The following is a 55073-nucleotide window of genomic DNA, read 5'->3' as shown; positions in this document are numbered from 1 at the left end:
ACCGGCAGACATGCTGACCATACAGGACGGACGTAGTGTCCACGGGCGGAAATTGGACGACTTTGAGCGGCCTGGGCTGTGGTCATCCTTTGGACCAAGCTATCTATGCATTAGCCAAGCGGCACAGCCCGTTTCAGGGTGTCTCGTCGTCGGCGTCGGTCAGTGCGCGCACGACGTGACCGAACATCGTCTCTTTGATCGCTCCGAGCGTGCCCGCATCCTTGCCTCCCAGGGGGCGAAGCTCGTCGACCGCCGTGTCCGTGACCGCTTCCGCCGGAACCACGACGTCGACGATGCCGAATCGTTCCGCATCGGGTCCGCTGAAGCGGCGGCCCGTCGTCATCGAGGCCACCGCGGCGCGAGGAGTGAGTTTGGATTGGATGAGCGCGGCCATGCCGGGGTTGAACGGGATCCGGATGTCGACCTCGGGAAAGCAGAAGTACCCGCGATCGTCGCGCATCGTGCGAAAGTCATGCGCGACGGCCAGCATCGCTCCAGCGCCGAACGCGTGGCCGACGATGGCGGCAGCCGTCGGAATCGGCAGGGTCAGCACGCGCGTGAGCAGATGGTGAACCCGGTTGATGTACCACTGGCCCCGGTCGGTGTTTGCGCTCAGCCATTCCAAATCCAGGCCGTTGGAGTAGAACTTTCCGCCGGCGGTGGTGACCAGGCCGTGGGCGCCGTCCGAGATGGCTTGGTCAAGTGCATGATCTACGTCATCCAAAAAGGCTGGGGAGAAACGATTCTCGTCGTCGCCCAGGCGAAGGATGGCGACCTTGTCGGCATAGTCCAATTTCACAGTCATGTGTTCCTCTGTATTCCACTCGTATTGCTCACGGAAGGTCAGCGGCGCCGTTGCCGCTGAGGGGGAGGCCCGACCTCGAGCACGGCGCGCACGGCCGCGTGCAGGTGCGCTCGCGCGGTGGCGCTTCGGAGGCGATTTCGCTGGAGCAGCAGCGCGGTGGGCAGGTCGACGACGCAGCTGGTTATCGTGTCCACCGCGGCCGCGTCTTTGCGGTTCCACGCCATGACCGCAAGCCGCACCATCAAATCGACGAGAAGTTTGTCGAGGCTTCGCAATTCATCGGCAACATCGTCAGGGACATCGTCGGCGAGCACTTCTTCGCGGCGTACACGCAACAGGAGCGTCGATGAGCCGGGGTATTGCTCTGTGAAGACCACCGGTGCGTCGGCGGCGGCCACCACGGCTTCGATAGGACCACCAGCGGCGTCGTCGACCAGTGCCGTCTGTACCGCCAGGAAGCGCCGGCCCGCCCGCAGCCACGTCCGGCCCATCAGCCCGGCTCGCGAGGTGAACGTGTGGTACACAGCGCCGTTGGACATGCCCACGGCGGCGCCGACCGCGCGGATGGTGACCGCATTCGGGCCCGACCGGGCCACGAGGTCCTCGACGGCGTCGAGCACGACGTCGGGATCATGCATACGCGGGCGCGGCACGCGGCCACTATAACAGAGCAGGCGCTCTATTACGTATCGACGTCCGGTCAAAGGTGCGCGGATCGACGATGAGAGCTCAGGAGCCTCAGTCGGCACAGCTTGTGAACGTTGCCACGGGTTAGCATCGGATGTCCGGACGTCGATGCGGGGGGTGGGCTTTGGCTGCGATACCGGTCATCGCGCTCACCGGTCATCTCGGCGCCGGCAAGACGACGCTGCTCAATCACCTGTTACGCCAGCCCGGCGCACGAATCGGTGTGGTGGTCAACGATTTCGGTGACATCAATATCGACGTGGGCCTGGTGGCCGGCCAGGTCGACGAGCCGGCCTCCATCGCCGGAGGATGCATCTGCTGCCTGCCCGACGGTGGCGGGCTCGATGACGCGCTCATCAAGCTCGCCGACCCGGCTCGGCGCCTCGATGCCATCGTGGTGGAGGCCAGTGGTCTGGCCGACCCCGTGGCGATCGCGCGCATCATCGGCTTCAGTGAGATACGCGGGGTCCGGGCCGGTGGGCTCGTCGATGTGGTCGATGCCGTGCACCACTTCGACACGGTCGATCGCGGCACACTCGCGCCGATGCGCTATGGGGCGGCGTCGCTGATTGTGGTCAACAAGCTTGACCAGGTCCCAGAGAAGGAGCGGTCGGCTGTCGTGCAGCGTGTCACACAGCGAGCGGCGCAACGCAACCCGCGCGCACATGTCGTGGGCACAACCGGTGGCCGGATTGACCCCGAGCTGCTCTTCGACGTGTCCGCGACGTCCGGGCAGGGCGGGCAGCTTTCCTTTCTGGATCTAGTGTCCGAGCACGACCATGACCACGTCCATGCCGATGCCGTCACCGTCAGCAGCGACGGATGCGTCGACCCCGACGCCCTGTTCGACCTTCTCGAGCAGCCGCCGCAGCACGTGTTCAGGCTTAAGGGCGTCGTGGCGGTGCGGCACCGCGCGACTGTCCAGAGCTACATCGTCAACCTGGTGGGTGGCGCAATCCACATCGGCAAGGCGCCGCCGGGGGCCACGGCCAACTGCCTGGTGGCGATCGGGATGCATCTCGACGTGCCCGCCGTTCGCGCGCGACTCGACAACGCGCTGCTGCCCACGCCGGGTGCGGCGTCGGCGCAGGCCGTGCGGCGGCTTCAGCGCTACCGGCGACTTAGCGCGTGAGCAATGATCCGGCAAGATACCGTCGTGATGTCATCTTCGCTGGGCGACGTGCTCGCCACCTTGGAGCTCGAGCGGGTCAACCAGTGGCTCTTTGTCGGGCAGCAACTGCCCGCGCCCGCCAACCACATTCTCGGCGGACATATTTCGGCTCAGGCTTTGTTGGCGGCAAGCCACACCGCGCCGGGCCGGGCACCGCACAGCGTCCACACGTATTTCCTGCGGCCGGGTGATTCGCGTCGGCCGGTTGACTTCGAGGTTGTTGATCTCCAAGAAGGCCGGACGTTTTCGTCTCGGCGGGTCACTGCACGCCAAGACGGCAAGATCCTGATGGAGGCGATGTCGTCGTTCAAAGTCACCGATTCCGCGCCCGCCCAGGTCGCCTACCAACCCCCGATGCCGAAGGCTTGTAGCCCAGAGTCGCTACCGTGGGTTGCGCCGCACCTGGCGGAGTCCGACGCGAGCACCCAAGGGCGGTGGGCGAGCCTGCGCTGGTTCGAGCGCCGGATCATCGACACCGAGCCCGCCCCGCCCGCACGGGCGCCGATGTGGTGGCGACCCGATGGGGCGGTTCCCGACGATTCGGTGCTGACCGCCAGCCTCGTGACCTACCTGTCGGCGGTGACGCTGACCGAGCCTGCTTACGCAGCGCGCGGCGGTGTCGGAGGATCGGCTCAGCGTGACCATTCGGTGTGGTTCCACGCTCCGGCGACGTTGTCGGATTGGCTTCTCTACGACCGGTCGTCGCCGAGCAGCGCTGGTTCGCTGGCGCTGGCGAGTGGGACGATGTTCAACCGCAGCGGGGAACTGGTGTGCACCGTCAAACAAGAGATGTACTTCCCGCCGCACACACCCTGAACCGCAACCGCTTCAGACACACTGTCCGGCAAAGGAGATGACGAATGACCAGGATCGCACCTTCGACCGCTTTCGCCGCGGTGCCAACGGAGGAACTCGGCCAAGGGGACCGGATCAACCTCGGAGTCGCCGCCATTGTTGGTCGCCTGCCGGCAGTCGCCGAGGCGCTTGGCACGTTGAACTCGGCGCTGCGCGCCAGCGGAACCCTACCGCCGCGGCTCATCGAACTCATGCGCCTGCGCATCGCGTTCTTCAACCAATGCCGAAGCTGCATCGCGGTGCGCTACCAAAGCGCCATCGACGACGGCCTTGATGAGGACGCCGTCTGCTCGTTGGAAAGCCCCGCCGACGCGGAGAACCTTTCGCCAGCCGAACGTTCGGCTTTGCGCTTCGCCGAACTGTTCGCCACCAACCATCTCGCGATCGACGACGGGGTTTACGACGATCTACGCGCGCACTTCACCGAGGACGAGCTGGTCGAGCTCGGCCTCCACTGCGCCATCGCATTGGGTATTGGCAGGCTGTCGGCTACCTGGGATGTCAGTGACGACCTTCCTGACGGCAACGGCGCATCCGAACCATTGGCTCCCTGGAACTCTGCCTCGGTGGTCGCCTCGGGCTAGGCGGGCCGGCTGCACGTCGTCAATGTCCCTGCGCTGCAAGGATATTCGTCACAGTGACGTATTGACGGCGATAGGCGGGGAGAGTGCAGGGGGAGTCCGTCCGCGGGCCGGTTCGGGTATGCGGGCTTTCTGCGGCTCCGCCTATCACCCGCGGACGCGTGGACGGTCAATGCCGCGCGTGCCGGCGCCAAGTGTGACGAAGGTCAACCGGCAACAGTGGCGTAGGTCATAGCCCAACCGAGGTTCATCGGGTCATCCTGACCGTTCGTTTGCATATCTAACGGCTGGGAGCGCGATGGGCAACCTTGACTTTGCCTATGACTTGACCCTCGATGAGGCGCGCAGGCGCAGCGCTGTGCTCGACGCGATCGGTGACGACTGGGACCCGGTCGCCGTCCTGGGCGAGGAGCAGAAGGCCTACGACATGCTGTACTCGAATCTCGACGACGAACAGCAACGGGTCTACGACGAGTTGGTCCGCGCCGGCGTTCTGCCCGAACGGACCAGTGCTCGTGCTGCCGATTGATCCGACCGCCGACCGCGGCCGCCGCGCATGGCTGCCGTGCCCGCGCTGCGACCACCGCACGAAATGCGGTGATTGCCGAAGCACCCGAAATTGCGACACGCACTGGCAGTACCTGCTGAGCAACAAGGGCACGCTGGTTCACCTGCAGTGTTCGGATTGCGGCCACCTCTGGTCGACCGACACCCATCGTCGTTCGCGCCCCACGCGGTGGGGCTAGCGGTCGAACTATTCCGGCTACTGTTGCTTCCCAAAAGCATTGCGCCGCAATCATATTCGTCACAGTGACGTATTGGTGGCGATAGGCGGGAAGGGGAGATCGGGGCGTCTGGGGGACGGTGCGGGCTGCAACGCCCTGGTGGGCCGCGGGGTACGGCGTTCCGGCCCCGTTGGATCGGTGAGGCCCGGAGTGTGTGCGAGGGTGGCACCACTAAAGCCACGCCTGCTGACGGCCGGAACCGGGGCCCGGGCGATAACCCGAAAGCCCAGGTGACCCATCGCAATCCGTCACAGTGACAATTTGATGCCTGTCTGGGTAAGAGGCGGGGAGAAACGATCGCCCCCGTTTTGCGCGCGATGGGCCGTCCAGTTGGAACGACGCTCAGTTGTCGGTCCGTCGGAGCGCGGTTTGCATTCGGCACCTCTGCGGGTGGGCAAGTGCAGTGGGCGTCAGCCGTTGGGCCGCTGGCTCAACGTCTTGGCGCCCGCCGGGTGACCTGATGAACTTAATGGTCAGCTTGTACCGATAAGCGACATTATGTCAGATATCCGAAAGGCCACGCGAGTGCTCACGGCCACTTCTCCGCGTGCCCGAGTTCGGCCTAGAGTCGTTCCCGTGCGATTGGACCGCGGCAACGCCGAGTCTGTGTTCAGGCTGGGATGTCAAGACGGTGGCCGCGCATCTCGCTTGCTCTGTGGTCGATGGTTTATCTGGGGCTCCCTCCGCCCGCACGTCCGAATCGGCTTCACAGAGAAAGGACCTGACCGTTGTCACGCCTAACCGGGCGGGAGGCCGGCGATTCTCGATCCATGCGGGGGTCAGCGACGATCCGAATCAGCGCCCCACCCTCGGCTGTATGGAACCTGGTCAGCGACGTTACCCTGATCGGACGATTCAGCCCAGAGACCACCGCAGCCGAATGGCTCAACGGCGCAACAGGTCCCAGTCCCGGCGTGAAGTTCCGGGGCCGGGTCAAACGCAACGAAAGAGGACCCACCTACTGGACGTCCTGCATGATCACCGAATGTGAACCCAATCGAGTATTCGCTTTCACGGTGCGCTCACGACCGATGGGACTTCCGATCGCACCCAATAACACCGTCTGCCTGACATGGCGCTACACATTCGAACCCGCGAATAGCGATGGAACGCTGGTCACCGAGCAGTTCGAACTCGACGACATCCCCGCGATGCGCCTGTACTGGCGGATGCTGGGCTGGCTGCGCGGACCTCGAATGATCAACGACATGAAGCGCACACTGCGCGCACTGAAAAATACAGCCGAGGACCCCGGGGCCGTACCCAGACCTGCGGAATAGGTACGGTCAGCAAACTGGCGGACCGCACTTGCCACTAGTTTGCCCAGAATAATCGTTAGTCGGCCTCTGCCATCGCGCGGTAACCATCCCACACACTTGAGTAGCGCGGCTTCCACTCGGTGGACGCCCGGAACCGGTTGTTGCTGACTCGCAGGGAGCGAGTGATCGACGTGGTGCGCTTCCCGAGTAGCAAACCGGCGCGGCCGGGAGCGCGAAGCCACGCAGCGGTTCCCACGGCCTCAGCCAGGGCGTTGGTGTTGTCGCGCGCGGTGACGGGTTGGTCGTCTACGACGTTGTAGGTACCGGTCGGCGCTTCGAGGGCGGCGGTGACCGCGTCGGCGCCGTCGGCGAGATGTATTGACGAGACGTAACTGTCGGGGCGGCCGGCCTGAAATCCGATGTGGTGACGGGCGAGTGCCATGAACTGTTCGCTGTGGGCGGCGCCGGGGCCGTAGAAGATGCCAAAGCGCAGGACCACGGCTACTCCCCTCTCTTGGGCGAATCGGCGGGCGTTGGCTTCGGCGGCACGGTTTCCGGCTGCAGTGGGAAGGGGGTCGGTGGGCCAGTCCTCGTCGATCCAGCTGTCGCCTCCGTCGCGGTAGAACATCACGACTGACTCCTGAATCAGCCGCGGGACGCCGACTTTGAGGGCGGCGTCGACCACGTTGGTGGAGCCTTCGCCGCGGACGCGGTGGTTCTCGGTCCAGGCCGACATGACAATCATCTTGTGTGTCGCCGGCAGCGCCGTGGCGAGATTCACCACCGCGTCATGGCCATCGAATGCACGGCAGAGCCCATCACGATCGAACAGGGACACCGAGACTGGTCGCGCCCCTTGCCCGAGCAGGGTTGCGGCTTTGCCCGGTGTGCGAGCCAATGCCGACACGGTGTGTCCCGCGGCGACCAGGGCGGGTACCGCGTAGGTGCCGATAGCACCGGTGGCACCCGTGACGAAGATCCGCATCAACCACTCCCTCTAACTCTGAACGCGTACTACGTCGGGTTGAAGATCACCGGCACGCTGAGCGGGCCGCGGATGGCCGGTGCGTCCCGCCAGTGGACTGGCCCGGCCAGGGCAGGTTGGCGGACAAGGATTTTCGGTAGCGCGGTTCGCAGTTCGAGCTGTGCGAGGGCGGCGCCCAGGCAGTAGTGGGCGCCGTACCCGAACGACAAAGGCGCGGGCCCGGATCGGTCGAGCCGGAAAGTCTCAGGTTGGTCGAACACGGCAGGGTCTCGGTTGGCGGCGGCGACGACAGCGAGAACCGTTTGACCGGAGGCGATCTCGACCCCCGCGATGGTGTGGTCAGTGGTGGCGGTGCGCGCGGTGGATTGCACTGGGCCGTGCAGTCGCAGCAGTTCGGTCACCAGCGCCGGGTCTTCGGGATCAATACGGTCAACGAGGCGGCTGCCGTCGTCGGCCGGGGTGAGCAGCGCGATCAGGCCGGCGCCGAGCATGTTGGCGGTGGTTTCGTGGCCGGCGACGGCGATCAGGACCGCGGTCGCCACCACCTCCTCCAGTGAGACTGCGGGGTCGGCGGCGATGAAGCTGAGCAGATCGTCGCCGGGGTGAATCCGGCGATCCGCCGCCAAGGGAAGGAATTCGGCCATCAACGCGGCGCCGGCGCCGGCGCCGGCGGCGATCTCGTCAGGGTCGGCGAGGGTGCCCAGCATCCGGATGATCACCGGCGACAACTCCCGCAGCAGCCGGGCGCTGCCGGGTTCCAGATTCAGCCAACCCCCGATCACCGCGATCGGCAGCGGCAGCGCAATCTCTGCCATGAAGTCGAACGCCACCCCGGCTTCCGGCTCTTCGATCAGAGCCGCGGCGATTGCCTCAACCCCCTCACGCAGCTCGGTGACGAAAGATCGGGTGAACACGTCACTCGCCGCGCAGCGCAGACGCTGATGATTGGCGCCATCGGCGAACAGCATGGACCCGGCGAACATGTCGGCGCTGAGCGGATCGATCGCGGCCCGCGCCAACGGGTTGGCCAACGGGTCACTCGTCCAGCCGGGCCCGCCGAGGATCTCGCGCGCCGCCCCGTAGCTCAGGGCCAGCCAGGCCTGCGCGGTGTCATCCCACACCACCTCCCCCTGGGCGCGGCGCGCCTCGTAGAACGGGTAGGGGTCGGCGGCATCCCACGGCAACCGGATGCTGGCGAGGTCAGTGCTGGTCATGGTCATCAACTCCAAACAGCAAGCCCCGCTGGGAAACCCACGCGAGGTGTTGGCGGCCCAGCTCGGTGACTGGGGGCGCGACACCGTCCATGTCATCGAGCAGCGCCCGGGTGTAAATGGTGGCGCGCAGCGCGGAGAACACCGCATTCATGGACAGGTTGATCCGGGAGAAGAACACCAGATCGGCCGGAATCGACATCTGGCGCATCGGGTGATCGGGAGCGCGGACATCGAGCAGGAACTGGATCGCTCGCGCGGAGGCCTGCTCGGTGTAGGTCGCCGGCTGGCTGTCGAGGGTCTCGTAGAGGATGCCCTGCCACCACCGGTAAATGTCGTCGGCGGTCAGCGGGGAATCGGCGGTGAAGAAACCGTTGTCGATCATGATCTCGCGCAGGTCGTCTTTGCGGGCGTCGGCGGCGGCGCGCACGACTTGGACGATGCGTTGGCGTTGGGGCTCGGTCAGGTGCTTGACGCAGCCGAAGTCGACGAACCCGACGGTGCCGTCAGCGCCGAAACGGTAGTTGCCCGGGTGCGGATCGGCGTGGAACAGGTTGGCGTGCCGGTAGGAGCCGAACACGAACCGGGCGATGATCTCGGCCCACCGATTTTTGAGGTCTTGGTCGGCGTGTTGGGCTGCAGCCCAGTCCATTCCGTCGAGATAGGTCATGGTCAGCACCTGGCCTGAGGAAGCCTCAGCGATGACCTCGGGTACCCGGATGAAGGGATGCTCGCGGTACAGATTGGCGAAGACGGTGATGTTGGCGGCTTCACGCCGGTAATCGACTTCCTCAGAAATGCGGTCGGCGATTTCGATTGAGGCACTGTCGATGTCGGGCATCGCCGCACCGAATGCACCGGCGGTCAAACGGAACAGTGTGGTGAGCAGCTCGGTGTTGGCCAGGTCGTCCTGGATCGCTTGGGCGACACCGGGGTATTGGATTTTGACGGCAACCTGGCGGCCGTCGCGCAGCACGGCGCGATGGACCTGGCCGATGGACGCCGCGGCCATGGGCTCTTCGCTGAAGTCAGCGAACACTGCATCGATCGGCCGACCCAACTGAGTTTGCAAGAGCTGCATCGCCAGTGCGGGGTCCATCGGCGGGGCATCAGCCTGCAGCCGGGTCAGCGCCCGTTGATACGGGGACAGCTCACCATCGCCCAGCGCGCCGGTGTCCACCATCGACACCATCTGCCCGGCCTTCATCAGCACGCCTTTAGAACGACCGAGTAATTCCGCGTAGCGCTCGGCGTTGCGCTCATGGAATCGCGCCACCGCGCTGGTGTCGCCGGTCTTCTCGCGCAGCCCGGCCAGCATGCGTCCGCCCGCCGCGCGGGCGGTGAAGCCGGCCATGGGCATCGTGCGGCGGACTCGGCCGCGCGGAACCGGCGCCCCAGTCTCGGTCATCGCGGCCCCCTCCCAGCGCTCGGAGCTTGATATAGTGACCTATTACCGAATATAAGCAACTACTTATGAGGCGGTCAAGGGTGACGACGACCACCAAAGAACGACTGGTCACCGAAGCAATGCGACTCTTCGGCCAACAGGGCTACCGCGCGACCAGCGTCAACCAAATCGAAAAAGCAGCAGGCCTAGTACCCGGGTGCGGAGCGCTCTACAACCACTTCAAAACCAAGCAGGAACTCCTGTCCGCGGTCATCGACCGCCAACTCGACCGCCGTCGCGCTATGCACGACATCAGTGCACTGTTCGCCGGCCGCGGCGACCTACGCACCGAACTGTCACTGCTCTGCCGCTATCTGATCAACGTCCTCGAGCAGGAGAGTGAATTCCTGCAAGTCGCCGCCCGCACACCCGTCGAAGAATCGCCCCGCCTCACCGACGCGTACGCCGCCTTGGTCGACGGCCTCTACAGCGAACTCGGTGACTGGATCACCGGCGGTGCCCCAACCCTGGACCCAGCTGAGGCCAAGCGAATTGCCGCCATCGGAATCGACGCGCTACTCGGCCGCTGCGCATCGCGAATCGTGTTCCACGCCAACCACATCGACAGCAACGACGAGCACTACATCACTGACTGGACCGACATGATCGCCAACCGGATTGCGCGACCTGCGAGTTAATGCCGGGCCGACGACTCGAGCGTGCGCGGCAGTGCTCGATCAGTTGCGGCACATTCCTCGGCCCGCGCAATTCGCTGGTGACCGATCCGGTTGGGGTGCTCAAGGGGCTTGGGCGCCTACTGAGCTAACAATCGGTGATCCTCTCCCCCAGTCGATCGGGGAATATGCACGAATCGAATATGGAGACTTACCGGTAGTAGGTTGGTTCTTCGCATGTAGTGCGAGTACACGTGCTGCTAATAGTCGCGCACACGATCGTTTGATCGTGAACTTTCATTCACTGCCCGAGGGTAAGTAGGGAGTCGATAACCGCGTCACTGATCAGCCATGGGGCCATGTCCGCAGCCATCTGTCGAAGGGACTCGACGAGGAGCGTTCGGCGTTCGGCGCTGTGGACTAGAACATCAAGTTCGTTAGCGATCGTGATATGGCAGAAGCCGCAAACCTCGGAGGCTGTCGGGGCGGAATGCGTGCCTGTGAACCGATTGACGATCACAACCCCGGCGTTGGGACAGCGGAAGCTTGGATAGCTCGATCGGCGATCACAGCTGCCATAGAGATAGACCAATGATTCTGCTCGTTTTCCGATGCGGTCCACCAGGATGTGTCGTGCTCGTGTGGTCAGCAGTGCCGGCGCGAATCTTTCAGTGCCGTACGCTGCATGACACAGACCAGCGAGGCGGGCATCCCAATCGAGCCCCCACGCGGAGAGCCTGTGGTACACGCGGACCAGGTGCTGGAGAAGCGATCCGCCGGGATGCTCGATCGACTCGGCTCCCTGTTCACGCAGCCAATGGACAACCGATTCGGCGTCCCTGTCCACTTCCATATCCAATGCAGTCAGTCGTCTGGTTACGAGAACTGTTGCTGCTCAACATCACTTGCGCCAGCGGATCGCCGAGGAATCGGCTGTGATACCTGGATCGGTGGTTAACGGACTTCGAACCATTCATCGTGAAGTGTGCCCGTCCCCGCCGCATTGTCGCCGACAACGACGCCGCGAAACACCGCATGCACGTGGTTGAGCCAGCGGTACCGGTCGCAGCCGGTTTCAAAATGCACCGCCCCCCGTAGGATCGCGCCGCCCCCAAAGCCGCTCGACAGGTCGCAACGACCGCCGCCGTAGAGGTAGATCACGTAGCCGTCCTCGGTCTCAACTGTGCCGCGATAATCCATCGTGCCCGTACCGTCCGCGCCGACGATCACCCAATCGGCGCAGGCGTGGGGCCTCGCATGCGCGCGAACGCCTCGACCCTCGAGCGTCCCCTGGGTCATCTCGACAATCGCTCGGGTGCCAGCCGGAGTTTCAGGCAAGACGATGTAGGGAGCCAGCGACCACACTCCCCGAAATAGCGGGACCAGCGACGCGTCCTCCTCGACACCGGGCAGTCTGTGCTGAATGTCGTTCATCGACAGCATTGGAGGCTCCTATACCTTGGCTACTCAAGGTATAACTTCTTTACTTTGAGAAGTCAAGGTATCCTTTTGGTATGAACCAGCCTCGGATCCGCCGCCGTCCCGACGAGGCCAAGTCGTTAATCCTCAAAGCTGCTGAGGAATTGCTGGTGGAGGGCGGCCCCCGCGCCGTGGAGGTACGTGCTGTCGCCGACCGGGTGGGTATGACCGATGCCGGTGTCAACCATCATTTCGAGGGCCGCGACGGTCTGCTCGTCGCGCTGTTACGTCACGGCGGTGGGCGCGTTCGCAACGCGATCGAGCACGCCACCCAGGACTGGGTGCGCCGCGGCGCGCAGGTCTCAAAGCTCGTGGACTGCATCGCCGACGTGTACGCAGACGGCTATGGGGAACTCGCGATGGCGCTTCATGCCGCCGGGTGGCGCGATGACGGTGGCGGGATTCTCGATCCGGTCGTCGATGCACTGCATGCCGCCCGCAAGGGGTCCGGCGGTCGTCGCCCGTTGCGTAGCGATACACGCCTGGCGGTCGCCGCCTTGCACCAGGCGGTGGCCACCGAATCCGCCTACGGGGCGGCATTTCGCCGTAGCGCAGGAATCGAGGAACCTGAAGCCAGCCGACACCGACGACAACGGCGGTGGTGGGTGAACACACTCGTTACAGTTTTGGACATCGATCAGCCCGCGACGTCTGCGTGAAGCTAATCCTGTTCGCGACATCGCCGGTAGCCAGCAAGCTACTGCCAACATCGCGGTTCATACGATGCGCCCGACCACCCGGCCGCACTTCGACGTCCACCAGCGGCCCCTCCCCTGTCCCCACTCGCTCGATCCGACACTCCGCACCGAGAGGAATTCCGCGGCATCAAATATGATGGGTTCCCCGTAGAGGGAAATTGCGTTCTGCACCAATAACTTCCAAACGCCGCTAATCCAGCGTCGTCTCGCCAGAGTTAGGTTGCGGTGCACTGTCCGAATTCGGCCGGGTTTCCAGAACCATCTGACAGCTACAGCCCGGATGGCACGTCCTTGCCGTTGACCGTCACCTCGACCTGGCCGGTCTTCGGGTTGTACTCGATCTTGCCGTGCTCGAAGTTCGACACGAACAGATCGCCAACGGTGTTCACGTCGCTGGTCGGAAAGCCCAGCGGACCTGCCGACCCGTTAGTGCCGGTGACCGCAGGCACGCCGTTCGGGTCGCGTGGGACATTCCAGGCCTCCCGGATCTTGCCCGTGGTGATATACGCGGGCGTGCCGGCCTGGTCGTTCTGTGCGGTGATCACCCCGCCCTGGAACTGCTGAAATACCAAGCCGCTCTCCCGTTTTCCCGCGTTTCGGTCACCTGTCAGCGGCTTGCCGAGAGCCTTCTTCTGATCCTCGGTGGCCGACAAGTACTTGGCGGCGATCGAGCCGGTCAGAGTCACCTCGACGTCCCGGTCCCCAGTGAGCTTCACCTCGGTGGGTGGCGCCGGAGTCTTAGACGTGGACGTGGCGTTCACCCCGCTCTGAGGCGGCGCGGACGCGTCGACGCTCTTGCCATTGCTGCAGCCCACGGTGATCAGCGCTGCGGCCGCCAGGCCGACGACTCCGGCCCGGCGGTATGTGATCGTTCTCATCGGCTCCCTCTCGCGTCGTCCTGTGGTGGGTCAAGTCGCAGCTGACCCTGCTTGCCCGGCCGAAACTGAAATCGAACCCCTCGAGCTGCGCGAGCGGTCGCGGTCTTCGTGGCTCCGAACGAACTTACGCGCAGTCTTCGACGGCGAGCCAGAGCGCCTGAGTTGGTCGAATTCCATGACACCCCATTCCCCGCGGTCCTGCCGTCAAGCGGCCCCGCGATCACTCCATCGGGCGATCACCTGGCCGGCGAAGTCAAGCATCTGATCCAGGCTGGAAAACATTGCGAAGGCGTCCACGATCGCCTCATCAGCACCGGAGCCGGCGAGGCGCTCGAGCCTGTCCGCAACAGCGTCAACGGACGTGCCCGGTTCGAGGTTGATCCGCATCGCCGTCTTCAGCGCGTCCGGATCGCGGCCGGCGTCCTTCGCCGCATGGCGCGCAATCGACCACAAGTGGTCGGTGACCTCGTCCTGCAGCCCCTCAACCCCGAGCCAGCCGGTGCCGCTGCGGCCGACCCGGCGCATCGCGGCCTCGCTGGCACCGCCGATCCAGATGGGCGGACCACCGGTCTGGACCGGGCGCAGGTCAGCATGGACCGGCGGCAGCGAGAAGAACTCGCTGTCCCAGGACACCGGGGTGGTCGTCCACCACTCGTGCAGGAACGCCAGCAGATCGTCGAGCATCTGTCCGCGCCGGCGCCAGTCCGCGCTGCGGGCGATGTCGTGTTCGTCCTTCATCCATCCGATTCCCACGCCAACGTCGAGGCGGCCGTCGCTGAGCACGTCGAGCGTGGTGAGCAGCCGGGCCAGGTGCACCGGCTCGTAGTAGAACGTGCTGAGCGTGCTGGCGTTCAGCCGCACCCGGCTGGTCGCCGTCGCGGCGACCGTCCACAGCAGCACCGGATCGAGGTAACGGGTCATCTGAGACGGGTACGGCTGCTCTTTACCCGGATAGGTGCTGTGCATATCAACCGGCGTGACCAGGCGATCGCCGACCCACAGCGTGTCGTAGCCAAGGTCCTCGAGTCCGCGGCAGAACGCGCTCAGACCGGCGGCGCTGCTGATAGCGGGCCCGACGATGGGCAGTGCGAAACCAAGCTTCATCGCAAGAATCCTTTCGGTGATCGATCAACCATTACTAGGGCGCACCGCTCCCCCGTTCGTTTGCAGCATGGGGGCGGCGGTGCGGCTCAGGCGGGAACGGCGGCGCCGAGCGCAAAGTCGAAATTCCCCACCCCGTGACGGGCGAGACCCATCATGACCAGGCCCGTCCCTTCCAGCCAATGCGCCATGTTCAAGCCACCGACGTCCAGCGGGCGCAGCCCGAGGCTCTCGATGAACTCGCCCACTCCCGCCTTGGCGCGCGCGTCGTCGCCGGCCATGAAGACGTCGAGCGTCCGGCCCTGGTCCAGGACCACGCCGAAGATGGTGTTGAATGCCTTCACCACGCTGGCGCTGGCCGGGGCCGCCTTGGCAACTTCCTGCGCGATCGAGGTGTCATCGGGGATGGCCAGCCCATCGGCGGTGGAATTGAAGGGATTGCTGATGTCGACGATGACCTTGCCGGCGAGGGCCTCTCCATATTGGGCGACGACCGGAACGACATTGGCGTACAACAGCGAAACGATGACGATGTCGCCTGCCGGAACGGCGCCGAACTCCCCCGTTGTGGCGCCGTCGCCGAGAGCCTCGGCCAGGTCGGCCGCCTTGGATTGATCGCGGCCGATGACCTCGACGGTGTTGCCGCCAGCTACCGCCAACGCGCCGATGGCGCGGGCCATGTTTCCGGTGCCAATGATGCTGATGTTGCTCATGGAGTGTCCTGTCTTAGATTCAAACGCCCAAAAGGTTGACACGTCCACCGTAAGCAGATTTTGATGATGCGTCAACCAACTGGGGTAGCATGGAGGCTGATGGAACCGAACTGGCTCAACTCTCGTGAAGACCGCGCGTGGCGGGCCTTCCAGCATGCGCATCATCGACTCGACGTGCACCTGAACAGGGGGCTGCAGGAATCGGGCCTGTCCGGGGCCGACTACGAGATCCTGGCGGTGCTCTCAGCTCACGACGGGGGCCGCATGCCCGCCCGCGACCTGTGCAACACCTTGGGCTGGGAGAAGAGCCGTGTCTCCCACCAGGTGCGACGCATGCAGAAGGACGGGTTGATCTGTCGTGAACCTAACCCCGACGATGCCCGCAGCACGATGGTCTGCCTGCTGCCGGCCGGCCGCGCCGCCATCGAGAAGGCGGCACCCGGGCACGTGGCGGACGTCCGCCGGAAGTTCATCGACCTGCTCACCCCGGCTGAGCTCGACATGCTGGCCGCCCTCAACGAACGAGTCCTGCGCCACCTGGCAGAAGACGGCGACTCCCCCGCCGAAGACGAGCTCTCATAGCCTTCATGCGCGTGACCAACGACGGCCCAGCATCCCGTCGCTCAATCTTTTAGTGGCCGACATCGGGTCAGGGCCACAACAACGTGTGTTCCCAGCGGTCAGCATGGCGGCGATATTGCACGCGGGTGTGCATGCGTTGCTCGTCGGCTTGCCAGAACTCGACCACTTGCGCGGCCACCACATACGCGCACCAGGAGGGCGACACAAGTTCAGGGTCGTCGATGAGTCGTTGCCGTGCGTCGGCGACGGCGCGTTCACAGGTGGCCCGGCTCTCTAGCGGCTTGCTTTCGGCGCTGGCCAATGCCACTGCCCGGGCACCAATTCCGCGGGATAAGAAGTCGGCCGCGTTGAGGTTGGGCCCGCCCGCTTCGACGGGGCCGCGTACTCGTACCTGACGGGCGAGCTGGGGCCAGTAGAACGTCAGGGCGGCCACGGGACGACGGGAAAGTTGGTCCCCTTTGGCGCTTTCGGCGTTGCTGGCAAACCACCAGCCCTGTTCGTTGAGGTCCTTCAAGATGAGGACCCGGGCGTCAGGGTGCCCGTCGGTGTCGCATGTAGAGAGCGTCATGGAGTGGGGTTCGGAGACACCGGCGTGGACCGCGTCTCGCAGCCACGACTCGAACAACTGGATCGGGCCGTTAGACAGACTGGTCGTGTCGAATTCCGGCACCGACGCGGTGAACACAGGAAGCGAACGAAGAAAATCGCGCATCCGATGACCCTAAAGCAGCGTAGGTCCGCATCGCTGAACATCGCCGTGGCGACCAACCGGAGGCAAACTAATCGCCGGCATTTCTCGGCGTTAGTGCGTTTGCGGAGCTGTCTAGGCTAAGTGCGCAGCCGCCTCTAGGTGCAGCGATATTGCCCGTTGAGCACACAGTTCACCGGTGGCGAGTAGGAACCGGTCAGTCCGCCTCTTAGACCACCGGTTGCTGAACCGCCGGGTGCGATGACGCGATTCCAGTTCGCGGGGGTGACAACATAGTGCGTGCCGGATTGACTAACGGTGCTATTCCAGGTGTGCAAGACGGATTGTCCTGCCGGCATGTCGAATTCGAGCTTCCAGTCGCTCATCGGCGCCATGCTTGAGTTGGTGATGGTGAAGCGGGCGATGAAGCCGGTCTGCCACGTATGTTCCACCGCCAACGTCGCGGTGGCCGCAGCCGCATGCGCTACGGGTGCGATGGCGAGTCCCAGGACGGCAACTATCAATGCCGACATGGTTACGTGAAGCGCTGCGCGGCAGCGCTTCACGTAGTTCTCCGAACGGGCCATAGCTGCCACACTAGAGCCAAGCAGCGATCTGGGCCCGCGCAGCGCGGGTAAGCTGCAGTACCTTTGCTCAACTGAAACCGTCATGAAATCTGGCCTCGAGAGCCGTTGACGGCTGACCCTCGGCGCTGCGTTCCAGGCGCATTAAGGCCTGCCGGATCATCAGCACGACAGGCGGAATGACGAGAATGTATGGTCGAGTCGTCGTGCACTGCGACGCGACCTTCGCGCTTCAGGGGGATATGGCGCCGCATGTCGCGGAGTCAAAGGCGCCCACCCTAGAGGAGATACCGTGGGCCTATTTAAGAAGAAGAAGCGGGCCAACACCGCTGCTGGTGAGGCCACGATCTACTACTCCACCCCATTTGGCGACACAAAAGACGGCAAACAAAAGCTGTTCCTGCTTGAGCGAGACGGTGTGCAGTACTTTCCGGTGTTCCGTAGCGCGGAGTCGATGCGAGAGTTCTATGAGCGAATGAACCGCGCCGCGTACGTGATACTCAAGGGCGACATAAAGAGCGTGATGGACACCACTGCCTCGATCGGTCTGATGAAACACATGGGAATCGTGATCGAGCCCATGAGCGAACATCCTCTTGAGATCATGCCCGACTCGGACGCTGACGCTTGACGTACTGTGCGGCAACGTAATCCATTTCGCCATAAGCTCGACCCGGCAATGACGCGACGTCCGCCGGCTGTCTGACCTATTCGAACGCCAAACGCACCGAACCGAGGCCGGCGAAGTCGGCGACGAACTCATCGCCGGGGCGCGCGTCGATCGCCCGCGTGCACGACCCGGGTAAGACGATGTCCCCCGTGCGCAATCGCACGCCGAAACTTTCGACCTTGCGAGCCAACCACGCCACGGCCGTGACAGGGTTACCCAGCACGGCGTCCCCGCGGCCCTCGGCGACCACCTCGCCGTTGCGCGTCAACACGGCGTCGATCGCTTTGACATCGAGACCGTCCGGCGGCACCCGCGCCTCCCCCAGCACGAAGCCCGCCGAAGACGCGTTGTCGGCGATCGTGTCGCACAGGGCGATCTTCCAGTCGGTGATCCGTGTGTCGATCAACTCGATGGACGGGACCAGGGCCTCGGTGGCCGACACGACGTCGTCCTCAGTGCAGCCGGCGCCGGGTAGGTCCTCAGACAGGATGAACCCCACCTCGACCTCGACCCTGGGGTATAGATAGCGCGCCGCCTCGACCGGGATGTCCTCGAACACCTGCATCTCGTCGAGCAAATGACCGTAGTCCGGCTCGTCGACCCCCATCATCTGCTGCATTGCCAACGACGACAATCCCACCTTGTGGCCGACCACCCGCGCCCCTCCGGCCACTCGCTGACGGATATTGATCAGTTGAATCTCGTAAGCATCGACTACGTCGATCTCCGGATAGGCCGAAATCAACGGAGCGATAGGCTCGCGGCTGCGCTCGGCTTGGGCGAGGTCGTCGGCCAACTCGTCTCGGATCGCAACACTGAGCATTCCGAAGTTCCCCCATCCGTTTGACCGGGCGCCGCACCCGTGAACACGATCAGCGGGCGACATAGGTTCAAGACCTGGACGTGGGTTCGACTGCCAGGGGGCGGTGCGTAAATGGGTTCAGGCATGCAGCGAGGGCCGGTAGGTGAGCTCTTGGATATTGCCGTCCAGCGTCCGGGTTTCGAGCAGCGCGAGGTCGAAGTCGGCCGCACCGCGAAAGATCGGGTCATCCCCGGTTCGACCGGTGATCACCGGGAAAAGCGTCACCTGGACGCGGTCGACGAGGCCGGCGGCCATCAGCGCCCGGTTCATCGACAGGCTGCCGTGCGAGCGCAACGGCACGTCGGACTCTTCCTTGAGCCGCGCGACGACGTCGACTGCGTCCGCGCTCGCGACGGTCGCGTCAGGCCAGTCGAGAGGTCCATCCAGGGTCGTTGACACCACGGTCGCCGGCAGGTGCCTCATCTTGGTGACCCACGGGTCGTACACCTCGGAGTCCTCGGTGCTCTCGGCCACCATTTGCGCGAACAACCGATAAGTGTTGGCGCCGAAGACCATTCGTTGCTCCCGGTCATACAGCGCGAGGCGGTGGTCGAGCAGTTCGCGGCCTTGCTTGCCCCAGTAACCGCCCCAGTCGCCACCACTGACTCCGCCGAAGCCGTCGAGGCTGGAAAAGACGTCGAAGGTATAGGTAACGGTCATCGATAGTCTCCGCGGGCGCCGTTGATGGGTGTTGCGCATACAGACCGGAAGCGACGCCGAAACTCATCGCTCAGGCCTGGCCCCCGGCTCCCCGATGGCCCCAATCCTCCGATCCCGAAAACCGCCGGTTTCGGCCCAACGACGTCTGGGCATTCGCAGGCATGAGCTCGCGACTATCCATTCGTCTTTTCACTACCGCGGTAGTAACAGCCTGGGCGGCGCTGTTGACTGCGCCCGTCCCGGCGGCCTCTGCCGAGCCGTGCCCCAACGTCGAGGTGGTCTTTGCCCGCGGTACCGGCGAGCCACCCGGGGTCGGCGGGGTCGGGCAGGCTTTCGTCGATGCGCTCGGGTCACGAGTCGGCGGCAAGTCGCTGGGTGTGTATCCGGTCAACTACGAGGCGAGCGGCGACTTCAACGGGGGCATCGAGTTCGCCAGAACCTTCGTAGACGGGATTAGAGACGCCGGGAGCCACATCGAATCCACGGCGTCGAACTGCCCCAACACCAAAGTGGTGCTCGGCGGATATTCCCAGGGCGCCGCCGTAGCCGGCTTCGTCACCTCCCCCGCCGTGCCCAAGGAAGTGCCACAAGAGTTCGTGTCCTACGTGCCTCAGCCGCTGCCACGAGCGGTCGCTGATCATGTGGCGGCGGTGGTCCTTTTCGGAACACCGTCCAACGAATTCCTGCGCGGTGCCGGCGCGCCGCCGATCACGATCGGTCCCCTATACGCAGGCAAGACCATCCAGCTGTGCGCCCCCGACGACACGATCTGCAACGGCGCGCCTCCGGGGCCGCCGGGCATCGCTCACACCCTGTACGCGGCTAACGGCATGGTAGACCAAGGTGCGGACTTTGCGGCGCAACATCTTTAGCGAGTACACCGCGAACCACCCTCAGGTACAACGCAAATGCGAGACACATGCCGGTCTCGACGGCAGCTCACCATCAGTGGGTTAGACATGCCGATCACGATATAGGCGTGGGTTCGCTGGCCGGTCGCAGTTGGCCGGCTGGTCAAGCGCCGTGCTGCGCCCAATGTCGTTGCAGCACTGGGATGAACTGATCGGCCAGATAGTCTGGAAAATGCATCCGGGCCCCTTCGACCGTGGTGATTCCTACGGTGCCGGGTATCAAATCGGCGAGACGCCGAGCCCATTTAAGCGGAAAGAACACGTCACCGGTCCCCCACACGATCAGGGTAGGCGCCGTTAACGCGGCGAGCTCGGACCGTACCGCAGCCAGGTCGGTCGAGGAAATCGCCGCGACCAGACGTGCGAAGGCACGCGACGATTCTGGTGTCCCGAAGACGGGATCGTAGTAGGCATCCACCACTTCCGTAGGGAGTCGACCCGGATGGGGACAGCCTGCCGCCAGCCCACTGAGCTTGAGCCGGCGACTGGCGGCCACCCGCGACCCGAGCCGGGCGAGTAATCCCAGGCGCGCGGCGATGGCGACGGGTTTGAACAGCGCCGGTGGGGTGTTGCCTTCGGTGTCGCAATTGGTCAGCGTGAACGTCGATAACCGCGTACTCAGGTGCGCAGCGACGATCTGAGCCACCGCCCCGCCGGTGTCGTTGCCCACCAAGTCAAACCGATCCAGGCCCAAATGCTCGCAGAGCTCGATGACGCGACGCGCCAATCCCGTCAAGCTCACGTCCGCGCCGGCCGGCGCCGGTGGGGTGTGCCCGTGACCGGGAAGGTCCACCGCGATGCAGCGCCGCTGGTCCCCAGCCACTGCGGCAATGACGTGCCGCCACAGCACGCTGTTGGCGAGGATGCCATGGATGAACACCGCGGGACGCCCGGAGCCGACGTCGAGGTAGCTGATCGGACCCGAAGGCGTGTCGGCATAACGCCGGTGGTGTTCCAGTGTGGATATGTCCATGCCAAAAGCCTTCGGTTCAGATACTGTTGCAATGTCGCATACTCCAGGTATGCCAAGCCGGTACGGCCGACTATTCTCGGGGACGTGGAGGGCGTCAAGAGTCGTCGTACCGAGTACGCCGAACAGACGCGTGCAGCGATACTCAGCGCCGCGGCTGCGGCGTTCGCCGACCAGGGATTCACGGCGACAGCGATCACGCAGATCGCCGAAGCGGCGCGCGTCACCAAAGGTGCTGTCTATCATCACTTTCCCGACAAGCAGCGACTTTTTGAAGCGGTGATCAATTATCACAACGAGGTAGCGCAACAGAAGGTGCACCAAGCGATCGCCGGCCACGTCGATGATGTCTGGGGTGCGGCGACCGCGGCTCTGGACGCAACCCTAGATGTGTGCGCAGACCCCGTCGCAGGACGGCTGATCTACCTGGAAGGGCCCATTGGCCTGGGCTGGAAACGCTGGCGTGAATGCGAGCGGCAATACACCCACCGCAACGTGCACAACATGCTGTTACAAGGCATTCAAGCCGGGATCTTTCCCGCCGACGCCCCCACCGCAGCGATGACCGACATTTTGGCGGGCATGATCACCCACGCCGGAATCGCACTCGCCGAAGCCCCCGCGCGCCGCCGCAAACGCATCCGGCGAGATCTCCGACAGGCCGTGCATCTGGTTCTTCAAGGACTCAGACGCGACAACTAGCCCGAAGGCCGCGGGGGCTGATCGCGCATCAGCGATCAGTGTCAGTTGTCCTGCGGCCGAGCGATTGTCAGGTCTCGCGTGAGACATGGGCAGCGTCGTCCACAGATGAATCTGCTCAATGTCGGCGTGACACTGCGCAATCGAAATAAGCACGTCTCCCCCGGCGTCGTTTGCCTTCGTGAACCCGACGCGAGATGCGTTCAGCCAATCGACAGTCTTACCATTAGCTTAGAATATTCTTATATTTCTTATTTTTGGTGTATGGTCGCTCGTCATGGATGAGAAGCCACTGCCTAGAGCGTCAAGGCTCGCGGCGAGAGGTCAATGAGGTGCAAAACCCTAAGTTCCAGAAGGAATCGGCGTGGTCTGGCACAAGCCGACCACCCCAACTGCTGTCGATCTCCGACGCGGCAACTGCTTACCGCCTTATCTACGGGCGTGTCGATGCGCTGGTCCGCGGTCGCGCTGAAGGCGCGGAACTGACTGTGCCGGCCTGCCCCACCTGGACCATTCGACAGACGGTTGCTCATCTGGCTGGAGTCGCGCACGACATCGTTTCACTGAATATGGCGCAAAAGGCCGCCGACTCGTGGACCCGCGCGCAGGTCGATCGCCTCGACAGACATAGCCTCGACGACTTACTTGACCTGTGGGGGCAGATGATCGACCCGGTGACAACGACGCTCGCTTTGGCGCCTCAAGCATCCGCAGGCCAACTCGTCTTCGATACCCTCACCCATGAGCACGACATCCGCGGCGCCTTAAGCGAACCTGGTTCTCGCACGGGTGATCTCGCATTCGAGGTCGCCATCGGGTTCGTTGCAACAATGGGTGATCAATTTATCCGACAAGCGGGGCTGCCGACGCTCAGGCTAGTAACGCCCACAAACGGAGCTGTACAACTTGGCGATCCACACGCCGAGCGAGATCAACTCGCCCTCAGAATCTCTGATTTCGAGGCGCTGCGTGCTTTCGGCGGCCGACGCAGTGTCCGGCAACTATTAGCGCTGCCCTGGCATGGAGACCCGGCAGGCCTACTGCCCGCCTTCACAGACCTGCTGCCGGCCTTCAGCAACGAAGGGATGCGTCCGCCAGACGACGACCTCGTCGAGTGAACAACGCGCTGCCAGATTCACATCGAACCACTTTGCAACCCGCAGCATTTGACATCGACTCCCGCAGTAAGAGATTCGCGGTATGTCACTTCATAGCGAGCCAGTCGAACCGCGCCGGTGATCGCCGCAGGCATAACTCCTGCGCTTTGCCATCGTTCATCCTGACAGATGGGCTGGCGAGTTTTCGGCGCCGTCGCTTACGCGCGAATGAGCTGAATGACGCAGAGAGCAGGGATGTTTCGGCAGATGTGTCACATCCAGGCGCCTGCAAGGTCAGCCGGCCGGCGGACGGCATTCGTTGGCGCCGGGATCCCACCACCAGCCGTTGTCGCACGCGAGCGGTTGTGGTCCGACGCCGAGCGGTCGGCAGACGTTGGCCGTCGGATCCCACCACTGGCCCGGGTCGCAGGCCAACGGTTGTGGTCCGACGCCGAGCGGTCGGCAGACCTTGCCCGTCGGATCCCACCACTCGCCGTCCGCGCAGTCGGCCTTGCTGACCGCCGGCGTCGCGATTGTCACGGTCGCCATCGATGCCAACGCCACCAAGATGGCGGGAACGAGACGGCGAATGAATCCCTTCATGTGCGGGCCTTTCCCTTGTGGTCTATGCATTATCGAACCGAGCCGGCGCATACAGGTCAAGACCTACGGAGACCGCATAGACCGGCGAGCTGTGCCATGCTTCTCGCGGCCTCGGGTCGTTGCGTCGCTCTGGCCGACCTCAGCGGTCCCGGTTGGCCTGCGCTTGCCCATCGGCTCAACGGCGATAACCTCTGATCCCACAACATCATTCAGGCCCGCCACGTGCCATCTCTGAACGATGATTACGCCCGGACGAAGAAAGCGCTCCCGCTCACGACCCCTGTGCGAGCTCGAGCGCGGCGGCGACGACCGGCTTGGCCCACGCCGGTGTCGAGGTCAAGTCGGAGGGCCCGACGATGCGGCCGCGGTCCATATGCAATACCAAGAGCGGCTTCGGCGCCTGCCCGGCTGCGGGATCGGCACTCGCCGTGTTGTCGTACACCCGCAGCCCGGTGAGCGCCGGTAGTAGTTTCACGAGGTTGATCAGGCTGTGGCGGTAACGGCGACGGATGTCGGCGCCAGAAATGTCATGTCCGCCGCCGCGGACCCGCTGTCGCACCCGTTCGATGCATGTGTCGGCGCTGTCGAGCCCCACGTAGAAGACCTGCACCTCGAGTCCGCGGTTGGCGGCCTCGCTCAGTAGTGCCGGCATCGTGTTGCCGCCGAGAGTGGTCTCGAAGGTGAAGTCCAGGCCTTGATCGATCGCCCGCTGCAGCAGCTTTCGGCCCTGTTCCCAGGCCGCCGCGTCGGCCTCGGCCTGGGTCAGGCCCGGGTTGGCCGCCATGATCTCCCGCGCGGCCTCATCGGGGTTGTAGTACTCACCGCCCTTAGCGCGGATCGTCGCGCCCACGATGCTGCTCTTGCCGGCGCCGTTGACGCCTGCCAGCACGTGTATCTGCGCGGGCACCTTTGTCGTGCGAGCCATGGGCCGCGCTGGATCAGCGCAGCGGCGCGGTGCGTGCCGCCTTCACCGCGGCGGCGCCGAGTTCCTCCGGCGTTGCGTCGAACGCGGCGGCGACCCCGGCCTTGGCCTTCGGTGTTTGCATGGTCGCCAACAGCCTGTCGAAGCGCTCGCTGAGATCGTCGAGCGCGGGTGCCGTTGTGGCGGCCAAAGCCTCGAATTCGGCGTACGACAGGAGCACCGCCCTGGGAGTGTTGTGCTTGGTGATTACCACTGCCCCGCTGACCGCGGCTTCATCGAAGACGGTGCCGAACTCGTTTTTGAGGCGGCTGGCGGTCACCGAGGGGACATCGATGAGCTTGCCGTCGCGGTTGCGGAACGAGACGGTGGACATGGCGCTCCCCTCTTTGGTCTGCACGCCCACCATCTTAGCCATTTTGTACATTTTGTGCGAACAGGCCAGTTTGTGCGGACTTGTGCAGAAGGTTATCGCTACAAGTGAAGACCTGCGCTTTGCACCAGACGACTCGCGGAGTCGGCCCGGTCGGCAAGCGATTGGGCGGCCGCGGCGTTGACTGCGGCCGCCAGCCGGCGGCGGTTGGGTATCACCGCGGCACCGTGCTCGGCGACGCGAACACACGTGGCCTTAAGCGCCCGGACGTACCGCTCCACCGAATCGCGGGCAACCGGATTCTGCGGAAATGCGACCGTCAACGTGGTCTCGTCCTCGAATCGATTCACCCACATGCGCACGTCATCCGACGACCTACCGTCGCCGTAGATTCCGGCATTCAAACCGTCCCATTCAGAACTGAACGGGATCCCTCGCACGTCGGCGTACGACAACATATGGAGCTTGCCTGCGGGCTGTCTGATATGCCCTCCCACGGAAGCCAGCTCCACGACCCGTTCAAAGGGGACATCGGCCAGGTCGATTCCGGCATCAAACGATGCCTGGGCCGCGGTGACGGCATCACCGAAAGTCAGTCCTGCGACCGGGACGGTAACCGGGATGAAGCTCGCGAACCAGCCCGGCGTTACGAATTCGGCTGGCGTGCCGCGCGTGTCGTATGGCGTGATTCCGTAGTACGTTTGCGCCCCGGTCAGCTCGTGCTCGGCGAACGCGGCACATGCAAACACCCCACCGCTGAAGCGGGCGCCCAGGTTCGTGCACACGGTCTCGAACCGTTCTGTCTGATCCTCGTCCAAGAGGGGTACGACGGCCACGCCGCTCCCGCACGGCACCGACGGATGGCCAAGTGGCAGCGGAAAACTCGGCAGTGTTCCTCCGTTGTTTTCCGCGAACCGAATCCATGTGCGCACTTGTGGGGACTGCAGAGTCAGCGCCGCGGTGTGCTGATGCTGCCGGACGCAGTAATCGTCATAGCTGCCCGGTTCGGGTAGCTGCACCGGGGCCCCGCCGCCCACCAACGCGGCGTACGTGGAATGGATTTCGAAAAAGATCACGCCGACCGACATCCCGTCGATGACCAAATCGTCTGCGCTCATATAGAACGTGAAGTGATCCGAGTGCTGGACAACTCCGAAGGTAAAGCAGTCCCACCGCAGCGGGCTCGGTGTGGCCAAGATGTGCGCGCGCAGTTCGGTGGGCGTCATTTCGCCTCGCTCGAGCGGCGAAAATTCGATGTCAGCGGGATCGCTGAAGGTGTGCCGGACAACGCGGTCGCCGGCTCGATACCTAAACCAGCTGTGGTACGTGTCGTGCCGGCGAAGGTGAGCGTTGATCGCCTGGGTCATGGCGGCTATTTCGCACGTGCCGGGCATATCCCAGGCGCCGACGTTCAGGCGTGTCATATCCAGTCCGCGGGTTGCGTGGTCGCTGAAACGCCGAAGATGCTCAACCTGCTGATAACTTGCGGGAACGTCACTTATTGGCGCCTGCCGAGCCTTATGGTGCGCCGCCGGTGTCGCGTGCCAAGAAATGACCGCCCCGGTCCCTGGATCCCAGTTATGGACCGTCCCAAATGTGACCACAAAACCTCCTCGGGGCCACGGCAAAATTGCCGTTGGCCGCAGCGATTGCGGCACCATACCCAGAGGGATGTGGCACCTACGGACGACTATTTAACAAATGTCTACTAAGGGCCACTCGATCAAAATCGATGGCGTTATTCCACGAATGTCTACTAATGGCGGCGCATGAAAAGACGATCATACGCGCACGTCAGAGGGGCTTTCGCGGCTCGCGTTAGCGTACATTTGGCAATGTGGGCAACACTAGAGCCGGATCCAAACTGTTAGTTACATCACACTGGAGGGAAATGGCGCGCGAGCCGCGCTCTTCCGCTCCGCAAGTTTCCTTACCACACGTGATTAATGGCAGAAATAAGCGCTATTGTGCACTTGTCTTATTGCGACAATGCGGGGTTCTTCAAAATTTTTCTCCGTCGTCGCTGCTGATAAATGCGGGTCGCTTCGCGCAATCCCGTAACGCATAAGCCTCCAGCCCACGGGTCCGCCAATGGGCCCGCGGCGCATAGGGCTGATGATCGGGCCGGCGACAGTTCCCACAGCGACGCCGCCAGCCCGGCCCACACGGGCTACGAACAAGGGGCACGATGCGTCGCTGTAGCGTGACCGCGGTGAACTCCTTCCGGATGTATTCGTCTGCGGCGCTCGCGGCCAGTGCCGCGGCAGCCGTTCTCCTGCTCGCTGGACCGGGCACGGCAAACGCGGCCGGCTCTTGCCCCACCGCGACACCGCAGAATGGTGGAACGCCTGACTGGACCCTCGCCGGGAACACGGGCAGCGTCGCAGTCACCGGGTCCACCGATACGACCGCACCGCGCGTGACCGTGACGCCACCGTTCGCCGTGACCCAGACGCAGGTGCACACGCTGCACGCCGGAGATGGACCCGTGGTGTCGAGCACCGCCAAGGTCTCCGTCTGCTACATGGGCGTCAACGGACGCGACGGGTCGGTGTTCGACAGCAGCTACCAACGCGGCGCCCCCGTTGACTTCCCGCTCACCGGAGTCGTGCCGGGCTTCCAAAAGGCCATCGCCGGACAAAAGGTCGGGTCCACCGTCGCCGTCGCGATGGTTCCCGCCGACGGCTACCCCGAAGGCCAGCCCAGCGCCGGGATCCGCCCGGGCGACACGCTGGTTTTCGCGATCAAGATCCTCGGCGCATCGGGCTAGGTCGCCCGGCCAACTGACCCGCGCCGTAAATCAATTACCCAGCGGGGCGAACATCAGCGCGGGATCGATGCCGAGTTGCTGCGCGACGTGGGCGGTGTCCCAATACTCGCGCCAATGAGTGAGCGCGCCATCGCGAATCTCGAAAATCGCTGTGACATAGAACGTGACGGCCATGCCGTTCATGGAGTTCACGTCGACTCGTTCGACGATGACGGTGTCGCCGTCAGAGATGATCGTGCGGATCTCGCTCCCCTCGATCATGCCGGTTGACAGCGTGTTGTGCTTCTCGAGCTCTGCGCGCGCCGCGTCGCGTCCTCGAACGACCGGTGACAGCGGGACGTGGAGTTGCCAAGCGAAGTCGTCGGCCATGAGTGCGGTCATCGCATCGATGTCCATGCTCTCGCCGTAAGCGGCGTGTATAAATTCGACCACGATCTTCTCGTTGTCGTTTTTGGTCGCAACACTTTTCGCCATCACATCGTCCTCTGGGGGCGGTTACGGTTCGTCATCCGTCGAACTGTAGATGGCCGCTGCCGGGTTAGGCGCTGATATACAAATCGCTTAGCGAAAGGTCAGGAACGGTGCAGCATGACGATGGTGACATCGTCGTCGGTGTGACCCGAAGCCATCGCCGTCCAGATCCGGGTCGCCGCGGCATCGCCCGCTCGGCCGAGGTTCGCGGCAAGCAGTTCCAATCCGTCGTCGATCGACTCACCGCGCCGTTCCACCAAGCCGTCGGAGAACAGAACTAAGCCGTGCCCGCGTTCCAGCGTGAACGCGCTGGGCGCGTACGTCCCCCCTTTGACGCCGATCGGTGGTGAGAGGTTGATCGGTGCCGGGAACGCCGGCGCCGTCGAGTTCGTCAAGAAGGGCATCAAGTGACCGGCCGAGGCGGCCTCTACCTGACCCGAAACGAGATCGACCCGCGCGGCGATGACGGTGGCGAACGCGCCCCGCAGCATGTGCAGGCAGAACTCGTTGAGCTGCTCGAGAGCCTCGGCCGGTGCGGCCCCGGCGAACAATTGCGCGCGCAGTGCGTTGCGGAGCGCCGCCATGGTGCCGGCCGCGGCGATGCCGTGCCCGGCCACGTCGCCGATCAACACGATCAGCCGGCCGTCGCGGAGCTTGAACGCGTCGTACCAGTCGCCGCCGACGTTGTCCCCGGCCGCCGGCTCGTAATGCGCCGACAGTTCCCAGCTTTCGAGCGTCGGTATCGACTCGGGCAGCAGGCTGCGCTGCAGCGTCTCAGCCACGCGCAGCGCCCCGCGCGTACGGCGGTACAGCGACTCGACGAGGTGGCGTCGTAACGACGCCGCGGCCTCCGTCTCGTTCAGCGACCACGGCTCACTGCGTTGGTGGACGATCTCGCGCCACCGGTCGAATGATTTGCGCGGGCTGAGCCGAAGGTGGTCACCCTCGCTGACCGCGATCGCTTTGTTGTAGGGGTCACCACCCCAATCGACCGAGCGCAGCACCTCGCGCCGGAACCAGATGGCATATTGCCCGTCGGGGAGGTTGAGCACCAGCGCGCCGGCAGCCGTCTGGGGGTTGAGATCGAGCTCGGGTAGTGCGCGGGACAGGCACTCGCTGCTGGCGATGTCGTCGTCAACCTCACGCGCCCAGGCGGCGACGGCGGCCACAATGTCCGGCGGTGGAACCGAGCCACGTATCCGGAGATCGCCCCCGATGTCGACCACCACGCCGTCAGCGGGCACCAGGTCAAGTAGGTCGGGCGCACCAAGCAGCGCCTCCGACAGCGCTTCGCCATCATCGAGAGTGGCGGCGAGGAGCTTGGCCAACACCGCCTGCGCGGCCAACCGCTTGTGCAGTTGTTCGTCCTCGAACCGGTCGACGAGTCGCAACGACAGGGTCGAGCCGAGGAACTCGGCCGCCGCCCGGGTGCCGAACGGTGGCAGGTGCGGACCGGCGTAGTGGTGACAGGCGATCAGCCCCCACAGCCGACCCTGCCGCAGCAATGAGATGGACATCGATGCATGCACACCCATGTTGCGCAGATATTCGACATGGATGGGCGAGACGCTTCGTAGCGTGGCGTACGTCAGGTCCAGCGGCGCCTTCGTCAACGGGTCGATGCTCGGCACCAGGGGTGCGGGCGTGTAGTCGACGTCGGAAATTAGCCGAATCCAGTTCTTCTCGTACAGTGCGCGCGCCTGCGCCGGGATGTCGGTCGACGGGTAATGCAGACCGAGGAAGGAGTTGAGGTCGTCGCGTTTAGATTCAGCGACAACTTCGCCGTTGTATTCCTCGTCGTATCGGTAGACCATCACCCGGTCGAAGCCGGTCAAATCGCGGACGGCGCGTGCGGCAGTGGCGTACAACTCCGTCAGCGTGGAGGCCCGGTTCAACTCCTCCACCGCGCCACGGACCGCCTGATACGTGTTCGGGAAGGAAAACGGCCGCTCGCCGTAGGCGATCTCGAGCTCCACCAGCAGCACACCACCCGGCTCGCGGTGCAATATCGCGTCGAAGGCCCGCGGCTCGCCGGCGACATCGATGGTGACCTCGATCGGGTTGTCCTGGCGCAAACTGCCAAATGTCGCCGCAGTTTTCGCGATGCGGTCGGCTTGTTCGAAACCGATAAGTGCCGACAGGTGCTCGCCCAAAACCGCATCGACGGGACGGCCGAGTAGGTCTTCGACGTTGGCGCTGACCTGGCGTACCTCGAATGCGGGCTCACGCACCACCGCAAGTACCCCGCGCGGTTGGATGCTGCCTGGGATGTGGATCGGCTCACGCGCGCAGTTGTCCAGGTCGATCGGGATGCCCACCGGTACGAGATCGTCGATCGGATGACCCCCATGTGCCGATGGCCGGACGAACCGCGCGTCGTCGGTCACGCGAGCGCTCTTATCGGAATGATGAGGGGTAGCAGCCAGACCTCCAAGCTATCAATGTGTGTCGCACTTCTGGACCAGGTCAACCGCGGTTCGCATTGCCGCGGAAGGTTCATCGGCACGAATTTGCCCACGCGCTCAAGGCATGTGCCGTCCTCATCAATGTAATCTGAGCAGGTCATGCATTCGAACGCGCTCCCTACTGCCCGCCGCCTCTCGGTTGCGATGAAGGAGGGCTCGGCAGCCGAACACGATGCTGCCGAGCAGAGCCCGTTTATGTCCGAACTGCTTGTCGGCCGAGTTACCGGAGAAGGCTATTCGGACTATTTGCGCCGATTACGCGTGGTCTATGCCGCGTTAGAGGCCGCCTTGCGGGCCCGCCTCGACGATCCTGTGGTCTCCGCCGTGTATGACCCAGCGTTAGAGCGTCTCACGGCTATCGATGCCGATCTCGAGTACTGGCTGCCCCGAGGTACTCCAACCGAGGTCAACTCCCCCGCGGCAGCGGCGTATGCGGAGCGGTTGGCCGCTCTCAGATGGGGTGGCGAACTTGCGGCTCATCACTACGTGCGCTACCTCGGAGACCTCTCTGGCGGACGGGGCATCGGCAAGATCTTGGACCGCACGTTTGACCTTGGTGGCGCAGGTCTGGCGTTCTATGAATTCCTGGTGCGGCCCAAGCCGTATAAAGACGCTTATCGGGCACGCCTTGACGCACTTTGCCTCGACGTAGGCGAGATCGATCGCATCGTCGCCGAGGTGAAAATAGCTTTCGGCCTAAATCAGACGATGCTTGATGAACTCGCCGACAACGAGCGAAGCCGGCGCTCCCCCGGCTGATCGATTCAGACCTGGTTGAATCCGCCGTCGGCGGTCACCGTGGACCCGGTGGTAAAGCTGGACAGATCGCTCGCCAAAAAGACTGCAGCGTTGGCGATCTCGACGGGATCGGCGAAGCGGCCCATCGGAATGGTCGCGATGCGACCGGCCCTGAACTCTTCGATCGAGGCGTCGGGGTCGGTTTGTGCGGCCAGCGCATTGCTTCCCGGGGTGGCGGTGGAACCGGCGACGATGACGTTCACCCGGATGTTGCGGTCGGCGAGCTCGTTGGCCCAGGCACGGGCCAGTGACCGGACGGCGGCCTTGGTGGCGGCGTAGATGCTCAGCCCGGCGCGGCCGCGGTCGGCGGTGGTGGAGCCCGTCAGGATGACGGAGGCGCCGTCGTTGAGCAGCGGCAGCGCCTTTTGGACGGTGTACACGACTCCCTTGACGTTGGTGGTCAGCAACGTGTCGAGGTCGTCGTCGGTGATCTCCCCTAACCGCGCCACCCTGGTCGATCCGGCGTTGGCCATCACAATGTCGAGGCCCTGGCCGGCGGACGCGACCTCCGCGTAGAGCCGATCCACGTCCTCCGGCGTCCCGACGTCGCCGGGCACCGCGGTGGCACGCAGCCCCAATGTGTTTGCCGCAGCGTCGAGTTCGCGCTGACGCCGCCCCGTGATGAACACCCGTGCGGCGCCTTCGGCGAGGAATCGCTCGGCGCTGGCAAACCCGATTCCGGAATTGGCGCCGGTGACGACGGCGGTCTTGCGGTCGAGCAGTCCCATTCAGTCTCCTGATGTCGGCGAGTTCGGTTGGGTATCAGATCATTTGGTGGGCTTGGCGCGCTGCCAAAGCAAGCGGCCGTGGCGCGGCTTTCCCTTGATGACGACGGGCTCGGCGGGGCTCAGTTCCAGGTGTCCACCGCCGGCCTGGGCGGCGCGGTATTGCGTCCCGCCGATCCAGTTCGGCAACAGGCTGACGTCGACGTGGTGGGCGATCACGCCGCTGTCGAGCACGCTGTAGGGACCGGCGTACGCCAGATATCCCTTGGCCGCGGTGACCAATTCGTCGGTGTCCGCAATCTGGAGGTCACCGCGACTAATCGGCGCACGGTCGGCGCGCATGAGCTGGGCCGACATGTATCCGTCGCCGGAGTACATGATGATGCCACGCGCGTCCGGACCCAACGGGTAGCGCAGGTTCGAGCCGTCCAGGTCGGAGCTTTGATAGGACTCCAACGTCCAAGCCCCGATGAGGTATTCGCGAAGCTCCTGCGGTGTCAGTGTGGTCATCGGTCGATAATGCCTCGAAGCGCTCGCGCTGACAGTATCGGACCGGCGAGAGCATTCGCCCGGGGCGCGCAAGGGTGGCCTTGCCCGACCCAGACCGCGTCTGACTCGTATTGTCTGCAGCATGATCGCCGCTTTGATCGTGTCGCCGTGGTCAGTGCCCAGCCGCTCCCTCGCGCTCGGCGCACGTTAGGCCCGGTAGCGGCGCGTGGCAGCCCTGATACTTGCCCTGGCGGGCCTGGCGTTTCTGGATTCGCTCAACGTCCTCAACGTGGGGGTCGTCTCGGCGGTCATCTTCGACAGCCGGCTCAGCCGCCGCTCGCCCATCCCGGGCGCCCTGAGCTTCGTCGCGGGCGTGTTCGCTGTGACGACCACCTTCGGCCTGTGCACGGTGCTGGGCATCAGCTTCCTCACCGAGGCCCTCGATTTTCACATCACGCCGGCCATCCGGTTCCGTGGCGAACTGCTGTTGGGAATCGTGCTGATCGGCTTGGCGTACTTCCCGCTGACCGCGCAGTCGTCGGCTCCCGGTTGGGCGATGGCCGCCATGCGCAAACGTCCGTGGCTGCTCGGATTCCTCGGCCTGGCGGTGGGAAGCGGGCAAGCGCCGACCGCCGTGCCCTACCTCACGGGCCTGGCCATGCTGGCAGCGCTGCACCCACGGCCGCCGCTGTGGCCGCTGGTCATCATCACCTACTGCGCGATCGCGGTGTCACCTCCGCTGGCAATCCTTGCTCTGTCGATGAGACGAACGGTGCGGGCCATGCGCATTCAGCGGGGCCTGGTGCGCGTGCTCACCCGCTACGGCCCCATGTCGGTGCGGCTTTTGTTTCTCGTTTTCGGAGTCGGCCTCATCGCCGATGCGCTCGTCAACCACAGCGCCCTCTGGTGACGCGCGCTCCTTTCTCACGTTCCGCATAGCGAGCCGGATTACGTTGTCGCGTGTGACTGATCGTCAAGCGCGCGCAATGTCGTTCGGATCAATCGCCGAGGACTACGACGGCCTGCGGCCGCGAGCCCCGCAGTCGGCGGTGGACTGGTTGATGCCGTCGGAGTGCGAGGTGGCCGTCGACGTGGGCGCGGGCACGGGCTTGTTCACCCGAACGCTCCTCGGCAGAGCGGCGCACGTCATCGCCGTCGAGCCCGACGCCCGGATGAGGGCGGTCCTGGCCGACCGGTCCCCCGGCGTCCGTGTCCTCGAGGGCAGCGGTGAATCGATCCCCCTCCCCGACCGCGCCGCGGATGCCGTGTTCGTTTCGGCGGCGTGGCACTGGATGGATCCCGAACGGGCGGCTCCCGAAATCGGGCGGGTGCTTCGCGACGGCGGACGGTTCGGTCTGATCTGGACCAGTCGCGATCGCGACGTGGACTGGGTCCGCGACCTCGACCTGCTGCCCGGCGACGATGCGACCGACGCGGATGCACCCGGCCGCTTCCGGCGGCTCCATGAAAACGTCGCGCTCCCCGAACCGCAGATCTTCCACCGCGTGGCCCGCGAGGCGTTCACGTTCGTGCGCACGATGCGGGTCGACGACGTCGTCGCGATGGTAGGCACCTACAGCAGGCTCATCACCGCGTCTCCCGAGGACCGCGCGCGGCGGCTCGCCAGTGCCCGCGCCGCGCTGCGGGATCGCTTCGGAGGGGCCGACACGATCGACGTCCCCATGCAGTCCCGCTGCTGGCGCGCCGACCGGATGGCCCGCGGCGCTTAGGCCTGGGGTCCCTCCGACGGTGGCCAGGGCGTCCCGGGTGACGCCTCGCCGGGGCTCTCGTAGTCGCCGCGGGACAGCGGCACCCACCGCTCGCTGGGTGCGGGCTGCTTGGACGACGGAAAGTCGCGCAGGCTGCCCGTCGGCTTGGCGTCCCACTTGGCGAACGTCAGCGGCGTTTGCAGCCACGCGTGCAGCAGGTTGTAGGCGGCTTCGAGCGAATCGATGTGAGTGCGCTCCCAGCCGTGGCTGCCGTCGAGCCCGAAGCCGACGAGCGCGGCGCGGGTGTTCGCGCCCGCCTCGATCGCCGCGGCGGCATCGGACCGGTAGTAGCGAAAGATGTCGCGGGCGAACGGGATTCCCCGCTCCTGGGCGAGTCGGCAGAGCTTGCGGGTCAGGTGGTAGTCGAACGGGCCGTGCATGTCGGCCATCGGGATCGTCACGCCGTCCTCGAGCGAGTGCTGCCCGGGCGCGCACACCGCGTTGTCCACCGACACCAGCTCGGCGACGTCCGCGGGCAGCCCGTGGCTGGCTCCGTGGCCGACCTCCTCGGTGATGGTGACCATGATCGTGGTGCGGTGCGGCAGCACCACCTTGTTCTCGGAGAAGTTCTTGGCCAGCGCGAGCGCGATCGCGACACCGGCTTTGCCGTCCAGGTGACGGGAGACGATGAAGCCGTCGGCGGTGAGCTCGGGACTGGTGATCAACGCGACGAAGTCGCCGATCTGCAGGCCGAGGCGAAGCAGATCCTCACGCGAGGACACCTTGCGGTCGATGCGGACCTCGACGTGGTCCCAGTCGGTGGGCTGGGTGTCGATCTCGTCACCGAACGCATGCCCGCTGGACTTGAGCGGCATGACGGTGCCGGTGATGAACTCGTCGGGGTCGTCGATGAAGATGCGCACGCGGGCCCCCGCGGCGAACCGGGCCGAGAAGGTGCCGACCGGGACCAGCTCCAAGCGGCCGTTGTCCTTGAGGTCGCGGACCATGCAGCCGATGGTGTCGGAGTGGACCACCAGCGCCCGGTCGGTGGTCGCCGACTCCCCCGGGAGTTCCGCGGTCAGCGCGCCGCGCCGCGTCAGCGTGAACGGCACGCCGAAGTCGTCGAGGATGTCGCCGATCACCTGCATCACCGCGTCCGTGCGCCCCGACGGACTCGGGGTCTGCAGCAGCGCGAGCAGCGTGTCGATCATCCACGTGCGGTCGGCCTCGGCCATGGCCGCGGTCTTGGCCACCTCGTCTCCTCTCGAGTCGTCGGGAATCGCGTACAACCTACCGTGTGGCCGGTCCCGATCGCCCGGCCCGGCCTATTCCGAGCTAGGACGCGGTTTCCCTCTCCGAGATCAAATCGGCCAGGGCAAGTATTCGCTGAGCGTCGCGCACATGCAGGCTCTCGATCATGCGGCCATCGACCGTGATGACGCTGGCACCCGCGGCCCGCGCCTCCTCGTAGGCCGACACGATCTTGCGGGCGTCGTCCAACTCCTTGTGCGACGGGCCGAACAGTTCGTTCGCCGGGGCGATCTGGGACGGGTGGATCAGTGTCTTGCCGTCGAATCCCATTTCGCGGCCGTGCTGGGCCTCGGCCCGGAATCCGCCCTCGTCGGTGATGTCGTTGAACACGCCATCCAAGATGACCTTTCCGGCCGCCCTCGCCCCCAACAGCGCCATGCCCAGCGCGGGCACGACGGGCGCGCGCCCCGGGACGTGCAGGCCGTGCAGTTCGTTGACCAGATCGTTGGTGCCGACCACCAGCCCGGCGAGGCGCTCGCTGGCCGACGCGACCTCCTCGGCCCTCAGAAACGCCCGGGGCGTCTCGATCATCACCCATAGCTGCAACGTCTTCGGTGCGCCCAATGTGCCGAGCGCGTCGGCCAGCGCCTGAACCTGTTGTCCCGTCTCGACTTTCGGCACCAGCACCCCGTCGGCGGCCGATCCCGCCACCGCGGCCAAATCGTCGCCGTGCCAGTCGGTGTCCAACCCGTTGATGCGCACCACGACCTCGCGCGGCCGGTAGCTCTCCGACGAGACCGCCTCGCACACCGTCGCCCGCGATTCGGCCTTGGCGTCCGGCCCGACGGCGTCTTCGAGGTCGAATATCAGCACGTCCGCCGGCAGCGACTTGCCCTTCTCCAGCGCCCGAGGTTTGTTGCCGGGCAAATACAGAGCGGATCGGCGCGGGCGCAAGGTCGGTGCCATAACGTGATTCACTTCCTGTCGTCGGGCGCTAGCGACGCGGCGGGCGCGTGGTGACCGCGGCATAGCAGAAAGTACTCTTCGGTAGCGGTGGTGCAGTCGCGGTGGCGGCGGGGCAGAGGCCGAATCGGCCGGCGCGGCGGCTCGATCGCGGAAGGGAAAACGGATGTCATCGTTCGATTCGGCACGGACCGAGGGCGACAGCTGGGACCTGGCCTCCAGCGTGGGCGCGACCGCGACGATGGTGGCGACCTCTCGGGCGCTGGCTTCTCGCGAGCCGGACCCGCTGCTCGACGACCGGTTCGCCGAGCCCTTGGTGCGGGCGGTCGGGCACCCCTTTTTCACCCGGATGCTGGACGGCCAAGTTCCGCTCGAGTCCGACGACTCGCCGATGACGCTGCAGCAGCGGCGCGAGCAGATGACGGTGCGGACCAGGTTCTTCGACGACTTCTTCCGCGCCGCGACGGCGGCCGGCGCACGCCAGGCCGTCATCCTGGCCGCCGGTCTCGATGCCCGGGCCTACCGGCTACCGTGGCCGGCGGGCACCGTGGTTTTCGAGGTCGACCAGCCCGAGGTCATCTCCTTCAAGACCGACACGCTCGCCCAGCTCGGCGCCGAACCCACCACCGAGCGCCGCACCGTCGCAATCGATTTGCGCGATGATTGGCCAACCGCCCTGCGCGGCAGCGGATTTGACACCAGCACACCCACCGCCTGGATCGCCGAAGGCCTACTGCCCTACCTGCCGCCGGAAGCCCAAGACAGATTGCTGGACAACATCACCGCGCTCAGCGCCCCGGGCAGCCGCCTGGCCACGGAGAACATCACCGACATGAGCGTGTTCACCGACGAGCGCGCCCGGGCGATGCGCAACAACTGGCGTCAGCACGGACTCGACATCGACGTCGCCGAACTCGTCTGGCTCGGAGAACGCCGTCCCGCCGCCGAGCACCTGTCCGCCACCGGCTGGAAGGTCACCCGCCACCCGACCGAACAGGTCTATGCCGACTACGGTTTCGTGGTGCCCGACAACGAGATCCTCAAGCAATTCCGCCACGCCATCAGCTACCTCAGCGCCGAACTGAGCTGAGCCCGCTTAGCGTCAGGGCCTGGCGTCGCGCCATTCCCGTTCGAACGGCAACCGCCAGGCATTGGGCGCGATCAACTGGTGAATCGCGTTGGGCCCCCAGGTCCCGGGCTGGTACAGCTTGGCTGCGGGAGGATCGGTGAGGAGATCTTCCGAACGCTCCCACAAAGATTCGATGCCTTCCGCGGTATTGAACAGGGTGTGGTCGCCGCGCATCGCGTCGAGGATGAGTCGTTCGTAGGCCTCCAGCACATCCACGACGGTGTCGATCTCCTGCGAGGAGAACTGCATGGACAGCTTGTCCAGTTTCATGCCGGGGCCGGGCCGCTTGCCATAGAACGACAGCGACACCTTCGAGTTGTCGGCGAGGTCGAAGGTGAGGTGATCGGGGCCCTGGGTTCCCACCCCGGATCCGGGCGGGAACATCGTGCGCGGCGCCTCCTTGAACGCGATCGAGATGACGCGGATGCCCTCGGCCATCTTCTTGCCGGTGCGCAGATAGATGGGCACCCCCGCCCACCGCCAGTTGTCGATGCCGACCCTGAGGGCGATGAACGTCTCGGTGTCGGAATCCCTTGCCACGCCGTCCTCTTCGCGATATCCCTGATATTGACCGCGAACCACGTTCGACGGCTTCACCGGCAGCATCGACCGGAACACCTTGTTCTTCTCTTCGCTGATGGCAAACGGTTCGAGCGCGGTCGGCGGCTCCATCACCACGAACGCCATCACCTGGAACAGGTGGGTGACCACCATGTCCTTGTACGCGCCGGTCTCCTCGTAGAAGCTCGCCCGTTGATCCAGGCCCAGAGCTTCGGGGATGTCGATTTGGATGTGGTCGATGAAGTTGCGGTTCCAGATCGGTTCGAACAGACCGTTGGCGAAGCGGAACGCCAAGATGTTCTGCGCGGCCTCTTTGCCCAAGAAGTGGTCGATACGAAAGATCTGGGATTCCTCGAAGGTTTCGTGCACGAAGTCGTTGAGCGCCACCGCACTGGCCAGGTCGGTGCCGAACGGCTTCTCCATCACCACGCGTGAGCGTTCGACCAGTTTCGCGTCGCGCAGCATGGTGATCACCGCCCGGGCGGCTTTGGGCGGCACCGACAGGTAGTGCAGTCGCCGGGTCTTGGGGCCCAGGTTGGCCTCGGCGTCGGCCACGGCGGCGGCCAGCGCTTCGGGTCCGTCGCCCTGCGGGACGTAGGTGATGATGTTCGCGAAGTTCGCCCATTGGTCGTCCGTGAGCTTGTGCGTTCCGAACGAGTCGACCGCGTTCTTGGCCAGATCGCGAAATTCGTCGTTGGTCAGATCTTCCAGGGACGTGGCGACGATTTGAATGTCGGGCGCCAGCTCGGACTGGTCCAAGTACGCCAGGCCGGGGATCAGCTTTCGCTTGGCCAGATCCCCCGTCGCCCCGAAGAGGACGATGACGTGCGGGTCAAGGGGATCGGAGTGGTGCCGACGAGGGCGTGCGTCGGGCGCCGGGTACGAGATGGTCTGAGGTTTCGCGGTGGCCATCCCTGCGATACTTCCACCGCCGCGGCGCTCTGTCGCCTCTGTTCTCCGGTTGCGTCCGGTTAGCGATCGCGCGAGCGGGTATGGGATAGCGGCGGGCCCCGGCGTCGGGGTTCGCCGCGCCACCAAGCCAACGGAAAGCGACATGACAAGACCCGACAAAGACCCACTGAGCCGCGCTCAGGAGCTGGAGAACATCGTCGATCAGCTCGAGGAGAAGGTCGCCGAGGACCGCGAAGCCGAAGACGTCCCCGGCAAGCCCAGCGACCGGGAGCATGCCGCTGTCCGAGGCTCGGACAACGAGCCGCCGGACTAGCAGGTCATCCGCTCGGCAGGTCGACGGCGTGAGCTTTCAGCGTCGCCAGCGTTTCCGGTGACGGCCATTCGTTGGCGCGGAATCGCGCCGGGGTGATCCCCGAGACGGGAAGGATGCCCACCACGTCGACCACCGTGGCGAACGGCACGGTGAACTTGTCCGACACATTCGACGGGTCGCCGACAAGAAACGTCACGTAATCGGTGTGTGGCAGCTCCCAGGCGGGGCCCTCCCCCCAGGCCGTCGTAGTGCGCCGCCCCCACGGAGTGTCGATCACCTGCGCCTCGCCGACGTATTGCGGGAATAGTTCACGCTCGTAGTGCTGCCGCAGATAGTCTGTCTGAAGCTGGTATTCCCTTGCGGCCAAAAGGCTTCGAGCTGTCAGGGCAAACCCGCGGAGCGGGTGCGGGCCGGCCTGATCGAACGGCACGATGATGGCGCCCTCAATGGTGTAACCCTGTGGCGACACGGGTTGTTCGGCCTCGCGGTACAGCTGCTCGGCGACCTCGAAGAGTTCGGCCACCTGGTCGGGGGCGTCGGTGCCCAACACCAGCGCCCCGTCCCCGGGAAAGAACACCAGCGGTCGCGGGCCGCCCGGTACCGCCAGCGAACCCAGCCATCCGGCGGCCAAGATCATGGAGTCGACGTAGCTGGCGCCGTCGTCGTCCTTCAACAGGTACTTCTCACCCGGTGTGAAGGCCTGCTGACGCGCGGTCAGATTCTCCCGGGCCACCGCGAACGCCTGGTCGCCGGTGATGCCCCACGCCCCTGTTTCGGCCGGTGTCACCATGGCCCGCACCGTGGGCAGGTCGACGACGACCATCTCGTTGATGTGCGGGAACACCGGGCGGACCCAGGGCTGCGCCCCGTTGTTGACCAAATGATTGGCGTAACTCTGCGGCCGCAGCACCGGCCTCAGCAAGGGTTGGGCTTCGCCCCAATCCAGCGGAGGTGTCGACGGTTGGTCGCTTGCCATGTCCACGGTGCGTGCTTCCTGCTCATGATCAGGGAACACGCACGATACACCGTGGGCCCGGCAAAACAAGTCACCCTTTTGTCGGCTCGCGACTCGCGTCGGTCACGCGCCCGGTGGCCCGAACCAGACGCTGAGGGCGTCGCGCAGCGCGGGGTCGGTTCCGTCACCGGCCCAGGCGACGTGACCGTCCGGTCGAATTAACACCGCCGCCGGTGCACTCACCGTCCCCAGGGCCGGAAGTTCCCAATCCCCAATGTGTTTCGCGTCGACCAGTCGCACCCGTCCCGCCCAGGGCGCGATGTCGATGCGCCCGGTCCGGCCGAAATTGAGCAGCACGGGCCGGCCGCCTCTCAGGAGGGCAAACACCCGCAGCGGGCGGTCGGCGGTGACCAGGTCCAGATCGGGCATGCGGCGCCCCAACAACGGATGCCCCTCGCCGAGGTCGTACCGGATGTCCAGCCCGGACATCATCGCCGCGAAGCGTTTGCGCGGCTCCTCCATGCCCAGCAACTCGCTCATGGTGTCTCGCAGGGCCTCGGTGCCGTCGTCCGAGCGAAGAAGCGCCAGTTGGGAGATCGAGTTGCGCAGCACCCGCGCGGCGATCGGGTGCCGTTCGGCGTGATAGGTGTCGAGGAGGCTGTCGGGTGACGTCTCGTTGACCACCTGGGCCAGCTTCCACCCCAGATTCATCGCATCCTGGACGCCGGTGTTCAGCCCCTGCCCGCCGACCGGATGATGGACGTGCGCGGCGTCGCCGGCCACCAGCACCCGTCGGGCGCGATAGGACGCGGCCTGCCGGGCGGCATCGGTGAATCGGGAAACCCAACGGGGACTGTGGATCCCATAATCCGACCCGTAGACGGCGACGAGCGCCCGGCTCACATCGTGCACCGTCGGTTGGCCGGAGGTTCGGAGGCGCTCTTCAGTGACCATGATCCGCACCGGCCCACCCTCCCCGGTGGTGGACAAGGCATGGACACCGAGCGCGTCCCGGCGGATGCCCCACGGCGGGGCATCCTCGAAATCCATGTCGGCCTCGGCAAGCAGATAGCTTGTCGTGGCATCCCATCCCGGAAATTCGATGCCGGCCGCTTTGCGGACCACACTGCGTCCGCCGTCGCACCCGACGAGATAGCCCGCCCGCATCACCCGGCCATCGGTCAGGGCGACGTCGACTCCGGTGTCGTCTTGGGCGAGAGTGACCACCTCTTCGCCGCGATAGATGGGCACGCTGAGCTCGCCGACCCACTCCGCCAGAATTCGTTCGATCTCGTTCTGCCACAACGCCAGCCCATAGGGGTGGCGGGTGGGAAAGTCGCTGATGTCCAGCCGAATCTGGGCGTAACCGGCGACCTGCGCCACCTGTCCCTGCGACAAGAACCGATCGGCGATACCGCGCTGATCGAGGATTTCGATGGTACGGGCGTGCAGACCACCGGCGCGTGAACCGATCAAATCCTGGTTGGCGCGCCGCTCGATGATAGCGACGTCGACCCCCGCCAAACCCAGTTCGCCCGCCAGCATCAGCCCCGTCGGGCCACCTCCAGCGATGAGCACCGCATGCTCGACCTCGCCGCTCACCTCGTCTGACCGCCGCGAAACAACCACTTCGCCTCCCCCGGATCTCCCGAATTTCGGTTTCGGACAGCGATTTTGCGGCATCACCCGGGCCTTGCGGCAAGCCCCCGGGTGCGCTATAGGTTGAAAGTGGCGGGGAAAAGCATTCAGCGACGATCGCGGATGGCATCGATGGCGCGGTAGATCCGCTGCTCGCTGACCGGGCGCGGGGTGCCGAGCTGCTGGGCCCACAGGCTCACCCTGAGTTCTTCGAGCTGGCGGGCGATATCGCGGACGTCGGTAGCCGTCTGCGCCGCCCGTGGCAGCTCGCGTAGCAGGTCGTCGTAGGCGTCCTGCACGGCGTGCACCCGGCTCATCCGCTCCCGGTCGGCCCGAACGCCGTGCGCCAGCCCGTCGAGGCGGCGACGGATCGCGAGCAAATAGCGGGTGAGATCGGCGAGGTGGGCTCGGCCGGTTGCGGTGACGAAGCCCGGCGGCAAGAGGCGGTGCAGCTGGGCGCGCACGTCGTCGATCGCCTCGGACTGCGCAGGCGGCGGATCGGCGGGCAGCAGGAGTTGCACCTCCTGCGCGGCGGTCAGTACCCGCTCGACCCCCGGCACGACCTCGGCGGTCGTGGGCGCCAAGGTCTTTCCCAGTCGTTCTCGCAGCGCGATGAACTCGCCACGTGTCCACACCGGTGCCGGTATGAGTGAGTCGGCCGCGGCGTCGGCGCAGTCCTCCAGCAGCGCGGGCAGGTCGCCGTCGGGGTTGGCGCCGAGCGTCAAACGCGTACGCGGATCAAATTCACGGGCAAGGACTTTTACCGGAGAGCTGACGCTGAGCCGCAATAGCCGCCGGAGGGCGGGTCCCATCGCCTGGCCCTGTTCGTCCGGCGTCGCGAACACGCGTAGGTCGACCGCGCCGCCGGTGTCGACGAACGCGGGAAAGCCCCGCACGGTGCGACCCTCAACTTCGCGTTCGATGACGCGCGGCAGTTCGTCGAGATCGTCGGGCCAGTCGCGCAATCCGGTGCGCTCCAGCTCACCCGCGACCGCGTGCGCGACGGCCCGGCGGGCCGGTGCGGTAAGGCGCTCCTGCAGCTCCTCCAGATCCTTGCCCCGGGCGACCTCGGCGCCATCGGCGGATTCGACCGCGAAGGTCACCCGCAGGTGCGGCGGCAGCTGCTCCAGGTCGAACGCGTCGAGGGGCACCAAAACCCCGGTGCGACGGCGCAATTCGCGCTGCAACGCCGGCAGCAGCGGTTCGCCGCCCGGATCGATCGCGGCCAGCACCGCGCGGGCCGTGTCCGGCGCGGGAACGAAGTTGCGGCGCAGGTCTTTCGGCAGCGAGCGGATGAGCGCGGTCACCAGCTCCTCGCGCAGCGCCGGCACCTGCCACGCGAATTCGTCGCCGCCCAGGCGCGCCAGCACGTCGATCGGGACGTGCACCGTGACGCCGTCGTCGGCGGTGCCCGGCTCGAACCGGTAGGTCAGCGGCAGCGTGGCATCACCCGTCCGCCAGGTGGTGGGCCGATCGTCGCCGGCGTGGACGTCGGTGCGCAGCAAGTCGGCGCGGGTGAACGTCAGCAGCTCAGGTGTCTTGTGCCGCTGCCGTTTCCACCACGCGTCGAAATGCCGCGCCGAGACCACCTCGGCGGGGACGCGGGTGTCGTAGAGCGCGTAGACGTCGTCATCGCCGACCAGCAGGTCGCGGCGGCGGGCACGCTCCTCGAGCTCCTCGACCTCGGCCCGCAGCAGGGCGTTGTCGTGAAAGAAATGATGACGGGTCTGCCACTCCCCTTCGACCAGGGCGTGCCGGATGAACAGCTCGCGCGCCACCACCGGCTCGATGCGGGCGTATCCGACGCGGCGGCGCGCCACCAGCGGCAGGCCATAGAGCGTCACCCGCTCGTAGGCCATCACCTCGCCGCGCTTGGCGTCCCAATGCGGCTCGCTGTACGCGCGCTGCACCACGTCGCCGGCGACCCGCTCGACGACCTCGGGCTGGATGCGCGCGGCCGTGCGCCCATACAGGCGGCTCGTCTCGACCAGCTCCGCCACGACGACCCAGCGCGGCGGCCGTTTGGTGAGCGCCGAGCCCGGCGCCAGCACGAAGTTCGCGTTACGCGCGCCCAGATATTCGCGCGTGTCCTCGCGGCGCATGCCCACATGGGACAGCAGCCCGGCGACCAGCGCCGCGTGGATGCGGGCCGGGTCGGCGGGCTCCTCGGATTCGGTGCCTTCCACGATGCCCAGGTCGCGGGCGATGCTGCGTAGCTGGCCGACCAGGTCCTGCCACTCGCGGATGCGCAGATAGTGCAGGAATTCGGAGCGGCACATCCGTCGAAACCCGCTGCCGGATAGCGACTTCCGTTGGTCGCGGAGATAGCGCCACAGGAGCAGGTACGACATGAAGTCCGAGTGTTCGTCGGCGAAGCGGGCGTGCTTTTCGCGGGCCGCCTCCTCGCGGTCGCTCGGCCGTTCCCGCGGGTCCGGGATGGACAGCGCCGCGGCCAGCACCAGCATCTCTCGCACGCACCCCTCGGTTTCGGACTGCAGAATCATGCGGCCCAGCCGCGGGTCGACGGGCAGCCGGGCAAGGCGGCGACCGAGCCCGGTGATCGCGCCCTGCCCGCCGAACGCGCCGAGTTCCTGCAGCAGCTGGACGCCGTCACGGATGCTGCGTCGGTCCGGCGGGTCGAGGAACGGGAATCTTTCGATGTCGCCGAGTTGCAGCGCCGCCATCTGCAGCAGCACGGCGGCAAGGTTCGTCCGCAGGATCTCGGGCTCGGTGTAGCGCGGCCGGGCCGCGAAGTCCTGTTCGGAGTACAGCCGGATGCACACGCCTGGCGCGACGCGGCCGCACCGGCCGGCCCGCTGCGCGGCGGAAGCTTGCGAGATGGGCTCGATCGGCAGACGCTGCACCTTCAGGCGGCGGCTGTAGCGCGAAATTCGGGCGTTGCCCGGGTCGATGACGTAGCGAATGCCCGGCACGGTCAGCGACGTCTCGGCGACGTTGGTCGCCAGCACGACGCGGCGCCCGGTATGCGGGGCGAAGACCTTTTGTTGCTCGGCGGTGGGCAGCCGGGCATACAGCGGAAGCACCTCGGTGTGGCGTGGACCGGCCGCCAAAAAGGTCAAAGCCTCTGCGGTGTCGCGGATCTCGCGCTCGCCCGAGAGGAAGACGAGGACGTCGCCGGGCGGCTCGGCCTCGAGTTCACCGATGGCGTCGACGATCGCCTCGATCTCGTCGCGGGTCTCGGTGCGGACGATCTCGTGGTCGGGATCGTCGGGATCGCCGGACCCCTCGCCGGAGCCGGAGGGCACGGCGACCTCCAGCGGCCGGTAGCGCACCTCGACCGGATACGTCCGCCCAGTCACCTCGATGATCGGCGCGCCCTCGAAATGCGCCGCGAAGCGCTGCGGCTCGATCGTCGCCGAGGTGACGATCACGTTCAGGTCGGGCCGGCGCGGCAGCAACTCGCGCAGGTAGCCGAGCAGGAAATCGATGTTCAGGCTGCGCTCGTGGGCCTCGTCGAGGATCAGGGTGTCGTAGCGCAACAGACGGCGGTCGCGCTGGATCTCGGCGAGCAGGATGCCGTCGGTCATCAGCTTGATCAGGGTGTGGTCGCTGACCCGGTCGGTGAACCGCACGGTGTAGCCGACGGTCTCGCCGAGCGGGCTGCCCAGCTCGTCGGCGATGCGCTGGGCGACGGTGCGCGCGGCCAGCCGGCGCGGCTGGGTGTGCCCGATCGTTCCGCGGATGCCACGGCCGGCCTCCAGGCAGATCTTGGGCAGCTGGGTGGTCTTCCCCGAGCCGGTCTCCCCGGCGATCACCACCACCTGATGCGCGCGGATCGCGTCGGCGATTTCCTGCCGCCGTTCGCTAACCGGCAGCTCGGGGTAGCTGATCGCCGGGACCGAGGCGCGCCGGGCCGCGACGATCGGCTGCGCGGCCGCGATCTCGTCGGCGAGCCGCCGCAGTTTGCCGGGCGGGGCGCCGCGGAGGCTCTTCAGGCGCCTGCCGAGGCGGGCGGCGTCGCGCAAGGTCAGGCCGTCGAGTTGGTTGCGCAACTGCGCTGCAGACGGTTCGGCCACTCCGCACAGAATAGGCACCTCCCCGGGCGGGGCCTCCACCCCCGGGGCGACCAGCGCGATTGGGTGCAGCCGATTTCGGGTATGACCCCGCGAGCGCATCGAATTGGATGTGGGCTTGTGCGGGGGACGTGATCGGCGATGGTCGGTTGGCTAGACGAGCTGCAGCGACGGAATCGAACCGTCGGCGTGATCATTGCCGTCATCTATAAATACAACGATGACCAGGGCGGCTACCTCGCCGCCCTCATCACCTACTACGCGTTGGTGTCCCTGTTTCCGCTCCTGTTGCTGCTGACCACCGCTTTGGGAGTGGTGCTGGCCGGGCGACCCGATCTGCAGGCGCAGGTGCTGCACAGCACGCTGAGCCAGTTCCCGGTCCTCGGCAGCCAGTTGCACCACCCAGAGGGGCTCAGCGGAGGCATGGTGGGCGTCATCGTGGGCCTGCTCGGAGCCCTCTACGGCGGTCTGGGTGTGGGACAGGCGCTGCAGAACGCGATGGATTCCATCTGGGCGGTGCCAAAGCACAAGCGGCCCAACCCCATTCGATCACGCCTGCGCAGCATGCTGTTGCTTTTGGTGCTGGGCTCGACGGCCATCGCGGCCACCGTGCTGGCCGCGGTCGGTCACGCTGCCGGCACCGTTGGCATTGCCGAATCCGTCGGACTCGCGCTCGCCGCCGTCGCGATCAACGCGCTGATCTGTTTGGTGGCTTTTCGCGTGACGACCGCGCGGTCGTTGACCTACCGGCAGGTGTTGCCCGGGGCGGTCGCCGCGGCCTTCATTTGGCAAATGCTGCAGTGGTTCGGGGCGGGCTATGTCGCGCACACCGTGAAGCGGGCCAGCGCCACCAACAGTGTGTTCGCACTGGTGTTGGGGGCGCTGGCCTTCCTGTTCCTCGCGTCCGTGGCGCTGGTGTTGTGCGCCGAGGTGAACGTCGTCTTGGTCGAAAAGCTGTACCCGCGCGCGCTGCTCAGCGCCTTCAGCGACGACGCGGACCTCACCGCCGCCGACCGCAGGACCTACACCAAGAAAGTCAAAGCCGAACGCGTCAAGGCCTTCGAGCGTGTCAGCGTGCGATTCGATGATGTCAGGCGGCTACCCGCGAAAGCCATTGGGCGCCTTAAGGTTTACGACGACACCAGGCGCTCCCGCACGCCATGAGGAACGCCCGCCCCCGGTTATGGGGAGGCCGTCGGGCCCGGCGCAATAGTCTGCAGTCATGAGCCTGGTTACCTATGAGCTGCAAGATCACGTCGCCACCATCACGCTGAATCGCCCGGAGGCGCGCAACGCCATCAATGGCGCGCTGCGCCAGGACCTCAACGCCGCCTGGGATCGCTTCCGCGACGACCTGGACGCCTGGGTCGGGGTCCTGACGGCCAACGGCAGCGTGTTCTGCGCCGGCGGCGACCTCAAGGACGGCGAAGGCTCCGTCGGCACGTTCGGCGGAACCTTCTGGGAGAAACCGACAATCAACTCGTTTGAATCCGGCATGGAACTCTTCAAGCCCACCATCGCCGCCGTGCACGGACCCTGCATCGGCTATGGGGTGACCGGAGTGTTGTTCTGTGACTTCGTCATCGCCAGCACCGAGGCCACGTTCTGTTTCCCGGAAGTCTCGATCGGGGTGCCCACCATCGTCGGGGCGATCCGGCTGCCGCAGCGGGTGGGCTGGGCCAACGCCATGGAACTGCTCTTGACCGGCAAGCCGATGAGCGCAGAACGGGCCAAAGAGGTCGGCCTGGTGTGGAAACTCGTCGAACCCGACCAACTGCAGGCCGAAGCGCAGGCCTGGGCCCGCACCCTCACCGAGGCGGCCCCGCTGGCCCAGCGGGCGACCAAAGAAGTCGCCTGGCGGACCGCGGACATGGGCTGGATCGAATCGGTGCGCTTCGGTGAGACGATGCGCAAGGTGGCCGGCGCCACCGAAGATGTGGCCGAGGGCATTCGGGCCTGGGCTGAGAAGCGCAAGCCGCAGTGGCGCGGTCGCTGAGACGTCACGGATGACGCAGAAACCGGCCGCCGCCACCGTCGTCGCCGGGCATGTGTCAGGATTCGGGGATGAATGCACGCAGACTTGCTCGCTTCGTTGGTATCTCGGTGGTGACGGCGTGGGCGCTGCTCAGTGCACCCATCGGCGCTCCTAGCGCCGCCGCCGATCCGTGCTCGGACGTCTCGGTGGTCTTCGCCCGGGGCACCCACCAGGAGCCCGGCCTCGGCAATATCGGGCAGGCGTTCGTCGACTCGCTCACGTCGCAGCTCGGCGGGCGGTCCGTCGACGTCTACGCCGTCAACTACCCGGCCAACGACGACTACCACAACAGCGCGAACGCCGGCGCCAACGACGCGGCCGCACACATTCAGGACACCGTGGCCGGCTGCCCGAACTCGCGGATCGTGCTCGGCGGGTACTCGCAGGGCTCGACGGTGATCGACCTCGCCACCAATTCGATGGACCCGTCGGTGGCCTCTCATGTCGCCGCCGTAGCCCTCTTCGGCGAGCCGTCCAGCGGCTTCTCCACCATGCTGTGGGGCGGTCAACCGCTCCCGACGATCAACCCGGCATACGGCGCCAAGGTCATCAGCCTGTGCGCCCCCGACGACCCGATCTGCTCCGGCGGCGGCAACATCATGGCGCACGTCTCCTACATCGACGCCGGGATGACCGCCCAGGCGGCGACGTTCGCGGTGGACAAGATCAACCAAGCCGCGCCGCGCGCCTGAGCCCCACGAGGCAATCGCCGGCCCCCACCCTTTGATGCCGCGCCGGGCGCGGTTGAAACCGCTCGATTCGGGGTAGGTCGGCTGCCAGCACCTGGAGAGGGAAGGCACCATGCGAGGAGCTGTCATCTACGGCGCCGGTGATGTCCGTTTCGAGGACATTCCGGATCCCGAGATCGTCGCCCCCACCGACGCGATCGTCCGCACCACCGCCACGTGCGTGTGCGGCTCGGATCTCTGGGATTACCGCGGCATCAATCCCGTTCCCGAGCCCAAGCCGTTCGGCCACGAGTACTGCGGCGTCGTCGAAGCCGTCGGCAGCGAGGTCACCTCGGTCACGCCCGGCCAGTTCGTCATCGGATCCTTCTTCGCTTCCGACGGCACGTGTCCGAACTGCCGCAACGGAATTCAGACCTCGTGTGTGCACGGGGTGCTGATGAGCGGTTGCCAGGCGGAGCTGGTGCGCATTCCGTGGGCCGACGGCAGCCTGGTCGCGCTCGCCGACCAACCCGACCACGAATCGATCCCGGACCTACTGACCCTGTCGGACGTGATGGGGACCGGGTGGTTCGCCGCCGAAGCGGCCAACGTCGCGCCGGGCATGACGGTGGCCGTCGTCGGTGACGGCGCGGTCGGCCTGTGCGCGGTGCTGGCCGCCCGCGAAAAGGGCGCCGGACGGATCATCGCGATGAGCCGCCACGAGCCCCGGCAAAAACTGGCGCGCGAGTTCGGCGCCACCGACATCGTCACCGAGCGCGGCGACGACGGTGTCGCCGTCATCAAGGAGATCACCGAAGGCGTCGGCGCCGACGCCGTCCTGGAGTGCGTCGGCACCGGCCAATCCATGCAACAAGCCATCAAATCCGCCCGCCCCGGCGCGTTCGTCGGGTTCGTGGGTGTCCCCCACGATGTCAGCATCACCGGCGAGCAACTCTTCAAGACCCAGGTTGGGCTCCGCGGCGGTCCCGCTCCGGTCCGGCACTTCCTGCCCGATCTGATCGACTCGGTGCTGGACGGACGCATCAATCCCGGCAAGGTGTTCGACCTGCACCTGCCGCTCGACGAAGTCGCCGAGGCCTACCGGGCCATGGACGAACGGCGCGCCATCAAGGCGTTCCTGCGGCCCTGACCGGGCCTCGCGGGCAGCCGACCACCATCGGCTACGGTCGACGGTATGTCCAAGGCCTCCGGTAACGACCTCATCGACGACGTCACCCCTGGCGACATCATCGCCGTCGACCGCGGCTCCGGTGCGCAGCCCTACAAAGTCGTGTTCAAAGATCCCACCGACGAGGGGTACCTCGTCACGCTGGAAAGCGACGGCGGGGAGACCTTCCAGCTCGACCTGGCCGCCGGCACCACGGTGGAGAGGTCCCTGGAGGCGAAGTGGGAATCCGCGCAAAGCCCCACACCGAACTCGGACAACTAAGGCCCCTATGGTCGGCGCAGATCTGGCGGCGGTTTGGTGAACGCGGCGGGTCGGACAAAATGCGTTGGCGTGCAGTCGATTCGGTTAGCGGCCCCCCTGTCGACGAGTTCCGCACGGGCGTTGCGGCCAACGAGTATCCGGGTGGCGACGCGACCGGACCGGCTAGCGGGTCGCGGCTTTCAACGACGCGTTCTGATTACGGCGGCCCCGTAGCGGGCATAGTCACATGCATGGTCGACGATGCAGCCCAGGCGCCACAGGAGAACCCGGAGAAGGACCAGTCGCAATGGGTGACCGGCGATGAGCCCATGACCGGTCCGCAGCGCAGCTACCTGAACACGCTGGCGCAAGAAGCAGGCGAAAAGATTCCCGAACACCTCACCAAGGCGCAGGCGTCCAGCCTCATCGACGATTTGCAGCGGCGCACCGGGCGGGGCGACTCATGACGATCGGGGCTGACGACGTTCGTCGATTGCTCGCCCGCCACGAACAGGACGCAGCACTGGTGGTGCTCGAGGGGCGCGCGGCGGTCGTCACGCCGGAAGAGCTGAACTCCGCCGAATATCGAGGCGCCCTGCAGGTCGCGACGCGCCAGGAATTGGTGCAGCGGATCGGGCGGGAAGAGTTATCCGATCGCGAGTTGGCTGAGCAGGCCGAAGAACTCGACACGGCGGTGCGCAATCTGGGTGGGTGACGCCACGGCTACAGCCCGACGCTGACGGGATCGCCCACGCGGATAACGCCTTTGGACAGCACCGAGAGGTAGGCTCCGGCGCAGGCTTGCGCCCCGTGACCTCCTGTGTTCAAACGGTTTTCGGCCGCCGGTATGCGAAGCGCTTGCGGAGCCCGCGGCAGCATCCCGTGTTCAAGGGTGGGAACCACGCACCGGGACGTGGCCGTCAGCACGCGCAACCGCGCTCCGCCGACAGTGATATCGCTTCCGACCCAGTCGTTTTCGGCGTACGGCGGGTAGTCCGGCGGCGTCGAGATCACCAGATTCGGTCGGTAGCGCAGCGCCTCCACGCCGATGTGCTCGAGGGTTGACGTCGTGATCGCGTGCAGTGGGGCTTCGTCGGTGAACGAGTCACCCGGGGTGGCCTGGGCGATCCGCAGGATGCGTCCGTCGACCTCGGCGTCGAGACCGAGTTCGAGCAGTTTCTCGGGGTCGGGTCGGACCAGGGTTGCCCCGTCGGGGCGCTGCGCCACCAGCCGGACCTGTCGTCCGGTCAATCGCGAGATCAGCTCGTCGACACCGGGATCGTCGAAGGCCACGTTCGTCCCGTCGGGCAGCCTGATGTTCACGCCCTGGGCACCCGCGTGGGCGGTGCACGTCAAGAGGTTGCGCCACAGGCGTGGATTCTTGGCGCTGGCGACATGGCCGGTTTCGCCGTCCAGGAGTGCGAGCCGCCGGTCGCCCTCGGCGCCGCGCTCGTCGACCGACAGAACGTCCAGCGTTTCGCCGAGCATCGACTTCACCGGGTAGCGAAGCAACGCCTCCACGCGCATCTGCACGGCACCGGCCGACGACTTCTCCATAGGAACCTTCACTCGAGGTTACTGCCCACTGTGCCCTAAACGGCAGGGCATTACCACTGATCAGAAGGGCGAGGCGCACCGATGGGTCAGCCGGGGAGCAGGCGCTTTTTCTGCTCTTCGAATTCCTGTTGCGTCAGGATTCCGGCGTCGCGCAGCGATGCCAGCTCGCGCAGCTCGGCGGCGATGCTCGTGATCGGTCCCCCCGGCGAAACCTGCGGGATCGTTGCCGACTCGTCCGCCTTGTCCTTCTTCTTGGGGTCGCGCGGGGCCTTGGCGGTCTCGGCCCGGCTTCGCTCCCGACCCAGGGCGCCACCGGTGCCTGCCATCGCGCGTCCGGCCATGCTCGCCACCGCCATCTCGCCGAACAGACTCCCGGCACCGCTGGGGGCGGCCGCGGCGGCGGCCTCCGCGGCGGCACCGACGCTGGTGGCCGGCAACGCCAAGGCGGCCGGCCGTATCGCCGGGGCGGCGGTCGTCCACCCGGGCGGCACCGACAAGCTGCCCACGGTGTTGGCCTCCCCCAGCCCGGCTGACGCCAATGTTCCGAATCCGCCGGCCGGATTCGTGATGACCGGGAACGGCGACGGCGGCACGGCGCCGGTCCCCGGAAACGACTGCACCCCCGCCCAGCCGCTGACGATGTCATCGGTGTGGAAACCAGTCAGGGCACCGGCGATGTCGTAGGGAAGGGCAATCGTAGCCGCGGGTGCGTCGACAAAAAACGTGACCAAGCTGCCCGGCGCGTCCAGGAAGATCGTGATGAGATCGGCCTCCAGGTCCAACGCGCTCAGCGCGGACGGGTCGACGGCGCTTAGATCCGGACTCACGGCAGCCCTGGTCAGCATGTTGGGCACCGCCGAAAGTGATTGCTGCGTAACGGCATTGCGTGTGCTCCCGGCGGCGGTGCCGGTGGCTTGGGCTACGGCTCCGGATTGATCGGCGCCGGAGTCGGTGGTCTGATCCGGCTCGACAAATGGCGTCAGCGTGGTCGCCGACGCCGTAGATCCCGCGTAGCCGAACATCGCCCCGGTATCACGCGCCCACATCTCCGCATACTCGGTCTCGGTCGTGGCGATCGCGGGCGTGTTCTGCCCGAGGAAGTTGGTCGCGACGAGGGACGCGAGCAGGGTGCGGTTGGCCGTGATGACCGGGGGCGGCACCGTCTCCGCAAAGGCCGTCTCGTAGGCGAAGGCCGCGGCCCGGGCCTTGGTGGCGGCTTCCTCGGCCTGGGCTCCGGTGGTCCGCATCCACTCCAGATAGGGGGCGATCGCCGCGGTCATGGCCGCAGCCGACGGGCCGACCCACGGACCGGAGGTGAGGGCGGTGACCTCCGTCTGGTACGAGTCCGCCGCCGACTGCAGCGCCGCGGCCAATTCGTCCCAGGCCATGGCGGCGGCCAGCATCGGTCCCGAGCCCGGACCGGCGTACATCCGCGCGGAGTTAATCTCCGGCGGTAGTACTGCGAAGTCCACGTTCTCCTCCGATCGCTTTCATGGCCGCGAGGGCGTCGACGGCTCCGGTGCGCGTCGTATGGGGGTAGCCAGCCGAACAGCAAACAAATCGCGACCCTTCGGGCAGTGCCGGTACCACGAAGGAAGGCGACCTAATGAGACCGTCCCCACTGCTGAGGGGTCGGTCTCACACGTTTGCAGGTGTGGCCCAACGTTAACGAATACAGCGAAATTGTTGCGATGGGTTAACGATAGGTTACCGGCACATGACACTCGAAACTGACAAGGGTTTGGCGCGTGCCGCGCAAATCGTTTTCAGCCCGCTCTCAGTGGGACCCGAGGCTTCCGCATCGATTCGGGTGCCGGGGCACCGCCCGGTGGCGATTAATGCGGTGGTCAAGCCGATCGGCGCACCGGCCGCGCGGTGGTGCAAAGCCGGTCGGTCGTGTAAAAGGTTCTGGTGCAGGAACCGCCGAATGGATCATTCGATGCGTTGATGCTGCGCGAAGCGCTCATCCGGCGGATGTATCGGCGCTCGTCGGCCGAGGGCCGGATCAGGGTGCCGGCCGTGCCCGGCCTGATCGACGAGTACGTGCAATTGTGCGGCAACGTCTGCGCCACGCTGGGCGTCTGGTACACCCCCGAACAGTCCGCCCAACTGCGCGCCGCACTGGACGTCGAGTTGGCGAAGGCGTTCAAGGCCTCTCCCCGATCCGATGTGGTCATCGCCTACCAGACCGCCTTCGGGTCAAGCGGTGTGAACTTCCGCGTCCAGGCCGACGCGCGGACCATCGAGGCCGACTACGAACAATGGGTCGCCGTGCGCCCGCCGCCGCTGTTCGGCACCGAGCCGGACGCGCGCGTGCTCGACCTCGCCGCGCAGGCCGCCGACCCCGCCGCCTGCCGGGTGCTCGACGTCGGCGCGGGGACCGGGCGCAACGCCCTGGCCCTGGCCCGCCGCGGCCATCCGGTCGACGCGGTGGAGATGACCCCGAAGTTCGCCGACGTCATGCGCGCCGAAGCGGACAGCGAAGCGCTGCGCGTGAACGTCATCCAAAGCGATGTGTTCACGGCGATGGAGGGGACGCACGCGGAATATCACCTGATGGTGCTCTCGGAGGTGGTGCCCGACTTCCGGACTCGGCACGAGCTGCGCGGCATGTTCGAACTCGCCGCCGATTGTCTGGCCCCCGGGGGGCGCCTGGTCTTCAACACCTTCCTGGCCCGCGACGGCTACGTGCCCGACGACGCGGCGGTGCAACTCGGCCAGCAGTGCAACAGCATGATCTTCACCCGCGACGAGGTAAGTGGCGCGGTGGCCGGGCTGGCGCTCGAACCCGTGGCCGACGACTCCGCCTACGACTACGAAAAAGCCCGGTTACCCGCCGACGCGTGGCCGCCCACGGCGTGGTTCGAGGGCTGGGCCACCGGCATCGACGTGTTCGACGTCGAGCGAGACGACTCCCCGATCGAGCTGCGCTGGCTCGTGTTCGAGAAGACCGGCTGAGCCTTGTCCGCTCGCTGACGTCTAGGCGGTCAGATCGCGCGTCGCCGGCCCTTCCAACAACGTGCCGTCGGGCGCGAAGCGCGACCCGTGCAGCGGACACTCCCACGCCTTGTCGGCGTCGTTCCAGTTCACGATCCCGCCGAGGTGTGGGCACACCGGTGAGACACGGTGCTCGACGCCGTCGACTCGGCAGCGGGCCTCCAGGTGCCACGGCGGACCGCTCACCACGCCGCCTTCCCCGTCGACGGGGCTGCGGCGGCCGATACGCGCAGCCGGGGTGATCCAGCCCTTGGTCAAGTTGAAGCCGACCTCGAGGTTGGCCTGCAGGGCCGTCGCCAAACCCGTCAGCTCGTGCG

Annotated in this window: 58 protein-coding genes (1 of these 58 cut by a window edge); 26 read left to right on the top strand and 32 right to left on the bottom strand. The window is 65.8% G+C overall.

The annotated features are described in order from the left end of the window. Window positions 1-133 precede the first annotated feature (133 nt). Window positions 134-805: an enoyl-CoA hydratase-related protein gene (locus ACZ50Z_RS09030; protein WP_464483244.1), complete on the bottom strand. Its 672-nt coding sequence runs from the start codon at window positions 803-805 to the stop codon at window positions 134-136. Window positions 806-843: 38 nt separating this feature from the next. Next, entirely contained in the window at window positions 844-1458 is a 615-nt protein-coding gene (locus ACZ50Z_RS09025; protein WP_464483243.1) for a TetR/AcrR family transcriptional regulator, read from the bottom strand. Window positions 1459-1616: 158 nt separating this feature from the next. On the opposite strand from ACZ50Z_RS09025, the gene ACZ50Z_RS09020 reads away from it, so the two are divergent. The 5 genes from ACZ50Z_RS09020 to ACZ50Z_RS09000 all read left to right on the top strand — a co-directional run bounded on the left by ACZ50Z_RS09020 (window position 1617) and on the right by ACZ50Z_RS09000 (window position 6164). Continuing rightward, complete coding sequence (locus tag ACZ50Z_RS09020) at window positions 1617-2624, top strand: CobW family GTP-binding protein (protein ID WP_464483242.1); 1008 nt, start codon at window positions 1617-1619, stop codon at window positions 2622-2624. A 27-nt stretch (window positions 2625-2651) separates the two neighbouring features. Continuing rightward, on the top strand, window positions 2652-3479 hold the full coding sequence (locus ACZ50Z_RS09015; RefSeq protein ID WP_464483241.1) for an acyl-CoA thioesterase: 828 nt from the start codon (window positions 2652-2654) through the stop codon (window positions 3477-3479). Window positions 3480-3523: 44 nt separating this feature from the next. Beyond that, window positions 3524-4102: a carboxymuconolactone decarboxylase family protein gene (locus tag ACZ50Z_RS09010; RefSeq protein WP_464483240.1), complete on the top strand. Its 579-nt coding sequence runs from the start codon at window positions 3524-3526 to the stop codon at window positions 4100-4102. A 295-nt stretch (window positions 4103-4397) separates the two neighbouring features. Continuing rightward, window positions 4398-4628 (top strand): DUF6400 family protein, encoded by a 231-nt coding sequence (locus tag ACZ50Z_RS09005; RefSeq protein WP_464483239.1) that lies wholly within the window; start codon window positions 4398-4400, stop codon window positions 4626-4628. 1026 nt (window positions 4629-5654) lie between these two features. Then, on the top strand, window positions 5655-6164 hold the full coding sequence (locus tag ACZ50Z_RS09000) for an SRPBCC family protein (protein ID WP_464483238.1): 510 nt from the start codon (window positions 5655-5657) through the stop codon (window positions 6162-6164). A 55-nt stretch (window positions 6165-6219) separates the two neighbouring features. On the opposite strand, the gene ACZ50Z_RS08995 is transcribed toward ACZ50Z_RS09000, so the two are convergent. From ACZ50Z_RS08995 to ACZ50Z_RS08985, 3 genes are read right to left on the bottom strand one after another with little or no spacing between them, the layout of a single operon-like run. Then, window positions 6220-7128, bottom strand: a complete 909-nt coding sequence (locus ACZ50Z_RS08995) for an NAD-dependent epimerase/dehydratase family protein (protein WP_464483237.1) — start codon at window positions 7126-7128, stop codon at window positions 6220-6222. Between the two features lie 29 nt (window positions 7129-7157). Continuing rightward, complete coding sequence (locus ACZ50Z_RS08990) at window positions 7158-8342, bottom strand: cytochrome P450 (protein ID WP_464483236.1); 1185 nt, start codon at window positions 8340-8342, stop codon at window positions 7158-7160. Continuing rightward, window positions 8329-9747, bottom strand: a complete 1419-nt coding sequence (locus ACZ50Z_RS08985) for an ABC1 kinase family protein (protein WP_464483235.1) — start codon at window positions 9745-9747, stop codon at window positions 8329-8331. Before ACZ50Z_RS08985 ends, ACZ50Z_RS08990 begins: the two co-directional genes overlap by 14 nt. Before the next feature lie 119 nt (window positions 9748-9866). Between ACZ50Z_RS08985 and ACZ50Z_RS08980 the strand changes: the two genes are divergently transcribed. Next, window positions 9867-10424 carry a TetR/AcrR family transcriptional regulator gene (locus tag ACZ50Z_RS08980; protein WP_464486142.1) on the top strand — a complete coding sequence of 186 codons (558 nt, stop codon included), beginning with the start codon at window positions 9867-9869 and terminating at the stop codon, window positions 10422-10424. A gap of 277 nt (window positions 10425-10701) precedes the next feature. On the opposite strand, the gene ACZ50Z_RS08975 is transcribed toward ACZ50Z_RS08980, so the two are convergent. Next, the gene (locus tag ACZ50Z_RS08975) at window positions 10702-11247 is read right to left on the bottom strand and encodes a DUF6817 domain-containing protein (protein ID WP_464483234.1); all 546 of its coding nucleotides are present in this window, start codon (window positions 11245-11247) and stop codon (window positions 10702-10704) included. 107 nt (window positions 11248-11354) lie between these two features. Continuing rightward, the gene (locus ACZ50Z_RS08970) at window positions 11355-11843 is read right to left on the bottom strand and encodes a DUF3237 family protein (RefSeq protein WP_464483233.1); all 489 of its coding nucleotides are present in this window, start codon (window positions 11841-11843) and stop codon (window positions 11355-11357) included. 71 nt (window positions 11844-11914) lie between these two features. Between ACZ50Z_RS08970 and ACZ50Z_RS08965 the strand changes: the two genes are divergently transcribed. Continuing rightward, a complete protein-coding gene (locus tag ACZ50Z_RS08965; protein ID WP_464483232.1) occupies window positions 11915-12538 on the top strand; it encodes a TetR/AcrR family transcriptional regulator in 624 nt (207 codons plus the stop codon). Between the two features lie 308 nt (window positions 12539-12846). Here the strand turns inward: ACZ50Z_RS08965 and ACZ50Z_RS08960 are convergent, their stop codons facing one another. From ACZ50Z_RS08960 to ACZ50Z_RS08950, 3 genes are all read right to left on the bottom strand, one after another. Beyond that, window positions 12847-13455, bottom strand: coding sequence for an LGFP repeat-containing protein (locus tag ACZ50Z_RS08960; RefSeq protein ID WP_464483231.1), 609 nt, complete (start codon window positions 13453-13455; stop codon window positions 12847-12849). A 204-nt stretch (window positions 13456-13659) separates the two neighbouring features. After that, a complete protein-coding gene (locus ACZ50Z_RS08955; protein ID WP_464483230.1) occupies window positions 13660-14559 on the bottom strand; it encodes a TIGR03619 family F420-dependent LLM class oxidoreductase in 900 nt (299 codons plus the stop codon). 86 nt (window positions 14560-14645) lie between these two features. Next, window positions 14646-15269, bottom strand: coding sequence for an NADPH-dependent F420 reductase (locus tag ACZ50Z_RS08950; RefSeq protein ID WP_464483229.1), 624 nt, complete (start codon window positions 15267-15269; stop codon window positions 14646-14648). A gap of 99 nt (window positions 15270-15368) precedes the next feature. Between ACZ50Z_RS08950 and ACZ50Z_RS08945 the strand changes: the two genes are divergently transcribed. After that, window positions 15369-15851, top strand: coding sequence for a MarR family winged helix-turn-helix transcriptional regulator (locus ACZ50Z_RS08945; RefSeq protein ID WP_464483228.1), 483 nt, complete (start codon window positions 15369-15371; stop codon window positions 15849-15851). 67 nt (window positions 15852-15918) lie between these two features. Here ACZ50Z_RS08945 and ACZ50Z_RS08940 read toward each other — a convergent pair whose 3' ends face one another. Beyond that, window positions 15919-16563: a pyridoxine/pyridoxamine 5'-phosphate oxidase gene (locus tag ACZ50Z_RS08940; RefSeq protein ID WP_464483227.1), complete on the bottom strand. Its 645-nt coding sequence runs from the start codon at window positions 16561-16563 to the stop codon at window positions 15919-15921. Window positions 16564-16697: 134 nt separating this feature from the next. Beyond that, the gene (locus ACZ50Z_RS08935; protein ID WP_464483226.1) at window positions 16698-17126 is read right to left on the bottom strand and encodes a cellulose-binding domain-containing protein; all 429 of its coding nucleotides are present in this window, start codon (window positions 17124-17126) and stop codon (window positions 16698-16700) included. A gap of 289 nt (window positions 17127-17415) precedes the next feature. On the opposite strand from ACZ50Z_RS08935, the gene ACZ50Z_RS08930 reads away from it, so the two are divergent. Next, window positions 17416-17754 carry an SseB family protein gene (locus tag ACZ50Z_RS08930; RefSeq protein ID WP_464483225.1) on the top strand — a complete coding sequence of 113 codons (339 nt, stop codon included), beginning with the start codon at window positions 17416-17418 and terminating at the stop codon, window positions 17752-17754. Window positions 17755-17830: 76 nt separating this feature from the next. On the opposite strand, the gene ACZ50Z_RS08925 is transcribed toward ACZ50Z_RS08930, so the two are convergent. Then, the gene (locus ACZ50Z_RS08925) at window positions 17831-18616 is read right to left on the bottom strand and encodes a 2-keto-4-pentenoate hydratase (protein WP_464483224.1); all 786 of its coding nucleotides are present in this window, start codon (window positions 18614-18616) and stop codon (window positions 17831-17833) included. Between the two features lie 117 nt (window positions 18617-18733). Beyond that, a complete protein-coding gene (locus tag ACZ50Z_RS08920; RefSeq protein ID WP_464483223.1) occupies window positions 18734-19315 on the bottom strand; it encodes a dihydrofolate reductase family protein in 582 nt (193 codons plus the stop codon). A 161-nt stretch (window positions 19316-19476) separates the two neighbouring features. Here ACZ50Z_RS08920 and ACZ50Z_RS08915 point away from each other — a divergent pair, with 161 nt between their 5' ends. After that, entirely contained in the window at window positions 19477-20187 is a 711-nt protein-coding gene (locus tag ACZ50Z_RS08915; protein ID WP_464483222.1) for a cutinase family protein, read from the top strand. A gap of 142 nt (window positions 20188-20329) precedes the next feature. Here ACZ50Z_RS08915 and ACZ50Z_RS08910 read toward each other — a convergent pair whose 3' ends face one another. Further along, window positions 20330-21199, bottom strand: coding sequence for an alpha/beta fold hydrolase (locus ACZ50Z_RS08910; RefSeq protein WP_464483221.1), 870 nt, complete (start codon window positions 21197-21199; stop codon window positions 20330-20332). A gap of 84 nt (window positions 21200-21283) precedes the next feature. On the opposite strand from ACZ50Z_RS08910, the gene ACZ50Z_RS08905 reads away from it, so the two are divergent. Then, on the top strand, window positions 21284-21898 hold the full coding sequence (locus ACZ50Z_RS08905; RefSeq protein ID WP_464483220.1) for a TetR/AcrR family transcriptional regulator: 615 nt from the start codon (window positions 21284-21286) through the stop codon (window positions 21896-21898). 329 nt (window positions 21899-22227) lie between these two features. Continuing rightward, the gene (locus ACZ50Z_RS08900) at window positions 22228-23013 is read left to right on the top strand and encodes a maleylpyruvate isomerase N-terminal domain-containing protein (RefSeq protein ID WP_464483219.1); all 786 of its coding nucleotides are present in this window, start codon (window positions 22228-22230) and stop codon (window positions 23011-23013) included. Window positions 23014-23286: 273 nt separating this feature from the next. Here ACZ50Z_RS08900 and ACZ50Z_RS08895 read toward each other — a convergent pair whose 3' ends face one another. From ACZ50Z_RS08895 to ACZ50Z_RS08880, 4 genes are all read right to left on the bottom strand, one after another. Next, on the bottom strand, window positions 23287-23595 hold the full coding sequence (locus ACZ50Z_RS08895; RefSeq protein ID WP_464483218.1) for a hypothetical protein: 309 nt from the start codon (window positions 23593-23595) through the stop codon (window positions 23287-23289). A 271-nt stretch (window positions 23596-23866) separates the two neighbouring features. Beyond that, a complete protein-coding gene (locus tag ACZ50Z_RS08890; RefSeq protein ID WP_464483217.1) occupies window positions 23867-24520 on the bottom strand; it encodes a zeta toxin family protein in 654 nt (217 codons plus the stop codon). A gap of 13 nt (window positions 24521-24533) precedes the next feature. After that, the gene (locus tag ACZ50Z_RS08885) at window positions 24534-24890 is read right to left on the bottom strand and encodes a type II toxin-antitoxin system prevent-host-death family antitoxin (protein WP_464486141.1); all 357 of its coding nucleotides are present in this window, start codon (window positions 24888-24890) and stop codon (window positions 24534-24536) included. 98 nt (window positions 24891-24988) lie between these two features. Continuing rightward, on the bottom strand, window positions 24989-26491 hold the full coding sequence (locus ACZ50Z_RS08880) for a condensation domain-containing protein (RefSeq protein WP_464483216.1): 1503 nt from the start codon (window positions 26489-26491) through the stop codon (window positions 24989-24991). A gap of 608 nt (window positions 26492-27099) precedes the next feature. Between ACZ50Z_RS08880 and ACZ50Z_RS08875 the strand changes: the two genes are divergently transcribed. Further along, on the top strand, window positions 27100-27657 hold the full coding sequence (locus ACZ50Z_RS08875) for an FKBP-type peptidyl-prolyl cis-trans isomerase (RefSeq protein WP_464483215.1): 558 nt from the start codon (window positions 27100-27102) through the stop codon (window positions 27655-27657). 30 nt (window positions 27658-27687) lie between these two features. Here ACZ50Z_RS08875 and ACZ50Z_RS08870 read toward each other — a convergent pair whose 3' ends face one another. Together ACZ50Z_RS08870 and ACZ50Z_RS08865 are read right to left on the bottom strand one after the other, a co-directional pair. Next, entirely contained in the window at window positions 27688-28131 is a 444-nt protein-coding gene (locus tag ACZ50Z_RS08870) for a limonene-1,2-epoxide hydrolase family protein (RefSeq protein ID WP_464483214.1), read from the bottom strand. Window positions 28132-28229: 98 nt separating this feature from the next. Beyond that, complete coding sequence (locus ACZ50Z_RS08865; protein ID WP_464483213.1) at window positions 28230-30515, bottom strand: SpoIIE family protein phosphatase; 2286 nt, start codon at window positions 30513-30515, stop codon at window positions 28230-28232. Window positions 30516-30692: 177 nt separating this feature from the next. On the opposite strand from ACZ50Z_RS08865, the gene ACZ50Z_RS08860 reads away from it, so the two are divergent. After that, entirely contained in the window at window positions 30693-31352 is a 660-nt protein-coding gene (locus ACZ50Z_RS08860; protein WP_464483212.1) for a biliverdin-producing heme oxygenase, read from the top strand. A gap of 5 nt (window positions 31353-31357) precedes the next feature. On the opposite strand, the gene ACZ50Z_RS08855 is transcribed toward ACZ50Z_RS08860, so the two are convergent. After that, entirely contained in the window at window positions 31358-32119 is a 762-nt protein-coding gene (locus tag ACZ50Z_RS08855; RefSeq protein ID WP_464483211.1) for an SDR family NAD(P)-dependent oxidoreductase, read from the bottom strand. Window positions 32120-32158: 39 nt separating this feature from the next. Then, entirely contained in the window at window positions 32159-32626 is a 468-nt protein-coding gene (locus tag ACZ50Z_RS08850) for a lipocalin-like domain-containing protein (RefSeq protein WP_464483210.1), read from the bottom strand. A gap of 205 nt (window positions 32627-32831) precedes the next feature. Here ACZ50Z_RS08850 and ACZ50Z_RS08845 point away from each other — a divergent pair, with 205 nt between their 5' ends. Beyond that, the gene (locus tag ACZ50Z_RS08845; RefSeq protein ID WP_464483209.1) at window positions 32832-33515 is read left to right on the top strand and encodes a GAP family protein; all 684 of its coding nucleotides are present in this window, start codon (window positions 32832-32834) and stop codon (window positions 33513-33515) included. A gap of 52 nt (window positions 33516-33567) precedes the next feature. Then, window positions 33568-34335, top strand: coding sequence for a class I SAM-dependent methyltransferase (locus ACZ50Z_RS08840; RefSeq protein WP_464483208.1), 768 nt, complete (start codon window positions 33568-33570; stop codon window positions 34333-34335). On the opposite strand, the gene ACZ50Z_RS08835 is transcribed toward ACZ50Z_RS08840, so the two are convergent. Further along, window positions 34332-35567: an osmoprotectant NAGGN system M42 family peptidase gene (locus tag ACZ50Z_RS08835; protein WP_464483207.1), complete on the bottom strand. Its 1236-nt coding sequence runs from the start codon at window positions 35565-35567 to the stop codon at window positions 34332-34334. The two genes, ACZ50Z_RS08840 and ACZ50Z_RS08835, sit on opposite strands and share 4 nt — an antisense overlap. 82 nt (window positions 35568-35649) lie before the next feature. Continuing rightward, window positions 35650-36531: an HpcH/HpaI aldolase/citrate lyase family protein gene (locus ACZ50Z_RS08830; RefSeq protein WP_464483206.1), complete on the bottom strand. Its 882-nt coding sequence runs from the start codon at window positions 36529-36531 to the stop codon at window positions 35650-35652. A 163-nt stretch (window positions 36532-36694) separates the two neighbouring features. Between ACZ50Z_RS08830 and ACZ50Z_RS08825 the strand changes: the two genes are divergently transcribed. Further along, a complete protein-coding gene (locus ACZ50Z_RS08825; protein WP_464483205.1) occupies window positions 36695-37618 on the top strand; it encodes a class I SAM-dependent methyltransferase in 924 nt (307 codons plus the stop codon). A 12-nt stretch (window positions 37619-37630) separates the two neighbouring features. On the opposite strand, the gene zwf is transcribed toward ACZ50Z_RS08825, so the two are convergent. Next, window positions 37631-39130 carry a glucose-6-phosphate dehydrogenase gene (gene zwf / locus ACZ50Z_RS08820; protein ID WP_464483204.1) on the bottom strand — a complete coding sequence of 500 codons (1500 nt, stop codon included), beginning with the start codon at window positions 39128-39130 and terminating at the stop codon, window positions 37631-37633. Between the two features lie 142 nt (window positions 39131-39272). On the opposite strand from zwf, the gene ACZ50Z_RS08815 reads away from it, so the two are divergent. Continuing rightward, complete coding sequence (locus ACZ50Z_RS08815; protein ID WP_167525989.1) at window positions 39273-39443, top strand: hypothetical protein; 171 nt, start codon at window positions 39273-39275, stop codon at window positions 39441-39443. 4 nt (window positions 39444-39447) lie between these two features. Here the strand turns inward: ACZ50Z_RS08815 and ACZ50Z_RS08810 are convergent, their stop codons facing one another. The 3 genes from ACZ50Z_RS08810 to hrpA all read right to left on the bottom strand — a co-directional run bounded on the left by ACZ50Z_RS08810 (window position 39448) and on the right by hrpA (window position 46073). Further along, window positions 39448-40425 (bottom strand): DUF1444 domain-containing protein, encoded by a 978-nt coding sequence (locus ACZ50Z_RS08810; RefSeq protein ID WP_464486140.1) that lies wholly within the window; start codon window positions 40423-40425, stop codon window positions 39448-39450. Window positions 40426-40521: 96 nt separating this feature from the next. Continuing rightward, the gene (locus ACZ50Z_RS08805) at window positions 40522-42027 is read right to left on the bottom strand and encodes an FAD-dependent monooxygenase (RefSeq protein WP_464483203.1); all 1506 of its coding nucleotides are present in this window, start codon (window positions 42025-42027) and stop codon (window positions 40522-40524) included. 116 nt (window positions 42028-42143) lie between these two features. Next, a complete protein-coding gene (hrpA, locus tag ACZ50Z_RS08800; RefSeq protein WP_464483202.1) occupies window positions 42144-46073 on the bottom strand; it encodes an ATP-dependent RNA helicase HrpA in 3930 nt (1309 codons plus the stop codon). 138 nt (window positions 46074-46211) lie between these two features. Between hrpA and ACZ50Z_RS08795 the strand changes: the two genes are divergently transcribed. The 7 genes from ACZ50Z_RS08795 to ACZ50Z_RS08765 all read left to right on the top strand — a co-directional run bounded on the left by ACZ50Z_RS08795 (window position 46212) and on the right by ACZ50Z_RS08765 (window position 50917). Then, window positions 46212-47234 (top strand): YihY/virulence factor BrkB family protein, encoded by a 1023-nt coding sequence (locus ACZ50Z_RS08795; protein ID WP_464483201.1) that lies wholly within the window; start codon window positions 46212-46214, stop codon window positions 47232-47234. A gap of 58 nt (window positions 47235-47292) precedes the next feature. Next, the gene (locus tag ACZ50Z_RS08790; protein WP_464483200.1) at window positions 47293-48066 is read left to right on the top strand and encodes an enoyl-CoA hydratase/isomerase family protein; all 774 of its coding nucleotides are present in this window, start codon (window positions 47293-47295) and stop codon (window positions 48064-48066) included. 68 nt (window positions 48067-48134) lie between these two features. After that, on the top strand, window positions 48135-48797 hold the full coding sequence (locus ACZ50Z_RS08785) for a cutinase family protein (protein WP_464483199.1): 663 nt from the start codon (window positions 48135-48137) through the stop codon (window positions 48795-48797). Window positions 48798-48906: 109 nt separating this feature from the next. Next, complete coding sequence (locus tag ACZ50Z_RS08780) at window positions 48907-49923, top strand: zinc-dependent alcohol dehydrogenase family protein (protein ID WP_464483198.1); 1017 nt, start codon at window positions 48907-48909, stop codon at window positions 49921-49923. A 45-nt stretch (window positions 49924-49968) separates the two neighbouring features. Continuing rightward, window positions 49969-50223, top strand: a complete 255-nt coding sequence (locus tag ACZ50Z_RS08775) for a hypothetical protein (RefSeq protein WP_464483197.1) — start codon at window positions 49969-49971, stop codon at window positions 50221-50223. A 230-nt stretch (window positions 50224-50453) separates the two neighbouring features. Next, entirely contained in the window at window positions 50454-50669 is a 216-nt protein-coding gene (locus ACZ50Z_RS08770; protein ID WP_464483196.1) for a DUF3072 domain-containing protein, read from the top strand. Continuing rightward, window positions 50666-50917, top strand: coding sequence for a hypothetical protein (locus ACZ50Z_RS08765; RefSeq protein ID WP_464483195.1), 252 nt, complete (start codon window positions 50666-50668; stop codon window positions 50915-50917). Before ACZ50Z_RS08770 ends, ACZ50Z_RS08765 begins: the two co-directional genes overlap by 4 nt. A gap of 8 nt (window positions 50918-50925) precedes the next feature. Here the strand turns inward: ACZ50Z_RS08765 and ACZ50Z_RS08760 are convergent, their stop codons facing one another. Both ACZ50Z_RS08760 and ACZ50Z_RS08755 read right to left on the bottom strand, forming a co-directional pair. Beyond that, complete coding sequence (locus ACZ50Z_RS08760) at window positions 50926-51759, bottom strand: MOSC domain-containing protein (RefSeq protein WP_464483194.1); 834 nt, start codon at window positions 51757-51759, stop codon at window positions 50926-50928. Between the two features lie 86 nt (window positions 51760-51845). Then, window positions 51846-53231 (bottom strand): PPE family protein, SVP subgroup, encoded by a 1386-nt coding sequence (locus ACZ50Z_RS08755; protein WP_464483193.1) that lies wholly within the window; start codon window positions 53229-53231, stop codon window positions 51846-51848. 439 nt (window positions 53232-53670) lie between these two features. Here ACZ50Z_RS08755 and ACZ50Z_RS08750 point away from each other — a divergent pair, with 439 nt between their 5' ends. After that, the gene (locus ACZ50Z_RS08750) at window positions 53671-54717 is read left to right on the top strand and encodes a class I SAM-dependent methyltransferase (RefSeq protein ID WP_464483192.1); all 1047 of its coding nucleotides are present in this window, start codon (window positions 53671-53673) and stop codon (window positions 54715-54717) included. Between the two features lie 21 nt (window positions 54718-54738). Here the strand turns inward: ACZ50Z_RS08750 and ACZ50Z_RS08745 are convergent, their stop codons facing one another. Further along, window positions 54739-55073, bottom strand: the end of a protein-coding gene (locus ACZ50Z_RS08745) for an FAD-dependent oxidoreductase (protein WP_464483191.1). It continues 1156 nt past the right edge of the window; 335 of the gene's 1491 nt are visible here — the last part of the coding sequence; its start codon lies beyond the right edge, outside the window; the stop codon is at window positions 54739-54741.

It is taken from the genome of Mycobacterium sp. NTMscope_MAC_269 (genome assembly GCF_976985695.1).
Note: the sequence above shows the minus strand (reverse complement) of the source record. Positions and strands in the feature narration are given on the sequence as shown.

Excerpts from the sequence above, each read along its gene's own strand:
- ACZ50Z_RS09030 (WP_464483244.1), bottom strand. The coding sequence starts at position 805 with ATGACTGTGAAATTGGACTATGCCGACAAGGTCGCCATCCTTCGCCTG.
- ACZ50Z_RS09015 (WP_464483241.1), top strand. The coding sequence starts at position 2,652 with ATGTCATCTTCGCTGGGCGACGTGCTCGCCACCTTGGAGCTCGAGCGG.
- ACZ50Z_RS09010 (WP_464483240.1), top strand. The coding sequence starts at position 3,524 with ATGACCAGGATCGCACCTTCGACCGCTTTCGCCGCGGTGCCAACGGAG.
- ACZ50Z_RS09005 (WP_464483239.1), top strand. The coding sequence starts at position 4,398 with ATGGGCAACCTTGACTTTGCCTATGACTTGACCCTCGATGAGGCGCGC.
- ACZ50Z_RS09000 (WP_464483238.1), top strand. The coding sequence starts at position 5,655 with ATGCGGGGGTCAGCGACGATCCGAATCAGCGCCCCACCCTCGGCTGTA.
- ACZ50Z_RS08995 (WP_464483237.1), bottom strand. The coding sequence starts at position 7,128 with ATGCGGATCTTCGTCACGGGTGCCACCGGTGCTATCGGCACCTACGCG.
- ACZ50Z_RS08990 (WP_464483236.1), bottom strand. The coding sequence starts at position 8,342 with ATGACCAGCACTGACCTCGCCAGCATCCGGTTGCCGTGGGATGCCGCC.
- ACZ50Z_RS08985 (WP_464483235.1), bottom strand. The coding sequence starts at position 9,747 with ATGACCGAGACTGGGGCGCCGGTTCCGCGCGGCCGAGTCCGCCGCACG.
- ACZ50Z_RS08980 (WP_464486142.1), top strand. The coding sequence starts at position 9,867 with ATGCGACTCTTCGGCCAACAGGGCTACCGCGCGACCAGCGTCAACCAA.
- ACZ50Z_RS08970 (WP_464483233.1), bottom strand. The coding sequence starts at position 11,843 with ATGCTGTCGATGAACGACATTCAGCACAGACTGCCCGGTGTCGAGGAG.
- ACZ50Z_RS08965 (WP_464483232.1), top strand. The coding sequence starts at position 11,915 with ATGAACCAGCCTCGGATCCGCCGCCGTCCCGACGAGGCCAAGTCGTTA.
- ACZ50Z_RS08960 (WP_464483231.1), bottom strand. The coding sequence starts at position 13,455 with ATGAGAACGATCACATACCGCCGGGCCGGAGTCGTCGGCCTGGCGGCC.
- ACZ50Z_RS08955 (WP_464483230.1), bottom strand. The coding sequence starts at position 14,559 with ATGAAGCTTGGTTTCGCACTGCCCATCGTCGGGCCCGCTATCAGCAGC.
- ACZ50Z_RS08950 (WP_464483229.1), bottom strand. The coding sequence starts at position 15,269 with ATGAGCAACATCAGCATCATTGGCACCGGAAACATGGCCCGCGCCATC.
- ACZ50Z_RS08945 (WP_464483228.1), top strand. The coding sequence starts at position 15,369 with ATGGAACCGAACTGGCTCAACTCTCGTGAAGACCGCGCGTGGCGGGCC.
- ACZ50Z_RS08940 (WP_464483227.1), bottom strand. The coding sequence starts at position 16,563 with ATGCGCGATTTTCTTCGTTCGCTTCCTGTGTTCACCGCGTCGGTGCCG.
- ACZ50Z_RS08935 (WP_464483226.1), bottom strand. The coding sequence starts at position 17,126 with ATGGCCCGTTCGGAGAACTACGTGAAGCGCTGCCGCGCAGCGCTTCAC.
- ACZ50Z_RS08925 (WP_464483224.1), bottom strand. The coding sequence starts at position 18,616 with ATGCTCAGTGTTGCGATCCGAGACGAGTTGGCCGACGACCTCGCCCAA.
- ACZ50Z_RS08920 (WP_464483223.1), bottom strand. The coding sequence starts at position 19,315 with ATGACCGTTACCTATACCTTCGACGTCTTTTCCAGCCTCGACGGCTTC.
- ACZ50Z_RS08915 (WP_464483222.1), top strand. The coding sequence starts at position 19,477 with ATGAGCTCGCGACTATCCATTCGTCTTTTCACTACCGCGGTAGTAACA.
- ACZ50Z_RS08910 (WP_464483221.1), bottom strand. The coding sequence starts at position 21,199 with ATGGACATATCCACACTGGAACACCACCGGCGTTATGCCGACACGCCT.
- ACZ50Z_RS08895 (WP_464483218.1), bottom strand. The coding sequence starts at position 23,595 with ATGAAGGGATTCATTCGCCGTCTCGTTCCCGCCATCTTGGTGGCGTTG.
- ACZ50Z_RS08890 (WP_464483217.1), bottom strand. The coding sequence starts at position 24,520 with ATGGCTCGCACGACAAAGGTGCCCGCGCAGATACACGTGCTGGCAGGC.
- ACZ50Z_RS08885 (WP_464486141.1), bottom strand. The coding sequence starts at position 24,890 with ATGTCCACCGTCTCGTTCCGCAACCGCGACGGCAAGCTCATCGATGTC.
- ACZ50Z_RS08870 (WP_464483214.1), bottom strand. The coding sequence starts at position 28,131 with ATGGCGAAAAGTGTTGCGACCAAAAACGACAACGAGAAGATCGTGGTC.
- ACZ50Z_RS08860 (WP_464483212.1), top strand. The coding sequence starts at position 30,693 with ATGCATTCGAACGCGCTCCCTACTGCCCGCCGCCTCTCGGTTGCGATG.
- ACZ50Z_RS08855 (WP_464483211.1), bottom strand. The coding sequence starts at position 32,119 with ATGGGACTGCTCGACCGCAAGACCGCCGTCGTCACCGGCGCCAATTCC.
- ACZ50Z_RS08850 (WP_464483210.1), bottom strand. The coding sequence starts at position 32,626 with ATGACCACACTGACACCGCAGGAGCTTCGCGAATACCTCATCGGGGCT.
- ACZ50Z_RS08830 (WP_464483206.1), bottom strand. The coding sequence starts at position 36,531 with ATGGCACCGACCTTGCGCCCGCGCCGATCCGCTCTGTATTTGCCCGGC.
- ACZ50Z_RS08825 (WP_464483205.1), top strand. The coding sequence starts at position 36,695 with ATGTCATCGTTCGATTCGGCACGGACCGAGGGCGACAGCTGGGACCTG.
- zwf (WP_464483204.1), bottom strand. The coding sequence starts at position 39,130 with ATGGCCACCGCGAAACCTCAGACCATCTCGTACCCGGCGCCCGACGCA.
- ACZ50Z_RS08815 (WP_167525989.1), top strand. The coding sequence starts at position 39,273 with ATGACAAGACCCGACAAAGACCCACTGAGCCGCGCTCAGGAGCTGGAG.
- ACZ50Z_RS08795 (WP_464483201.1), top strand. The coding sequence starts at position 46,212 with ATGGTCGGTTGGCTAGACGAGCTGCAGCGACGGAATCGAACCGTCGGC.
- ACZ50Z_RS08790 (WP_464483200.1), top strand. The coding sequence starts at position 47,293 with ATGAGCCTGGTTACCTATGAGCTGCAAGATCACGTCGCCACCATCACG.
- ACZ50Z_RS08785 (WP_464483199.1), top strand. The coding sequence starts at position 48,135 with ATGAATGCACGCAGACTTGCTCGCTTCGTTGGTATCTCGGTGGTGACG.
- ACZ50Z_RS08780 (WP_464483198.1), top strand. The coding sequence starts at position 48,907 with ATGCGAGGAGCTGTCATCTACGGCGCCGGTGATGTCCGTTTCGAGGAC.
- ACZ50Z_RS08775 (WP_464483197.1), top strand. The coding sequence starts at position 49,969 with ATGTCCAAGGCCTCCGGTAACGACCTCATCGACGACGTCACCCCTGGC.
- ACZ50Z_RS08770 (WP_464483196.1), top strand. The coding sequence starts at position 50,454 with ATGGTCGACGATGCAGCCCAGGCGCCACAGGAGAACCCGGAGAAGGAC.
- ACZ50Z_RS08765 (WP_464483195.1), top strand. The coding sequence starts at position 50,666 with ATGACGATCGGGGCTGACGACGTTCGTCGATTGCTCGCCCGCCACGAA.
- ACZ50Z_RS08760 (WP_464483194.1), bottom strand. The coding sequence starts at position 51,759 with ATGGAGAAGTCGTCGGCCGGTGCCGTGCAGATGCGCGTGGAGGCGTTG.